The sequence below is a fragment of the Mesorhizobium sp. B2-3-2 genome (genome assembly GCF_006442295.1).
GTDB lineage: Bacteria > Pseudomonadota > Alphaproteobacteria > Rhizobiales > Rhizobiaceae > Mesorhizobium.
In genome coordinates this window covers 284,521-341,264 of record NZ_VFWA01000003.1, presented here as the reverse complement: position 1 = coordinate 341,264, position 56,744 = coordinate 284,521, and the positions used below count along the sequence as shown (strand labels likewise).

52 protein-coding genes and 1 pseudogene (2 of these 53 only partly in view) are annotated in these 56,744 nt (G+C 63.4%); 29 read left to right on the top strand and 24 right to left on the bottom strand.

What is annotated here, in order from left to right; translation table 11 throughout:
- From FJ964_RS10315 to FJ964_RS10300, 4 genes are all read left to right on the top strand, one after another.
- On the top strand, positions 1-1,311 hold the 3' portion of the coding sequence (locus tag FJ964_RS10315; protein WP_140550291.1) for a hydantoinase B/oxoprolinase family protein. The gene continues 885 nt to the left of window position 1, outside the view; the window shows 1,311 of its 2,196 coding nt (coding positions 886-2,196); its start codon lies beyond the left edge, outside the window; the stop codon is at positions 1,309-1,311.
- Between the two features lie 5 nt (positions 1,312-1,316).
- Positions 1,317-1,823, top strand: coding sequence for an acetone carboxylase subunit gamma (locus tag FJ964_RS10310; RefSeq protein WP_140550290.1), 507 nt, complete (start codon positions 1,317-1,319; stop codon positions 1,821-1,823).
- 124 nt (positions 1,824-1,947) lie between these two features.
- On the top strand, positions 1,948-2,775 hold the full coding sequence (locus FJ964_RS10305; RefSeq protein ID WP_140550289.1) for an SDR family NAD(P)-dependent oxidoreductase: 828 nt from the start codon (positions 1,948-1,950) through the stop codon (positions 2,773-2,775).
- Positions 2,776-3,032: 257 nt separating this feature from the next.
- On the top strand, positions 3,033-4,334 hold the full coding sequence (locus tag FJ964_RS10300) for an O-antigen ligase (protein WP_140550288.1): 1,302 nt from the start codon (positions 3,033-3,035) through the stop codon (positions 4,332-4,334).
- 221 nt (positions 4,335-4,555) lie between these two features.
- Here the strand turns inward: FJ964_RS10300 and FJ964_RS10295 are convergent, their stop codons facing one another.
- Positions 4,556-5,821 (bottom strand): polysaccharide biosynthesis/export family protein, encoded by a 1,266-nt coding sequence (locus FJ964_RS10295; RefSeq protein ID WP_181172425.1) that lies wholly within the window; start codon positions 5,819-5,821, stop codon positions 4,556-4,558.
- 110 nt (positions 5,822-5,931) lie between these two features.
- Positions 5,932-6,609 (bottom strand): sugar transferase, encoded by a 678-nt coding sequence (locus FJ964_RS10290; RefSeq protein ID WP_140550286.1) that lies wholly within the window; start codon positions 6,607-6,609, stop codon positions 5,932-5,934.
- A gap of 599 nt (positions 6,610-7,208) precedes the next feature.
- Here FJ964_RS10290 and FJ964_RS10285 point away from each other — a divergent pair.
- Positions 7,209-7,484, top strand: coding sequence for an exopolysaccharide production repressor exox (locus tag FJ964_RS10285; protein ID WP_140550285.1), 276 nt, complete (start codon positions 7,209-7,211; stop codon positions 7,482-7,484).
- 16 nt (positions 7,485-7,500) lie between these two features.
- On the opposite strand, the gene FJ964_RS10280 is transcribed toward FJ964_RS10285, so the two are convergent.
- The 6 genes from FJ964_RS10280 to FJ964_RS10255 form a co-directional block, all read right to left on the bottom strand.
- Positions 7,501-9,345, bottom strand: a complete 1,845-nt coding sequence (locus FJ964_RS10280; RefSeq protein ID WP_140550284.1) for an ABC transporter ATP-binding protein — start codon at positions 9,343-9,345, stop codon at positions 7,501-7,503.
- Between the two features lie 6 nt (positions 9,346-9,351).
- The gene (locus tag FJ964_RS10275) at positions 9,352-10,323 is read right to left on the bottom strand and encodes a serine kinase (protein WP_140550283.1); all 972 of its coding nucleotides are present in this window, start codon (positions 10,321-10,323) and stop codon (positions 9,352-9,354) included.
- Positions 10,320-12,236: a lasso peptide isopeptide bond-forming cyclase gene (locus tag FJ964_RS10270; protein ID WP_140550282.1), complete on the bottom strand. Its 1,917-nt coding sequence runs from the start codon at positions 12,234-12,236 to the stop codon at positions 10,320-10,322. Before FJ964_RS10270 ends, FJ964_RS10275 begins: the two co-directional genes overlap by 4 nt.
- Positions 12,237-12,239: 3 nt before the next feature.
- Entirely contained in the window at positions 12,240-12,614 is a 375-nt protein-coding gene (locus tag FJ964_RS10265) for a lasso peptide biosynthesis B2 protein (protein ID WP_224713268.1), read from the bottom strand.
- Positions 12,615-12,732: 118 nt separating this feature from the next.
- On the bottom strand, positions 12,733-13,032 hold the full coding sequence (locus FJ964_RS10260; RefSeq protein ID WP_140550280.1) for a PqqD family protein: 300 nt from the start codon (positions 13,030-13,032) through the stop codon (positions 12,733-12,735).
- Positions 13,033-13,198: 166 nt separating this feature from the next.
- Entirely contained in the window at positions 13,199-13,351 is a 153-nt protein-coding gene (locus FJ964_RS10255) for a lasso peptide (protein WP_140497189.1), read from the bottom strand.
- Positions 13,352-13,875: 524 nt separating this feature from the next.
- Between FJ964_RS10255 and FJ964_RS10250 the strand changes: the two genes are divergently transcribed.
- The 8 genes from FJ964_RS10250 (at position 13,876) to FJ964_RS10215 (ending at position 22,280) form a co-directional block, all read left to right on the top strand.
- A complete protein-coding gene (locus tag FJ964_RS10250) occupies positions 13,876-15,003 on the top strand; it encodes a nucleotidyltransferase family protein (protein WP_140550279.1) in 1,128 nt (375 codons plus the stop codon).
- A 70-nt stretch (positions 15,004-15,073) separates the two neighbouring features.
- Positions 15,074-16,096: a glycosyltransferase gene (locus FJ964_RS10245; protein ID WP_140550278.1), complete on the top strand. Its 1,023-nt coding sequence runs from the start codon at positions 15,074-15,076 to the stop codon at positions 16,094-16,096.
- A 223-nt stretch (positions 16,097-16,319) separates the two neighbouring features.
- A complete protein-coding gene (locus FJ964_RS10240) occupies positions 16,320-16,721 on the top strand; it encodes a hypothetical protein (RefSeq protein ID WP_140497183.1) in 402 nt (133 codons plus the stop codon).
- A gap of 136 nt (positions 16,722-16,857) precedes the next feature.
- Complete coding sequence (locus tag FJ964_RS10235; protein WP_181172424.1) at positions 16,858-17,733, top strand: family 16 glycosylhydrolase; 876 nt, start codon at positions 16,858-16,860, stop codon at positions 17,731-17,733.
- Between the two features lie 73 nt (positions 17,734-17,806).
- Positions 17,807-19,138: a UDP-glucose/GDP-mannose dehydrogenase family protein gene (locus FJ964_RS10230; protein ID WP_140550276.1), complete on the top strand. Its 1,332-nt coding sequence runs from the start codon at positions 17,807-17,809 to the stop codon at positions 19,136-19,138.
- 93 nt (positions 19,139-19,231) lie between these two features.
- Entirely contained in the window at positions 19,232-20,674 is a 1,443-nt protein-coding gene (locus tag FJ964_RS10225) for a GMC family oxidoreductase (protein WP_140550275.1), read from the top strand.
- 14 nt (positions 20,675-20,688) lie between these two features.
- Positions 20,689-21,135, top strand: a complete 447-nt coding sequence (locus FJ964_RS10220; RefSeq protein WP_140550274.1) for a hypothetical protein — start codon at positions 20,689-20,691, stop codon at positions 21,133-21,135.
- A gap of 65 nt (positions 21,136-21,200) precedes the next feature.
- On the top strand, positions 21,201-22,280 hold the full coding sequence (locus FJ964_RS10215; protein WP_140550273.1) for a glycosyltransferase: 1,080 nt from the start codon (positions 21,201-21,203) through the stop codon (positions 22,278-22,280).
- A gap of 211 nt (positions 22,281-22,491) precedes the next feature.
- Here FJ964_RS10215 and FJ964_RS10210 read toward each other — a convergent pair whose 3' ends face one another.
- The gene (locus FJ964_RS10210) at positions 22,492-23,514 is read right to left on the bottom strand and encodes a phosphoribosyltransferase family protein (protein ID WP_140550272.1); all 1,023 of its coding nucleotides are present in this window, start codon (positions 23,512-23,514) and stop codon (positions 22,492-22,494) included.
- Positions 23,515-23,563: 49 nt separating this feature from the next.
- The gene (locus tag FJ964_RS10205) at positions 23,564-25,060 is read right to left on the bottom strand and encodes a lipopolysaccharide biosynthesis protein (protein ID WP_140550271.1); all 1,497 of its coding nucleotides are present in this window, start codon (positions 25,058-25,060) and stop codon (positions 23,564-23,566) included.
- 189 nt (positions 25,061-25,249) lie between these two features.
- Here FJ964_RS10205 and FJ964_RS10200 point away from each other — a divergent pair, with 189 nt between their 5' ends.
- From FJ964_RS10200 to FJ964_RS10175, 6 genes are all read left to right on the top strand, one after another.
- Positions 25,250-26,422 carry a glycosyltransferase gene (locus FJ964_RS10200; protein ID WP_140550270.1) on the top strand — a complete coding sequence of 391 codons (1,173 nt, stop codon included), beginning with the start codon at positions 25,250-25,252 and terminating at the stop codon, positions 26,420-26,422.
- 15 nt (positions 26,423-26,437) lie between these two features.
- Positions 26,438-27,427 (top strand): glycosyltransferase family 2 protein, encoded by a 990-nt coding sequence (locus FJ964_RS10195; RefSeq protein ID WP_140550269.1) that lies wholly within the window; start codon positions 26,438-26,440, stop codon positions 27,425-27,427.
- Complete coding sequence (locus FJ964_RS10190) at positions 27,427-28,377, top strand: glycosyltransferase (RefSeq protein ID WP_140550268.1); 951 nt, start codon at positions 27,427-27,429, stop codon at positions 28,375-28,377. Before FJ964_RS10195 ends, FJ964_RS10190 begins: the two co-directional genes overlap by 1 nt.
- Positions 28,367-29,335 (top strand): glycosyltransferase family 2 protein, encoded by a 969-nt coding sequence (locus tag FJ964_RS10185; protein WP_140550267.1) that lies wholly within the window; start codon positions 28,367-28,369, stop codon positions 29,333-29,335. The genes FJ964_RS10190 and FJ964_RS10185 overlap by 11 nt, the downstream gene beginning before the upstream one ends.
- A 74-nt stretch (positions 29,336-29,409) precedes the next feature.
- Positions 29,410-30,306: a UTP--glucose-1-phosphate uridylyltransferase gene (locus FJ964_RS10180; protein WP_140550266.1), complete on the top strand. Its 897-nt coding sequence runs from the start codon at positions 29,410-29,412 to the stop codon at positions 30,304-30,306.
- A 237-nt stretch (positions 30,307-30,543) separates the two neighbouring features.
- Positions 30,544-32,925 (top strand): polysaccharide biosynthesis tyrosine autokinase, encoded by a 2,382-nt coding sequence (locus tag FJ964_RS10175; protein WP_140550265.1) that lies wholly within the window; start codon positions 30,544-30,546, stop codon positions 32,923-32,925.
- A gap of 90 nt (positions 32,926-33,015) precedes the next feature.
- Here FJ964_RS10175 and FJ964_RS10170 read toward each other — a convergent pair whose 3' ends face one another.
- From FJ964_RS10170 to FJ964_RS10155, 4 genes are all read right to left on the bottom strand, one after another.
- Positions 33,016-33,381, bottom strand: a complete 366-nt coding sequence (locus tag FJ964_RS10170) for a hypothetical protein (RefSeq protein ID WP_181172423.1) — start codon at positions 33,379-33,381, stop codon at positions 33,016-33,018.
- Positions 33,382-33,532: 151 nt separating this feature from the next.
- Positions 33,533-34,615, bottom strand: coding sequence for an acyltransferase (locus tag FJ964_RS10165; RefSeq protein WP_140550264.1), 1,083 nt, complete (start codon positions 34,613-34,615; stop codon positions 33,533-33,535).
- Positions 34,616-34,807: 192 nt separating this feature from the next.
- Positions 34,808-36,715: a propionyl-CoA synthetase gene (locus FJ964_RS10160; protein WP_140550263.1), complete on the bottom strand. Its 1,908-nt coding sequence runs from the start codon at positions 36,713-36,715 to the stop codon at positions 34,808-34,810.
- A gap of 241 nt (positions 36,716-36,956) precedes the next feature.
- Positions 36,957-37,646 carry a PIG-L deacetylase family protein gene (locus FJ964_RS10155; protein WP_140550262.1) on the bottom strand — a complete coding sequence of 230 codons (690 nt, stop codon included), beginning with the start codon at positions 37,644-37,646 and terminating at the stop codon, positions 36,957-36,959.
- 27 nt (positions 37,647-37,673) lie between these two features.
- Between FJ964_RS10155 and FJ964_RS10150 the strand changes: the two genes are divergently transcribed.
- The 5 genes from FJ964_RS10150 (at position 37,674) to nhaA (ending at position 44,682) form a co-directional block, all read left to right on the top strand.
- Positions 37,674-38,564, top strand: a complete 891-nt coding sequence (locus FJ964_RS10150) for a DMT family transporter (protein WP_140550261.1) — start codon at positions 37,674-37,676, stop codon at positions 38,562-38,564.
- Positions 38,565-38,611: 47 nt separating this feature from the next.
- Positions 38,612-41,074 carry an ATP-dependent helicase HrpB gene (hrpB, locus tag FJ964_RS10145; RefSeq protein WP_140550260.1) on the top strand — a complete coding sequence of 821 codons (2,463 nt, stop codon included), beginning with the start codon at positions 38,612-38,614 and terminating at the stop codon, positions 41,072-41,074.
- A gap of 162 nt (positions 41,075-41,236) precedes the next feature.
- Positions 41,237-42,568: an ActS/PrrB/RegB family redox-sensitive histidine kinase gene (locus tag FJ964_RS10140; RefSeq protein WP_140550259.1), complete on the top strand. Its 1,332-nt coding sequence runs from the start codon at positions 41,237-41,239 to the stop codon at positions 42,566-42,568.
- Positions 42,569-42,631: 63 nt separating this feature from the next.
- Complete coding sequence (locus FJ964_RS10135; RefSeq protein ID WP_140497143.1) at positions 42,632-43,195, top strand: ActR/PrrA/RegA family redox response regulator transcription factor; 564 nt, start codon at positions 42,632-42,634, stop codon at positions 43,193-43,195.
- A gap of 290 nt (positions 43,196-43,485) precedes the next feature.
- Positions 43,486-44,682, top strand: a complete 1,197-nt coding sequence (nhaA, locus tag FJ964_RS10125; protein ID WP_140550257.1) for a Na+/H+ antiporter NhaA — start codon at positions 43,486-43,488, stop codon at positions 44,680-44,682.
- Positions 44,683-44,714: 32 nt separating this feature from the next.
- Here nhaA and FJ964_RS10120 read toward each other — a convergent pair whose 3' ends face one another.
- Positions 44,715-45,215 (bottom strand): MmcB family DNA repair protein, encoded by a 501-nt coding sequence (locus tag FJ964_RS10120; protein ID WP_140550491.1) that lies wholly within the window; start codon positions 45,213-45,215, stop codon positions 44,715-44,717.
- A gap of 125 nt (positions 45,216-45,340) precedes the next feature.
- Between FJ964_RS10120 and FJ964_RS10115 the strand changes: the two genes are divergently transcribed.
- Entirely contained in the window at positions 45,341-46,438 is a 1,098-nt protein-coding gene (locus FJ964_RS10115; RefSeq protein WP_140550256.1) for a hypothetical protein, read from the top strand.
- On the opposite strand, the gene FJ964_RS30950 is transcribed toward FJ964_RS10115, so the two are convergent.
- Complete coding sequence (locus FJ964_RS30950) at positions 46,435-46,587, bottom strand: hypothetical protein (RefSeq protein ID WP_181172422.1); 153 nt, start codon at positions 46,585-46,587, stop codon at positions 46,435-46,437. The two genes, FJ964_RS10115 and FJ964_RS30950, sit on opposite strands and share 4 nt — an antisense overlap.
- A 62-nt stretch (positions 46,588-46,649) precedes the next feature.
- Here FJ964_RS30950 and FJ964_RS10110 point away from each other — a divergent pair, with 62 nt between their 5' ends.
- Positions 46,650-48,104, top strand: coding sequence for an ATP-binding protein (locus tag FJ964_RS10110; RefSeq protein WP_140550255.1), 1,455 nt, complete (start codon positions 46,650-46,652; stop codon positions 48,102-48,104).
- A gap of 209 nt (positions 48,105-48,313) precedes the next feature.
- Here the strand turns inward: FJ964_RS10110 and FJ964_RS10105 are convergent.
- The 3 genes and pseudogenes from FJ964_RS10105 to cueR all read right to left on the bottom strand — a co-directional run bounded on the left by FJ964_RS10105 (position 48,314) and on the right by cueR (position 50,222).
- A pseudogene (locus FJ964_RS10105) lies at positions 48,314-49,266 on the bottom strand (IS1595 family transposase).
- Positions 49,267-49,327: 61 nt separating this feature from the next.
- The gene (locus FJ964_RS10100; RefSeq protein ID WP_140550254.1) at positions 49,328-49,747 is read right to left on the bottom strand and encodes an OsmC family protein; all 420 of its coding nucleotides are present in this window, start codon (positions 49,745-49,747) and stop codon (positions 49,328-49,330) included.
- A gap of 55 nt (positions 49,748-49,802) precedes the next feature.
- A complete protein-coding gene (cueR, locus tag FJ964_RS10095; protein ID WP_140550253.1) occupies positions 49,803-50,222 on the bottom strand; it encodes a Cu(I)-responsive transcriptional regulator in 420 nt (139 codons plus the stop codon).
- A 225-nt stretch (positions 50,223-50,447) separates the two neighbouring features.
- Between cueR and FJ964_RS10090 the strand changes: the two genes are divergently transcribed.
- Positions 50,448-51,065: a L,D-transpeptidase gene (locus FJ964_RS10090; RefSeq protein ID WP_140550252.1), complete on the top strand. Its 618-nt coding sequence runs from the start codon at positions 50,448-50,450 to the stop codon at positions 51,063-51,065.
- Between the two features lie 199 nt (positions 51,066-51,264).
- On the opposite strand, the gene FJ964_RS10085 is transcribed toward FJ964_RS10090, so the two are convergent.
- From FJ964_RS10085 to trpS, 3 genes are all read right to left on the bottom strand, one after another.
- A complete protein-coding gene (locus FJ964_RS10085; RefSeq protein ID WP_140497133.1) occupies positions 51,265-51,834 on the bottom strand; it encodes a NifU family protein in 570 nt (189 codons plus the stop codon).
- Between the two features lie 146 nt (positions 51,835-51,980).
- Positions 51,981-52,472 (bottom strand): universal stress protein, encoded by a 492-nt coding sequence (locus FJ964_RS10080; protein WP_140497131.1) that lies wholly within the window; start codon positions 52,470-52,472, stop codon positions 51,981-51,983.
- 103 nt (positions 52,473-52,575) lie between these two features.
- Positions 52,576-53,643, bottom strand: coding sequence for a tryptophan--tRNA ligase (gene trpS / locus FJ964_RS10075; protein ID WP_140550251.1), 1,068 nt, complete (start codon positions 53,641-53,643; stop codon positions 52,576-52,578).
- 232 nt (positions 53,644-53,875) lie between these two features.
- Here trpS and FJ964_RS10070 point away from each other — a divergent pair, with 232 nt between their 5' ends.
- Both FJ964_RS10070 and FJ964_RS10065 read left to right on the top strand, forming a co-directional pair.
- Positions 53,876-54,121: a type II toxin-antitoxin system VapB family antitoxin gene (locus FJ964_RS10070; RefSeq protein ID WP_140550250.1), complete on the top strand. Its 246-nt coding sequence runs from the start codon at positions 53,876-53,878 to the stop codon at positions 54,119-54,121.
- A complete protein-coding gene (locus FJ964_RS10065; RefSeq protein WP_140550249.1) occupies positions 54,121-54,525 on the top strand; it encodes a type II toxin-antitoxin system VapC family toxin in 405 nt (134 codons plus the stop codon). Before FJ964_RS10070 ends, FJ964_RS10065 begins: the two co-directional genes overlap by 1 nt.
- On the opposite strand, the gene murJ is transcribed toward FJ964_RS10065, so the two are convergent.
- Together murJ and FJ964_RS10055 are read right to left on the bottom strand one after the other, a co-directional pair.
- Entirely contained in the window at positions 54,500-56,098 is a 1,599-nt protein-coding gene (gene murJ / locus FJ964_RS10060; RefSeq protein ID WP_140550248.1) for a murein biosynthesis integral membrane protein MurJ, read from the bottom strand. The genes FJ964_RS10065 and murJ overlap by 26 nt on opposite strands.
- 46 nt (positions 56,099-56,144) lie before the next feature.
- On the bottom strand, positions 56,145-56,744 hold the 3' portion of the coding sequence (locus FJ964_RS10055; protein WP_140550247.1) for a [protein-PII] uridylyltransferase. 2,202 nt of this gene lie beyond the right edge of the window; the window shows 600 of its 2,802 coding nt (coding positions 2,203-2,802); its start codon lies off the right edge, out of view; it ends in the stop codon at positions 56,145-56,147.

Genomic DNA, 56,744 nt, shown 5'->3' with positions numbered 1-56,744 from the left:
GATCCCGACTGGCTCTACAACATTCCGATCGAAATGGAGATCACCACAGGCGGCAAGATCGTCATGGATTTCGAGGGCACGCAGCCCTGGGGCTACCATTCCATGAACTGCACGCCGGCCGGCATGGATGGCGGCATGTTCGTGACGCTGACCCAGCACATGAATTTCGAAGGCCTGGTCAATGACGGCGCCTGGATGGCGACGGAGCTGAAGCTGCCGCATGGCACCTGGACCAATCCCGACAACGAGATGGTGGCCACCGCCACGTCCTGGGCGCTGCTCCTGCCGGCCTATGGCGTCTTCCAGCGGCTCCTGTCGCGCTCGTTCATCGCCCGCGGCTTCGTCGAGGAGGCCTTCGTCGGCCAGGTCAACAGCCCGATGATCGAGATGGGCGGCACCAGCCAGTACGGTACGCTGTTCGGCATGGCGCATTTCGAATGCGCGGCCGCCGGTTCCGGCGCGCTCGCCATCAAGGACGGGTTGGACACCGCCTATGTCGGCTGGAACCCGGAATCCGACATGGGCAACATCGAGATCTGGGAACAGAACATGCCGATGGTCTATATCGGCCGCTCGATCGTTGCCAATTCCGGCGGCGCCGGCAAATATCGTGGCGGCTGCGCCTTCCTGTCGACCTGGCTGGTTTCGAAGACCGATCACCTCCGTCTGGTCACCTCGGAACATTCCTCGCGCGTCTTCGACAATGGCGGGCTTTGCGGCGGCTATCCGGCGCCGACCTGCCAAAAACACCGCGCGGTGCGCGACAGCAACATCTTCGAGCTTGCGCAGAAGGGCGCGCCGCTGGCGCACCATACCGGCACCAATCCTTATCGTTCCGAACTCGAGGTCCGGCTCGATGGCCAGCACGTGACGATGGAGGGGCCTTATATCACCGCGCCCCACAAGACCGGCGACGTGTTCACCCATTCCTACAATGGCGGTGGCGGCTATGGCGACGTGCTGGAGCGCGATCCGCTCAAGACGGCATCGGACGTCGAGAACGGCTACCTCACCAGGGAAGCTGCCGAAAATGTCTTCGGTATCGTGCTTGACGAGGACGAGGACGGCTATCCCGTCGCCAATCTCGAAGCCACCAAGCGCCACCGCGCCGAGATGCGGTCGCGCCGGCTCGTTCGGGCCAGGCCGGTCTCGGAGTGGATGGCCAAGGAGCGCGAGCGGGTGAAGGAGGCCGATTTCGCGCCCGAGGTGAAGAAGATGTATGCCAGCGCCTTCAAGCTTTCGCCGCGCTTCGCCAGGGATTTTTCAAGCTTCTGGGATGTCGACGCCAAATCGACCTTCGGCGTGGAGTAGGGACCATGGCCTCGTACAGCAAGGAAGTCATCGCCGATCTGGTCGCGGGCACGCTGCCCTGGCCGCAGACGCGCCGCATCATGAGCGCCTACAAGGACGACGACCGCTTCTTCAAATACGTCGCGGTGCTTCAGAACCGCGTCGGCTGGAAGGATCCCATCCTGCTCCCCGTGGGTGACCACCTCTTCATCTGCCAGAGCGGCGACGAGCGGGTAACCCGTTGCGAATGCGGCCATTCCTTCGGCGACTACCGCAAGAACTGGAAGCTGAAGGCTTCAATTATCGTGCGCGACACAGAGGAGGCGCTGCGTGAGATCTATCCCAACAGCGACCTGCCGGATCCCGAATGGATGGAAATCCGCGAGTTCATCTGCCCGCAATGCGGCACGCTGCACGAGGTCGAGGCAGCGGCGCCGGGCTATCCCATCGTCCATGATTTCGAACCCGACCTGGAAGGTTTCTACCGCGATTGGCTGGGCAAGCCGCTGGAGCCGATGGACAAGGAAAGCTGATGGCAAGGACACGAGATTCGTCACCGGCTCCGAAATGGGCCTCGATCGAGGCTATCTTGGCCTATGAAGTTCAGGTCCTCTCGGGACTGATGGACCGTCCCATGCCGCGTGGAGACCATGCCCGATGACGAACCTCTCCGGCCGCAGCGCAATCGTCACCGGCGGGTTCTCCGGAATGGGTCTGGCGATTGCGACGGCATTGGCGCAGGCCGGCGCCAATGTCGCCGTCGGCTCCTATATCGCTCCTGCCGGCGCCGACAGATCCGACGCCGCCTACTATCCCGGCGCCGACGAGATAGAGCGCGTGCGTTCGGCTCTCGGCGCGCATGGAACGAGGATTTACGCCGCCCATCTCGACGTGCGCGACAGCGGCGTGACGAACCGTTTCGCGGCCGACGCCCAGGCGGCGGTCGGTCCTGTCGACATCCTGGTCAACGCCGCCGGCACCACGGCCGAGCAGCCGGTCTGCGGCCATTCCGACGCGCTGTGGGAGAAGATCGTCGACACCAATCTCACCGGCGCCTTCCGCGCCATCCGCGCCGTGCTGCCCGGTATGATCGAGCGCGGCTGGGGTCGCATCGTCAACATCGGCTCGACCGCCGCCTCGGTCGGCTGGAAGGACAATCCTGCCTATTGCGCCTCCAAAGCCGGTCTCCTCGGCCTCACCCGTTGCGTGGCGCTCGAAGGGGCGGCGCATGGCGTCACCTGCGTCATGATCAGCCCGACCTGGGTCGAGACCGAACTGATGCGCCGCAACGTGGCGCAGGTCGTCGAGCGCGAGGGCAAGGGCCGCACGGCCGAGGACGCGATGGCCGAGATCGCCAGGGGCAATCCGCAGCAGCGTATCCTCCAGCCGCAGGAGATAGCGGCGCTGGCCGTGTTCCTCTGCTCCGATATGGCCAAGGGCATCACCATGGAAAACATACAGATCACCGGCGGAGCACTTTGGTAGCGCGCACGGCTGGCTATGGGCCTCGGTGGAGGAGGCCGGCACTGAACGAGAACTCCAATTCCGTCCGGGCGGCTGTCCCGGACGTGATCTCTCGGCGCTCGCCCGGCTGTAAGACAAGGTGACGGGATTTGCCATTGAGCGCGGGGCGCGATAGGTTATATTGCACTGCACAATGGAGATGCCGTCGATTGCACCCTTCTTACGGAGATGCCTGCCGGCTACGCGGCGGTCCGGGGTAGGCTCGGCGAGAACCTGAGATGAAGATTCCAAAGTCCTTGCTGATCGATCCCGAGAGGAACTCGGTCTACGGCAGTTTTGCCGTTGCCGTTTCGGTCTGGGCATTCTCCTACTCCGTCATATTCGGCCAGGTGCTGATCCTGGCCTATTATGCGGTGTGGCTGCCCCTCATCATGGTCGACTACAGGCGGTTCCTGCGGCATCTGTCCAGCGCCTGGCTGCCATTGTCGTTCGCGGCCTATGTATGCTTCTCCGTCTTCTGGTCGGAGGCTCCCGGCATCACCGCGAGGACGGCCGTCCAGTACTTCTCCCACATCGCCTGCGCCTATGTCGCGGCGCGCGCCGTCAGCGTGCGGACCCTGACGATAGGCGCCCTGGTCGGCATATTCGTCGTCCTGCTCTATTCTCTCAAGGTCGGGGCCTATTCCGAGGACGTCCTCGACGGCACGTATAATTTCGTCGGCGCTTTCGCATCCAAGAACCAGATCGGCTTCGTCGCCTCGCTCGGCATCTATTTCAGCGTCGTCTTCATCGCCTTCCTCAGGCACGGCCGGCTAAGCCTGTTCCTGACGGTGCCGGTCGTGCTTTTGTCGGCCTATCTGCTGGTCATCTCGCATTCGGCCACCTCGATGGCCTCGACACCGGCGGTGCTGGCGCTGGTGATGCTGCTTGCCATGAGCAAGGTGCTGTCGCGACGCTATCGCCGGGTGATCTTCCTGGTCGGCACCGGCATGCTGGTCGTCACTATCCTAGTGGCGCTGAACCTCGGCCTCATGGACTTCGTCCTCGGCCTCTTCGGCAAGGATTCGACGCTCACCGGGCGCACCTATCTGTGGGAGCAGGGCTGGAACGCCGCGCAGAGGGCGCCCATGCTCGGCGTCGGCTATGCCGCATACTGGGTCCAGGGTTTTGCCGAGGCCGAGCGCCTGTGGAACGAGTTCTACATCACCACCCGCACCGGCTTCCACTTCCACAATACCTACATCGAAGCCCTTGTCGAACTCGGCTTCGTCGGCGCGACGCTGGTTTCGCTGGTCATCCTGCGCACGCTCTACGGCCATGTCTCGGCGGTGGCGTTCGGGACATGGCGGGCGGATTCGGTCGTTCTGGCCGGCGTCATGGTGCTGCTCCTGATCCGCTCCTTCGTCGAGGTCGAGATCCTCAACCCCTACATCATGGGTTCCTTCCTGATGTATTTCAGCTTCTTCAAGCTGGCGCGGCTGCCCGTTGCCCGTCCTCGCCGGTCTGCGGCAAGGATCGAGGAGGCAAATGCGGCCAGAGGCTGGAGCGGGCCGGAGCCCGGCACCGACGCGGCTCGATGAATGCGGATCGGTTTCCCGTCTGGGCTTGCGGCAAAACAAGGCGATAGCGCGGCTGGCGATTCGCTCAAACGCCGACCCGCTCCAGCAATTCCAGGAAAAGTGTGTACGGCTTCCCCCGGGAAACGCGCGCAGCGGTTTTCGTCCGGAATTGCGCAAAAACAATGACATAGAGCAGCTCTCGCCGTTTCCGTGAAACAGTCAACTGCTCTATCTCAAGCGGCCTACTGGCTGGGCATTGGCGCCAGCTTGACCTTGATCACATCGCCCGGCAGCACGGGCGTGTCTTCCTTGACCGCAATCTCGCTCGTCTTGCCGTCGGCAGCGCGCAGCAGTGAGTAGATCAGGGTAGGCTCTTCGTTGGTTGCGCTGGCGGCCACGGTGGCGGGATCGGTGGCCTGGGCCATCAATCCTTTCTGCATGTTGACCCTCAGCGCGGCCTCGTTCAGGTCGGCTTCGGTCTGCTGCCGGTCGGCGGCGAGGCTCGAGCTCAGCGTGTTCTGGGCATCGATGGCATCCTGCGTTGCCTTGCTGATCGCTTGCTTGGCGGTGAGGATGGCCGTTTCGTAGTCCAGGATCTTGCCCTGAAGGTCGGTGACGGACTGCTGCGAATCCAGCAGTCTTGCGTTGGCGACCAGGCCTTTCTGGGCCAGCGGACCGATGCTGGTGAGTTGCTGCTGCGCCAGGTCGACCTGCTTCTGCTGGTTGACGATCTTCTTCTGCAGCGATTCGATCTCGGCCTGCAGAACCCCTTTCAGATCGCTGAGCGCCTCGAGCTTCAGCTTCAGCGCCTTCTGGTCAGCCGTGAGGATCGTCATCTCGTCCGCGACGATGGCCTGCAGTCTGGGATCGCCCTCGACCTCCTTCGGTACCTCGAAGCTCGACTTGCCCGCAAGGTCGGCATCGATGCGCGCGCGCTTGACGATCAGTCGAACGCGCTGATCGTCATATATGTCGAAATTGCCTTTGGCGGTGACCAGGTCCTTGCCGAGCTGCGGGCCGTAGTCGGCGCTTCGCCGGATGCCGCCGGCGATGCTGACCGCCTTCAGCACCGTCAGATCGGGTACATAGGGGAATTGGCCGGGGTTCTGCACCTCGCCCGAAATATAGAACGGCCGGAACTGCGCCATTTCGACCGATGCCTCGGGCCGGTCCGACAAAGCGAGCTTGTGCTGCAGCGCCTCGCCGATCGCCGCCGCGACTTCGGCCGTTGTCTTGCCGGATGCCGGCAGTTCGCCGACGAAAGGCACCGACAGCATTCCGGCCGGCCCGACCGTGTATACGCCATTCACCGCCGACCAGTCGCGGAACGTGCCTTCGACGGTCTGCCACTCCGCGATACGGATGGTGAGCTTGTCTTGCGATCCGAGATGGTACTCGTCGGCAATGGCGATCCGAGGCAGGGCGAGCGACAGGGCCAGGCAGCTGGCCACGAGCCGCAAACGCCGCGGGCGGCCCGAATGCGGGCCGCTGCAAAAAACTTCGAACATGTCTATCTTCAACTGAACGTTCCGATCCGCTTTGGCCCCACCAGCCCGATGAGCCTGCGCCCGATGCCTGCCGGGAGAGATCCCCCGCGTGCGATCCGGTTCGCGACCGCTCAGTAGCAGCCGCGCGACATCCAGACAGCCGGAACTGTCTTGATGATGATGCGAATATCCTCGAAAAGTGACCAATTCTCGACATAGTGGCGATCGAACGCGACGCGGCTGTCATAGGAGACGTCGTTGCGGCCGCTGACCTGCCACAGGCCGGTCAAGCCGGGGCGGGACTTCAGGTAATACACGGCGGCGCTGCCATAGATCTCCAGTTCGTCGCGCACGACCGGGCGAGGTCCGACAAGGCTCATGTCGCCCTGAAGGATGTTGATGATCTGCGGCAACTCATCGAGACTGAGTTTCCTCAGGACCGCGCCGACCCTGGTGACGCGCGGATCGTTCTTCAGCTTGCGGGTGGCTATCCATTCCGCCTTGGCGTCCGGATTGGCCGCCAGATAGGCGGCCAGTACCCTTTCGCCGTCCGGCACCATGGTGCGGAACTTGAGACAAGGGAAAATCCGTCCGCCACGCCCGATTCGCCGGTGACCGTAGAAAATCGATCCGCCATCGGAGAATTTGACGAGCAGCGCTATCATCACGAACAGCGGGCTGAGCGCGATCAGGGCGGCCAGTGAACCGGCAATATCGAAACTTCGCTTGATAAGGCCGCCGATCGGCGGTGGAAAATCGACGCCAGCCTGCGAAAACTCCGCTGTGGCCGACTTGGCAACGTCCCTCATGCCAAAACTCCATGCGTTGACCGGATGGTTTACCGCACGATATCAAAAAAATGTTGCAGCGCAACACACAATTTCCCGTACCCTTGAAATAGTCACGTCATGAATTGACTAAATAATAAGCGAGCCTTGCACAAATTTCGGAATATTTAGCACGTTTATGACAATAAATGGGCATAGCCGGAAAAATAGAGGCCCTTTTGGGGCAACTTCTGGGCGCTGCGTTCTTTATGCCCCTGAACCGAACTCGTTGGTGCTTTAGCGCGACACGATATACGAGGGCATTATAATAAAATACTATTCGATATTGTAGAGTTTACTGAAAAGCACCGAAGAGCCGAAGTTGCGCGTAATCCCCCCGTGTGCGTTGCAGCACGAGCGAGTCGAGCGCAAAAGCTCACCTAAAAATAAATGCGGTTGCCCTTGCGGCCATTTGCTCGCCTTAATAGAATTGCAAATTATACCTGTCAAAGTGGCGGCAGGTTGAAAGGCCGGAAGCAACCGGCCGGGAGCGGGCGACTTAATAAGCCCGCATGACAAGGGACGACGCTCGGGTGGGGCAATGACTTGATATACCCGGGCCGGTTTGTGGGCTGTTGGGTATGTCGCTTCCAAAATTCATCGTTGGGATGATTTTCGCTCTTGCGATCGTCGTCGGCTGGTCATGGCTGGGCGGCGCATCAATAGGCACGACGCTGCTGCGCGTCATCATCTGTGCCGTGGTCATCCAGGCGGGCTACTTCGTGCTCGTCTATGCCATGATCGTCAGAAGCGCGCCGACGCCTGCCGACAGGACACGCGAGGCCGAAAGAAAGCTCAGTTCGGCCGAGGTGGCCGAGGGTGAAAAGCTGGGCGGCGCCGGGCGAAGCCTTCACTGACCCAGATCGGCCGGCCTCAGGCAACGTCGGCGGGTTCGGACTCTGATTGTTCGCCCGAAAGCATCCGGGACAATCGGCTTCCGGCTTTCGCCTTCAGCCGCCGATAGTGCCCGACCTCGACTACACGGCCGTTTTCCATCGCCACCACCCAGTCGGCGAAGGCGATCATCGATGGCCGGTGCGCGATGGTCAGGATCGTCATCGAGCCGCGCAACCCGTCGATCGATTGCGCGATCAGCGCCTGGTTTTGCCAGTCGAGCGCGCTGGTCGCCTCATCGAGGATGAGCAGCGACGGCTTGCGCAGCAAGGCGCGCGCCAGCGCGATCCGCTGGCGTTCGCCGCCCGACAACCGCACGCCGCGGTCGCCGACCACCGTTTCGAGCTTGAGGTCGAGCCGTTCGACGAATTCGGCCGCATGGGCCGATCGCAATGCGGCCCATAATTCATCGTCGCTGGCTTGCTGTGCGGCCAGGCGCAGGTTCGCCGCGATCGTGTCGTGCAGGAGAAACACGTCCTGCGGCACGTAGGCGACCTGGTCGCGCCAGCCCCGGCGATTGGCGGCGTCGATCTCGACGCCGTCGACGAGGATCGTGCCGGCTGTCGGCTCGAGCAGGCCGAGCAGCATGTCGGCGATCGTGCTCTTGCCTGATCCCGAAGGGCCGATAAGGGCGGTGACCTTGCCGGCCGGAAGGCCGAAGGTGATATCGCTCACCACGGTCTTGGCGGCGCCGTCCTCGTAGGCGAAGGAGACGCCGCGAACATTCAGTCCGAAATCGAGCGACAGCTTTCGAGCGTCCTCGATCCCGGCATGGCCAGGTTCCCGCTCGGCGTCGAAACGCATCTGCAGGCTGCGCATCGCGGCATAGGCGGGCAGGTTGATCAGGACCTGCTGCGCCTGCGTCTGCATGTCCATGAAGCGCGGCGCGATGCGCATGAAGACCAGCAGCAGCACGACGATCTCGGCCAGGGACAGGTCGAAGCGAACCAGTGCCACATAGATGAACAGGCTCAAGCCGATCACGCTCGCCACCTGGAACAGGGCGGTGCCGGTCGAACTGTTGCGCACATAGGCGATGTTGTCGGCCTTCATCCTTTCGAGTGTCGCCTGCAACTGCGCGAAATAGGTCGCCTCGATGTTCAGGCTCTTGGCCACCTTGATGCCGCCGAGGAATTCCGAGACCGTACGGTATTGATCCTGACGGTTGGTCGTCAGGACCTGGCCAAAGGCGGTGGCCCGCGACCGGAACGGCCGCAGCGCGAGGAACATCAGGATGCCGATGACCACGGCGAACAGCGTCATGACCGGCGAAATGAACATGGAGATCACGAGATAGCCGGCCAGAAGCACGGCGATCTGTACCAGCATCAACAGCGAGAAGGCCGCGCCCTGGACGCGGTCTATGTCCCCGGTCAGCGCATGGTCGAGGTCGGAGCCGCGCATGCGCGTGAAGACGCCCCACCGTGCCTTGCCGATGCTTTCGAACAGGTTCATGCGCAGGCGGTTGATGAAATCGAAGAGAAGCCTGGCCATGTAGACCGATTTGAAGCGGTTGAAGGCGGCCTGCAGCGCGACCAGCGCGACCAGCATGCACAGCATCGTGGTCAGCTTCAGCGTGCCGTCCGGCACCAGCCAGCGCATGAAATCATTGTCGGGCAGCCTGATCGCGAAATCCTGGCCGGAGCGTCCGACCAGCTGCAACAGCGGAACCAGCAGCAGGATGGAGATGCCTTCGGTCAGGCTGCCCATGATCAGGAAGAGCAGCGCCGTCCAGGCCCGTCGCCCGCCTATCTGGGCGATAACGGCGCCGAACCCGGCGATTTCCCGAAACAATGACGGGCGAAGGAGCGACGGTTTCGACATCTCCTGCTACCCCTTTCCGGCCATCAGATCATGCTCGACGAGGCTCACGACCTCGCCGATCCTGTCGAGGCCCGTGGGCACTTCGAGCCTGCACACGCCGACGCGATCGGCGAGGCGTGCGCAGTGCCCGAGATGCGCCGCCGCGAAATCGTCCACCAGGGCGGCTCGGCCGAAGCGCGTGACGTATGAAAATCTGATCACGGCCGGCAAAGCGGCGATGCCGGGCATAGGTGAGATATCAGCCTTTTGGCCGCGCTCGAGAATATAGATGCGGGTTGCCGGAACCCTGTCGCGCGAAAACGCCCCGTGCAAGCGGTGCTGGGCCTTGTTGATAGCCGGATGCACTTGCGGCCGCACTTGTGCCCCTTCAAGCGAAATCGCGGCAGCCGCGTCGGCCGCCAGCTTGATCTGGGGAAAACCCGGCACGATCATCGGCTCGTCCGGATGGCTGAGATCGAGCGCCACGACGTCATCGGTAAGCAGTTCGTGTCCGGCACGGATCATGGCGCTTGCCGTCGTCGATTTGCCGGCGCCCTTGTCGCCCATGAAGATGGCGCTTTTGCCGGCAATCGCGACGGCGCTGGCATGCAGCACGAGCAGGCCGCGCTGGTGCAGGATGAGGGCCATCACCGGGCCCAGCAGCGGAAACGCGATCAGCGCGTCGTCGATGCCTGGCGCCGGCTCGACCTCGATGCGGCAGGCGTCGCTGATCAGGAACGCGCCGACGGCGTGCCACGCCAGATATTGCCGATCCGGTTCGAAGCGGAAAATGGTCGCGGCCTCTGGCGAAGGCTTCGGCATATCGATCGCGCCGACGGTGATCAGCATATCCGCCGCCGCCGGTTCGGCCGGCTCCAGCTCTGGCAAGGCCACCTCGGACGCGATGGTCAGGCCGTAGGCCCGATAAAAACGGCGCTGTCCGCGCGGCCAGCCTTGCGCGTGCGGGCAGAGGGCCAGCGGCTCGTTCAACGGCGTCATGCGGCACTCCCGGCACGCTGCACCTGCCGCAACCACAGCGACAGCGACGCCGAGCGCCAGACATACTGGACATCGAGCGGCGCCGGCCGGTCGGGCCGGCTGAGCAGCCGTGCATAGGCCGCCTTCACGGCCGGCAGGTTTATGTAGGGCTCGATGCGGCCGGCGTCCGGGCCGAGCACCTGTTCCAGAAGGTTACGGTGGTTGCGCAGCATGCCGTTGACGAGATTGCCGGTGAAATCGATCTTGTCGCGCCGCCACTGGACCGCCGCCGGCAGCACGTCTTGCATGGCGCGGCGCAGCACGTAGCGGCCAAAACCGCGGCTGAGCTTCTCCTTGCCCGGCAACGCCAGGCAGAACTCGACCAGCGGCTTGTCCCAGAAGGGATAACGAGGTTCGACGCCGAAATTGGCGGCCGCCTTGTCGAGGACTTCGAAAGCATGCGGCACATAGCCGTTGGAAAGAATCCAGCGGTGGGTCAGCGCCTCGCTGGCGCTGACGTCGGGCGGCTTGTAGCCGGCTCGGTGAACCCGCTCGATAAGCTCGGTGCGGCCGGCAAGATCGGCATTGATCAGGTCGCGCCAGCTTCCGCCTTGCGAAGCCTGGGCCGGTTTTCGCAGCCTGTGCAGGAGCCGGTTCGCGGTGTGCCTGAGCCTGGCCACGCGCCAGGCGGGTCCGTAGATGGTCAGGAACTGGAAGTACATGCCGAGCATGCCTTCGCCATAGGTGTTGGAAGCGCTGCGGATCTCGCGCCACAGCTCCAGCCACTTGCCTGCATTGGCAAGCTCGTGCAGATGGCCGTGACCCTGCGACACGACTTCGTCCCCGCCATGGCCGTCGAGAAGCACCTTCACGCCTTTGCTGCCTGCCGTCCTGTAGACGGTCCGGGTGAGCGTAAGACCCGGCGCCAGGAACGTTCCTTCCTGCTCTTCCAGCACCCGTTCGAATTCCGCGAACGGCGCGTAGTTGCCGACCGGGATCAGCGTGCCGTCGACGCGCTCCTGTTCCAGCACCGCGTCGATGAAGGGGCTTTCGTCCATCGCCGAGCCGCGTTCGAAAACCAGCGAAAAGGTGGGCAGCCTCGGCTTTCCCTCGGACAGGTTTTGCCGGCCCGCCACGCAGGCGATCGAGGAGGAGTCCAGGCCGCCGCTCAGCATGGCCCCGACCGCCGCGCTTCCGCGCATGCGGTTGCGCACCGACTGCGAGAAAAGATGGGCGAATTCTTCGGCGGCGTCCGACCGCATGGGCCGCGACGACGGCTCGATCTGCCAGTATCGCTGCAGCGTCACGCGCTGCGCCGTCACAGTGAGGCTGTGGCGCGCCGGCAGGCGGAAAATATCTGTGTAAGGCGTCGCTTGCGGATCGTCTGGCAGCCCGGCCAGGAAACCCGAGATCTGATGTTCGCTGAGGCGGGCGCCGGCGTCGGTGACGCCAAGGATCGGGCCGATCTCGGAGGCAAAGAAAAAGCGCTGCCCGTCCGCGTGATAGTAGAACGGTTTGACACCGAAATGATCGCGCGCGCAAAACAGCACCTGCCGCTCGGCATCCCAGATGGCGAAGGCGAAATCGCCTTGCAGGTGCACGGGACAGGCTTCGCCCCAGCGCAGATAGGCCCGCATCAGGAGCACGGCGTCGGCAACCGATGCGTCGGGGACGCCGAGCCGTGCCATCAGCTCGTCGCGATTGTCCAGGCGGCAATCCGCGGTGACGGCCAGTTTACCGCCCGCCATCGTCAGCGGGCCGGGGCCGGCTTCATTGGTCGTGTTGAGCCAGGCATGGCCGAGCGCGACAGCCTTGTCGGTCCACCATGAACTGCCGTCGCGGGCGCGATGACGCATGCGGGCCAGCATGCGCTGGATATCGGCGGCGGTCCCCGGCGCCTCGTGCCCGTGCAGGATTCCGGCCACGCCGCTCATCGGTCATTGACCATAGTCGACGAGAGGGACAAACTTGTCTATCGAGCCGCCAAGGATGACATGGTTGCCGCTGATCAGCCATGCATGCGCCTTCAGCTGCTGGCCGGTGTCGCGCTCGATGCCGATGCGGATCTTCGAGGCATTGCCCTGGCGGGCGAGAATGTACTGGCCGGCGAGCGCCTGGGTGAGACAGCTTGCGCGCGGTACCAGGCGGGCTGCGGCGGCAACGCCCCAGGCGACACGACGCAGCTCGCCCGTGCTGGCGCATTCACGTGCCTCCAGCCGGGTGACGATGCCGCGGAGGCGGTTGTAAGAGAACAGGGTCAGCCCCAGCCGAACGGCCGAGACCACCAGCAGGCAGTGGCAGAGGAACAGCATTTCCGGGCCGCTCAGGGAGAGAGCTCGAAGCCGACGCCGCCGGTGCTTGGTCTGGCCGGGACTTTTCTCCGTCGCAGGTTCTTGCCGCAAAACCGTGACCCGCTTTTGCGGAACCTGCCTAGACAGGTTCCTCATGATGCAGCCTCGCAAGTCCGCTATCGGCCAGACCTTTCAACAGTGCGTCGACATCGGCCTTGCAGCGCTCGGCGTCGACATCATAGCGCGCGAGCACGGCCCGGCGGATTTCGACAATTGGTTTCGGCTCCTGGATCAGCTCCCAGATGAACGTGCCTACCCCGTTGAGGCTGTAGTAGATGTTGGATTTCAGGTTGAGAAGCGCCAGGCCATTGCCGAATTCGCAGGCGACCGCTTCCTTGGTCGCACTTACGCGATCGTGGTCAGATGGGTTCCAGTTCATCCGAAAACCTCGTTTGCTACACACTGTCCGCAATGCGTGCCGACAATTCTGGCGATAAAGAAAAGCCGGTTCAGGCAATGAAGAGAAGCCGGGATTTTCACCCCGACTCCCTTTATGGTTCTTGGATTCCAGAGGCCCAACGTGTCCCTCTAGAATCAGGACAGGCTCAGGAGAACGTCAGGTCGCCAATCGGCGTGTGCGCAGGAAATGCTGCGTCGAGCGCCGTGTTGCCGCCACCGCCCTGAGTGATGGTTTCAATCGAACCATGAACCGTCAGGCTGGGCGTTTCGTACTCCTGCTTTTCAACATTCTGTTCCATTTTACACTCCATCAAGGACTGGAAACGGCCTGTCGATTGCCGGCGGCACTTTCATGCTGCGATGCAATAGCTGCATGGCAGCATTTATGAGTCAAGCCTGATTTACCGCGCATTAATCAATTATGGACTGCACGCGAAGACACAGTCGTGAGTAACGATCTCAAGCTTTGGCCTTCATCGCCTTCACATCCCTGCATATGGGCCTGATGCACTAGGTCAGCATAAGAAATTGATTTGCAAATATAAACTTTTTAAGCCCTGTCACTTCAAGGCATGGCGACAAATAATACCGCAGCGCCGGGTCTCTCGGTAAGGTTTGCTACGGAACGCCGAAAACGCCACTCGTCCCTCGTGGTCCAGTGGTTCTCCTCACCGTTCGCCCGAGCCGGTTTCGATAAACGTCGTGGCTGGATTTTTGCGCTGCAAAAGGAAAAACTGGACGGCGCCAAGGTTTTTGGCGATGCTTTGCTTCGCACCTGCAGCATAGGCGTCACGCCGATCGCTTCTGGAGAACCGTGCGCCCGATGGCCCTGACCGAACGTTCATATGAGCGACTGCGCGCCGCCGATTGCGCCGGCGAGATCGCCTATGTGCAGGCCTGTCTGCGGCTGTTTTTCGCGGCGCGGTCCGGCGCCGCGCCCGGCGATGCCTCCGGCCTCGCCGTAGCCAATGTCACCGACATAGCTAGGTTGAACAAGGTCTCGACCTTTATCCTCAAGGTGCTGTCGCGCGCGCCCGCGAACGGGCCGCCGGCCCAGCTCTCCCAATGGCTCGACGCCTACCGCCGGAAGACCGTTTCGATGAACGCGTCCTGCATCATGGATTCGATGGCGATCCAGGCGGCGCTGCGCGACAGGCAGATCGATTTCGTTTTCCTGAAAGGTCCCTTCCAGCAGCATCTGCTTTACGACGATCATTTCATGAAGCCTTCGGGCGATGTCGACATATTGGTGGCGCCGGCCGGGTTTTTCAGGGCGCGCGAGGCGCTCCGCTCGATCGGATACGAGATCGCCGGCAAGTCGCGCTCCGTCTGGTGGGTCCGTTTCCTCGGCGAACAGCACATGATCCGCGGTGACGGGTCGACGCAATCCACTGTCGATCTGCATTATCGGCTCCAGCAGCCCGGCTCGCCCAGCCCGCGCGACGCGGATGGCTTCCTGCGGCGCAAACGGCAGGTCGAGATCACCGGCGTCGAGGTGCCGTTCACATCGGCGGCCGACACTCTGCTGTTGTCCTGCATCAGCGTCGCCAAGGCGCTTTTCAACCGGGAACCCTGCGCCGGTTACGTCTGCGACGTGCGTGCCAGCGCCGACCGCCTGAACGAAGCCGAGCAGCAGCGCCTGCTCGATGCCGCCGCGGCGCAGGGGCTGGATGACACGCTGTTGCTTGGCCTGCGCGCCGCCGACGTGCTCCTCGGCGGCGCCGACACGCTCCTGTCGCAGCGCGCCGCGCGGATGCTGTCGCGCATCGGCAATGAGGACCTGCTCAACATGGTCATCGCGCCATGGCTGTCATCCCTGCGATGGCCGCAGCGGCGCACCGTGTTGTGGGAGTTGTGCGGTCGTGCGCCGGTCCGCTATCTGGCGGAGGCCGGCTGGGCGGCATCGGCCGACATCAGCCGCCGCATCTTCGAACGGCAGGGCAGCCCGTGACGGGAAGCCCGTCGTACATCGAACACGTACAGGGCGAGGGCAGAACGGAACCTGTGCAAGAGGCAAATTCATGTCGATGACGGAATCAAAGGTCTGCGTGATCATCGCGGCCCGAAACGCGGCGCGAACAATCGCGGTGGCCATCGCGTCCGCGCTGCGCGAACCGGAAGTGGCGGAAGTCGTCGTCGTCGATGACGCCTCCACCGATGACACGGCCCAAGCCGCCCGCGCCGCCGATGACGGCAGCGGCCGGCTCGCGGTGATGCGCCTCGACGTCAATCGCGGCCCCTCCTTCGCCCGCAATGCCGCCATCGCGGCCTCGCAATCGCCATTCATCGCCATTCTTGACGCCGACGACTTCTTTCTCGCGGGCAGGTTTCACAACCTGTTTGCCGGCGCGGACTGGGATTTCGCGGCCGACAACATCATGCTCATCAGGGACGACGCCTTGAGCGATGTCACCCAGATCGTCGCTCCGAAGTTCGCGGCCGAGCCGGAATTCCTCGACCTCGAGCGTTTCGTCGAAGGCAACATCTCCAGACGCAACGTGCGCAGAGGCGAACTCGGTTTCCTCAAGCCGGTGATCAGCCGCGCTTTTCTCGACAGGCACGGCCTGCGCTATGACGAGAGCTTGCGTCTGGGCGAGGACTACGAACTCTACGCGCGCGCGGTCGCCAAGGGCGCGCGCTTCAAGGTCATCCGCTCCTGCGGTTACGGCGCCATCGTGCGGGCCGATTCGCTGAGCGGCCGCCACAAGACGCAGGACCTGAAGCGTCTTGCCGACGCCGACCTGGCGCTGCTGGCGATCGACAGCCTGCCTGAGGGCTCCAAAGCGGTGCTGCGCCGCCACGAGCGCCACGTGCGCGACAAATACCGGCTGCGCAATTTCCTCGACGTGAAGGCCGAGCGGGGCCTGGCGTCGGCCGCGGCCTATGCCTTCGCAAGCCAATCCAACCTGGTTCCCATCGTCCAGGGCGTGGCGTCCGACAAGCTCGAGGCGCTGTTTCGCCGCGTCGGGCTTGCCTCCAGGCATCAGCATGTGCCGCCAACGCGTTTTCTCATGGCCGGCACCAGCACGGGCAAAGAGCCTTGAATGCGGTCGGCCGGCCGCGCTCTTGCCAGTGCATCGCGCAAACCATTTCGGGCGGATTTATGAGTTTACGAATTGGGTGGTTGCCTACGCGGCCCGGGGATGGCAGTCTATGTTGCGGTGCAGCAATTAGGATGGCCAATGACCTGGCCTCCCGATCGGACTGCCCGATATTGAACCGGTAAGGGGCCCGGCCGACGGTCGGACCACCACAGGACTTTGACGCATGGCCTCGATATTCGGCTTCAGATCAAGGAATCCGGCCCGCGACCGGCAGACCGACATTTCGCGCCTCGATCGCCTGGCGAAGCTGTTCGAGCAGATCGCGGCGGAGATCGAGGCGGAGCGAAACGGGCTGGAGAATCGTTACAAGGCGACCGCCACGAACGCCGCCTTTCTGGTCGAGGCCATGGAGAACGGCTCGGCGTCTGCGCGCCGTTCCGCCGAGGTCGATGAATTGACGACGTCGATCCTGAATTGCGAGCGCCGCATCGCGGCGTTGTCACGCCAGAACGGCATGGTCCGTGAGCTTCGTCATTCGCTGGATATGGTTTTCGATGAGGACGGGTCGTCCGATATGACGGCCAGCCAGAGGCTCGCCAAACCGGCGGGCGCCGGCAGAGGGTGAAGGCCGAAGGGTGGATTTGGCGCGAGGCGGGAAGGCAGCTTGGGGAGGGGCTGACGAGAGAAGGAAAGCGCCGTTTGGCAATCGCTCGAATGTCTACTTTGGGTTGGGGATGCACAGCACAAAGGTTGAGTTTCGTATGAATGCGGATCCGAGAACCACGTTCACCGTCGCAGTCCGCGGCATGTCGTCAACGCGCCAGGCCAGGCAAGCCCGCCCGGGCGGTTCCACCGGACGCAGAACTGCCCTGGTCGCGCTGGTCGCTCTCGCTGGCTTGTTCGCCGGGGCGGCGCCATCCTGGTCGCAGGATCTGAAGTCGGCGCCCTCATTCGTCGATGATTTCACCAGCTTCAACCGCCAGCGCTGGTATGTCTCCGATGGCTGGACGAATGGCGGCCATCAGAATTGCACCTGGGCGAAGGGGCAGGTCAGTCTAGCGGACGGCGTGCTGTCGCTCGGTTTCGAGAAGCAGAAGACGAAGGACCGCGACTACGCTTGCGGCGAAATCCAGACCAAGCAGCGGTTCGGTTACGGCACCTACGAGGCGCGCATGAAGACCGACACCGGTCCCGGCCTCAACGCGGCTTTCTTCTCCTATATCGGCCCGTCGGACAAGCAGCCCTGGGACGAGATCGACTTCGAGATCCTGACCAAGGACACGTCCAAGGTTCAGGTCAATGCCTACATCGCCGGCAAGGGCAAGAACGAGAAGCTGGTCGACGTGCCGGGCGGCACGGAAAAGGCCTTCAACGACTACGCCTTCGTCTGGCAGAAGGACAGTTTGCGCTGGTACGTCAACGGCCAGCTGGTGAACACCATCACCGATCCGGCAAAGCTGCCCAGCCATGCGCAGAAGATCTTCTTCAGCCTCTGGGGCAGCGATACGATGACCGGATGGTTGGGCGCATTCGCCGATCCCGGCCGCAAGCTCTCGCTGCAGATCGAGCGCGTCGCCTTCACCGCGCAGGGCGACCCCTGCCAGTTTCCGGAATCGCTGGCATGCAGCGTAAAGTAGAACCTATTGGAAAAGTCGATTTGAAACGGTCGGGCCGACCACGGTCCGCTGCCCTGGACAGGAACGAAACAGAATGAATCTGACGGTGTTTGGTATCGGCTATGTCGGTCTCGTGCAGGCCGCGGTGCTTGCCGAAGTCGGCCACCAGGTCGTCTGCGTCGACGTCGACGCAGACAAGGTCGAGCGGCTCAACCAGGGTCTCGTCCCGATTTTCGAGCCGGGCCTCGAAAGCATCGTCAGGGAGAACCACGCCGCCGGCCGCATCAAGTTCACCACCGACGCGGCGGCCGCCGTCAAGCATGGCGAGATCCAGATGATCGCGGTCGGCACGCCTCCCGGCGAGGATGGCTCGGCCGACCTCAAATACGTGCTGGCGGTCGCCGAGACGATCGGCCGGGAAATGGATGCGCCCAAGATCGTCGTCGGCAAGTCGACCGTGCCGGTCGGCACCTGCGAGAAGATCAAGGCCAAGATCGCCGAAACGCTGAAGAAAAGAGGCCGCGAGGACCTGACCTTCGACGTCGCTTCCAATCCGGAATTCCTCAAGGAAGGGTCGGCCGTCGCCGATTGCATGAAGCCGGACCGCATCATCGTCGGCACATCGAGCGAGGGCACAGAGGCGGTGATGCGCGAGCTCTACGCGCCCTTCAACCGCAACCACGAGAAGATGATCGTGATGGACGTGCGCAGCGCCGAATTCACCAAATACGCGGCCAATTGCATGCTCGCCACCAAGATCAGCTTCATGAACGAAATGGCGAACCTGGCCGAACAGCTCGGCGCCGACATCGAGGAGGTGCGCAAGGGCATCGGCAGCGATCCGCGCATCGGCTACCACTTCATCTATCCGGGCCTCGGCTATGGCGGCTCCTGCTTTCCCAAGGACGTGCGCGCCCTGATCAAGACCGCCGAAGGCGTCAAGTTCGACGCCAAGCTGCTGCGCGCCGTCGAGGAGCGCAACAACGAGCAGAAATCCGTGCTGTTCGACAAGGTGAACCGCTATTTCAAGGGCAACCTCAAGGGCAAGACCTTCGCGCTCTGGGGCCTGGCTTTCAAACCCAACACGGACGACATGCGCGAGGCGCCGGCGCGTGTGCTGATGGAGGCGCTCTGGAACGCCGGCGCGACCGTGCAGGCCTATGATCCCGAGGCGATGCAGGAATGCCAGGCCATCTATGGGCTGCGCGACGACCTGCTTCTGTGCGGCACCAAGGAAGCGGCGCTGCGCGGCGCCGATGCGCTGCTGATCGCCACCGAGTGGAAGAGTTTTCGCGCGCCGTCCTTCGACGCGCTGAAGGACGCGCTGACCACGCCGATCATCTTTGACGGCCGCAACCTCTATGATCCCAAGGTCATCGCCCGCCATGGCATCGAATATCACTCGATCGGCAGGATGGCGGCATGAGACCGGGTTTGGGCAATCCAATGTGGGATCGCCGCGACCGGCCGGTTTGCTTGCGATGACGAACGCACAAGACCCGGAAAGGAGTTGCGGCTGATGGTGCTGGACGTAAAGCCGGAGCAGATCACCAAGGACCACTTTGACGTTGTCGCGATCGGTTCCGGTTTCGGTTCGGCCTTCTTCCTGCACGAATTCACGAAGCGGCGGAAGGCGCGCGTCCTGCTCCTGGAATGGGGCCGGCACAACACGCATGAATGGCAGCTCAAGCAGAACGTCAACACCGACATCGAGGACGAGTCGACCTACAAGACCAATTCCGACAAGCCCTGGAACTACACGATCGGGCTGGGCGGAGGCACCAATTGCTGGTTCGCGCAGACGCCGAGATTCCATCCCAACGACTTCAGGCTGAAAAGCACTTACGGCATCGGCAATGACTGGCCGATCAGCTATGACGACGTCGAGCCGTTCTATTGCGACGCCGAAGACATCATGTCGATCTCGGGCGATCCCGACATGGCGGCGCTGCTGCCGCGCTCGAAGCCGTTTCCGCAGCCGCCGCACCGCATGTCGACGCCCGACCGGATGATGAAGGCGGCGCAGCCCGGCCAGCATTTCGTCATGCCGACGGCGCGCGCCCGGGTGCCGACCGCGCAGCGCACCTCGTGCTGCGCCAACCTCAGATGCTGGCTGTGCCCGGTCGACGCCAAATTCACCGCCAATAACGGCCTGATGCATGTCTTCGAACATCCCGACGTTTCGGTCTGCCTCGGTTCGGAAGTGCGCCGGCTCGACCATGTCGGCGAGACCGTCCGCTCGGTCACCTTCGTCCACGCCGGCAAGGAATATCAGGTCAGCGGCGACCTCTTCGTTCTCGGCGCCAATGCCATCCAGAGCGCGGCGATCATGCTCCGCTCCGGCCTGGGAGGCGAATTCGTCGGCCGCGGCCTGCATGAATCCTATGGCTGGAATTTCGAGGTCTATCTTGACGGTGTCGACAATTTCGACGGCAGCACCATCACCACCGGCTTGAATTTCGGCCTCTATGACGGTCCGCACCGGTCCGAGCACGCCGCCGCGTTGGTCTATTTCGAGAACCGCTGGCAACACGGCATGCGCGCCGAGAAGGGGCGGTTGCGCCAGGCGCTGCCGCTTGTCGTGGTGACCGAGAACCTGCTCGACCATGAGAATTTCGTCACGCTCGACGAGGACGACAATGCCTTCGTCAGCTTCAAGGCGCCGTCGGACTACGCGGTCAAGGGCATGGCGCGGGCACTGGAGAAACTGCCCGGGCTGCTTGCCCCGCTGCCGGTCGAACAGCTTTTCGATCGCGGCATCCGGCCAACCGAATCGCATGTCCAGGGTACGCTCCGGATGGGAACGGGCCCGGCCGATTCGGTCGTCGACAGCGGCATGATTCATCACCAGCTCAGGAACCTGGTCGTGGTCGGCACCAGCACCTATCCGAGTTGTTCGTGCGCCAATCCGAGCCTGACCGCGGCAGCGCTGTCCCTGCGGGCGGCGAGCCGGATGGCGTGAAAGGAGCAAACCGGATGATAGAGATCTCGCGACGCTCCGCACTGGCTGTCCTGGCGGGCGGGGTGGTATCGACGGGCATTGCCTACGCGGCCGTGTCCTCGTTTTCGGATGAGGATCTGGTGCGCGTCACGCTCGAGAGATATCTCGGCAAGCTCAACATGCGCATTGAGCATTTGCAGCAGTTCGTCCTGGCGTTCCGCGACAGGAACCCGTGGATATTCCCGAGCGAGAAACTCAGCGACGCCGTCACCTTGCTCGAGGAGACAAGGCTGGGCAAGGCCCGCGCCTTGCTGCCGGAGCAGAAGAAGCAGGATCTCCTGCATTTCGACCGCTGGCTGATCGCCGAATTCCACATGCTGACCGACTACGCCTGGCGCAGTTCGCCGGGCGATCCGATCCGGTTCACCGGATGGCAGCCATGCACCAATCCGTTCGCCAATCTCGAGCAACAGAATGCCTGAAGCGGTGCCGGAGCAAGCTCTCGGGCCACATTGAACGAAACGCGAAAGAACCAGGAGCCAGAACCATGAAAGTTCTTTTTGCAGGCGGCAATGGATACACGCCCGAATTCAGCGGCGGCGTCCAGTCGAGCACCCATCATCTGGCCGAGCAGTTGATCGAGCACGGCCATGAGGCGGCCGTACTGGCCGCCCTGTTCGGCGACGGCGTCTTCGGCTTCAAGGCGCGCGCCAAGATGAAGCTGCTGCGTCAGCCGGCGGTCATCGACAGTTTTCCCGGCTATCCGGTGGTGCGGGCCTGGTTTCCCTGGAAGGCGGCCGAGTTTGCCGTCCGCAGATTGAAGCCGGACGTGGCCGTCGTCCAGTGCCACAAGTCGGTTCCGGTGGGCAAGGCGCTGCAGGCCGAAGGCGTGCCGCTGGTCGTCTATCTCAGGAACGTCGAGTTCCATGAGCTGGGCGGCGATCTGCGCGAGCTGCATTCGGCGCTCTACATCGCCAATTCGCAATTCACCGCGCGCGCCTACAAACAGAAATTCGGCATCGACGCGGCGGTGCTGCCGCCGACCATCAATGCCGCCCTCTACAGCACGCCGACCACGGGCCAGTTCGTCACCTTGATCAATCCGTACGAGGAGAAAGGCTTCGAGCTCGCCGTGCGCATCGCCGGCGCCTGCCCCGAGATTCCGTTCCTGTTCGTGGAGAGCTGGAAGCTCGCCGACGATCACCGCGCCCGCATCGAGCAAACCATCACCCCGTTCTCCAACATCAGGCTGGAGAACCGCACCGGCGATATGAAGACCGTCTATGGCCGCACCAGGATCCTGCTGGCGCCAAGCAAATGGGAAGAGGCCTGGGGCCGTGTGGCTTCGGAAGCCCATTGCAGCGGCATTCCCGTCATCGGCTCGCGGCGCGGCGGCCTGCCCGAAGCGATCGGCCCGGGCGGCGTGGTGCTGGATTACGATGCGCCGCTCGCCGACTGGATCGCGGCCGTCAGGCTGCTGTGGAACGACCGTCGGGAATATGACCGGCTCTCGGCCACGGCGCGCAGCTTCTCCGAGCGTCCGGAGCTCGATCCGGACCGCCAATTCCTCACCTTCTTTTCCATACTGGACAAGGCCACACAGCAGCGTTCGCGACAGGCGGCGTAGCCAAGGCTCAGGCTGGTGCCGACCCCGGCAGTCTCGTGATAGGAATTTTTTCTTGACAGGGTGAAGGCAGCTATGGTAGATTTTCAGTCATGGTGCTGAGTTGCGCCGGAAACCCGCCGCACAGGCGGGTTTTTCGTTTGATACCTCTCGACCGACGCGCCGGCGAACACTCCGAAGGAACCCGTTAATCTGGATTCGCAGCCTTGGCGGATCAGGCCAGGCGCTTGACCCGGCTTTTCAGCGTCTCGTAGCCGCGGGCGCCGAGCAGGGCCCGAGCAAGGGCCTTGGCGGCGCCCTTTCGGCCTTCCTGTGACTTGGCCTGTCGCAACCTGGCCGGCAGGTTGCGCGCCGCCTGGCCGAGCGCCGGGAGCGACAGCGCGTTGGGAAAGCTGACCATGTGCGTTTCGACGCACAGCACCGGTTTGCCCGACAGCTCGGTGATCCTCAGCGCCTGCTCGTGCTCGCTCTCGATGAACAGGATGGCATCGGATTTGCGGTAGAATTCGGCCTTGAAACTGCCATGCGCGCCAAGCCGCTGGCGCTCCGCCTTGCTCGGCAGGTCGAGCATGATCAGATGATCGTACTTGATCTCGTGCTTGGCCAGCCATGCCTCGGTCAGCGCGCGGTATTTCTCCAGCCGGCTGGTCACCAGCCAGCCGATCTTGCGGGTCGCGGTATGGAGCGGCCGCGCTTCGCTAAGGAATTTCTCGTAGGCCGGACCGTCGTCGTTTTCGGCGTCGGTCGGATCGAGGCACAGCACCCCGTCTATGTCGACGCAGCATTGCGCCAGGAATTTGTGATGCATGAAGTTCCACTGGAACATGCGCGGATGCGGCACGACCTCGAAGACGATATCGGTCTCGGCATGCTGCGGCTCAAGCCCGAACACGGCGGCAAAGGTGTAGTCGGCCTCGATGCCGGCACCCTCTATGCGGGCGCGGGCGTCGCGCATGGCGTTGCCGCCGGAGACGCTGTCGTCGATCACCAGCACCTTGCGCATTTCCGCGACCTTGCGGTCGAGCACCGCACGGCGCTTGGTGATGCCCGATGTGTAGACGCGACCCTCGAGGAAGGAGTCCAGATCGGTCATCGGTATGTTCGCCGCGAGGCTGACCAGCGTCGCCGCCAACACGCCGCTTCTGGGGACGCCGACCACCAGGTCGATGTCGCGCGGCAACCGGTGAAGGTTGCTGACGATCGCGTCGTTCATGTCTGAGATCGATCGGTAATGCATGGATCAGGCCTGATGCTCGGGTGAACGGTAAGGGTCGAAAGCGCCGAAATTATCGCGCCTCGCGCGGTGCTGCCGCCGGCGGCCTTGCCGGCAGCATTTTCAAGGCCTCGCGCAAGGCTTCACGGCCGGCTGCGAAGGCCAGCGCGATAACGATGGTGATGAGATAGGCAAGGATGGCGCCGCTGGCCAAGGCGACGACATGCTGCTGCGGCAGCAGCGGCTTGACCAACCAGACCGCCGCCAGCGCCACATGCGCGCCGAGCACGAACGGCGCGGCCGCGCGAAGCACGTGGCTTGCCCGCAGCGGCCCGCTCCTGCCGACATAGAGCCACAGGAAGGGCGTGCGCAGATATTCGCTGACGGCGTAGGCGATCGCCACGCCGAGCGCGCCATAAGGCAGGCCCAGCACGAAAGCGAGCACCGACGTCACGGCCGTGATGATGCCCCAGCGCATGAAGTCGCCGGAACGGCCCTGGCTGACGAACAGCCATCCGGCCGGATTGTTGAGCGGCTGCAGCAGCCCGGCGAAGCCCAGCGCCAGGAAAATGCCGGCGCTCGCGCGCCACTGCTCGCCGAGCACGAACGGAATGAGTATGTCCGACATGGCGGTGGCGAAAGCGACGCCGGGAAGCGCCACCAGCAGGATCAGCGGCATGACGCGAAGATAGGCGCTGCGGTAGCGGTCGGGCTCGTCCTTCAGCCTGGAAAGAGCCGGCACCATCACCTTCGACAGCGGGTTCGTGATCTGGCTGAGCGGGAACAGGAGCAGCTTGTAGGCACGGTCATAGAGGCCGAGCTGCGCCTCGCCCCAGTATTTTCCGATCAGCACGTTGTCGAGATTGCGGGCGAAGAAGTTGGCGAAGTTGAAGCCGGTTATGCCGGCGCCGAAATTGATCAACTCGCTGATTCCGGCGACCTTGCGCGGCAGGCTGGGCCGCCAGCGCGAACTGGCCCAGTAGCACAGCGTCGGCAGCACGGCTCCGGTCAACGTGCCGGCGAAAAGTGCCCAGTAGGAGCGGTCGATGAAGGTCCAGGCGATCGACACGGCAAGACCAGCCACGGCGCCTGCGACATCGATGATGGCCAGGCGGCCGAACTGCATGCGGCGGGTCAGGAGCGCCAGATGCTGCGCACCGAGGCCGTAGGCCATGATCTGCAGGCCCAGCGCCGCCACCAGGCCAGCCACACGTGGCTCGCCGTAGAAGGCGGCGACCAGCGGTGCCGCGCCGGCAAGCACGCAGGCCAGGATCGCGCTGACGGCGACATTGATCCAGAACAGGTAGTTCACCTCGTCGTGCCGTATGCCCGATTTCTGGATGGTCGCCTGGGTGAGGCCGAAATCCTGGAACAGCGCGATGAAGGCCAGCACCGGCGCGCACATCGCCACGACGCCGAAATCCTGCGGCAACAGGAGACGCGACAAAACGATGACGGAAATGATCTGCGTGGCGACCCGCACGGACTGCGACAAGGCCGTCACGACCGCGCCACGCCCGACCGATTTGCGCAGCGAGCCTTCTGGCGGATCGAATGGATTGGCTTCCAAATTCAGGATTCCTGATTCTTGTGCAGGTTCCGCCCAGGAACCATGCAACCGCCGCCGCGGCCAAATTACGGCATTTATTTTGCAGTGCAACAAAAAACGTGGATTTTGCTACGCTGCACCAAAAATGTTGCGATGCAGCAAGACCTGTACTAGGTTCCCCGTGGGTGGGCCAACAGCGGTCGAGTTTTCATGCTGAATGTCTTGTACCTTGTGCATGACGTTTCCGACCCGGCAGTGCGCCGGCGGATTACAATGCTCAGGGCAGGTGGCGCCCAGGTCACGCTCGCAGGCTTCCGCCGCACGGCAAATCCCATTGCCGACGTCGAGGGATTGCGGCCGCTGGATCTCGGCGCGACGCGTGACGGGCGATTCGCCCAGCGTTTGACGGCAGTCGTCAAGGCCGCGGTTTCGATCGGCGCCAGGCTCAGCGGCATGCCGAGGCCCGATCTCATCATCGCGCGCAACCTGGAAATGCTGGCGCTCGCCCGCCGCGCCAACACGGCATTCGGCGCCGCGGTGCCGATCGTCTATGAATGCCTCGACATCCATCGCCTGATGCTTCGCAGCGATGCGGTCGGCAGAGCGCTGCGTGCCACGGAACGTTACCTTGCCAGGGACGTAAAGCTGCTGGTGACCAGCTCGCCCGCGTTCACCGCCAATTATTTCGAGCCGTTCGGCCAGGTGACGGCGCCGGTCGAACTGGTCGAAAACAAATATTTCGAGGCAGCAGCGATCCTGCCGGCCGAGCATGAGATGGCCGAGGCGCCTGTCGCACCACCCTGGCGCATCGGCTGGTTCGGGGCATTGCGCTGCCGCCGCTCGCTCGAACTCCTGGCCGATTTCTCGCGCCGCGCCAACGGCCGGTTCGAGATCGTGCTGCGCGGCCGCCCGGCTTTGACCGAATTCCCGGATTTCCACGCCTTCGTCGAGGCGGAGCCCTGGCTTTCGTTTCGCGGACCCTACCGCAACCCGGAGGACATGGCGGCGATCTACCGGGACGTGCATTTCTCCTGGGCAATCGATTTCTTCGAGGCGGGCCAGAATTCCGATTGGCTGCTGCCCAACCGGCTCTATGAGGGCTGCCGTTTCGGCGCGGTGCCGATCTCGATGGCCAACACGGAAACCGGGCGGTTCCTCGGCCGGCAGGGCATCGGCATTCTGTTGCCCGAAGCCTCACCCGACGCGCTCGAAGCCGCCATCGGCAAGATGGAGGAGCGCCGCTTCAGCACGTTGAAGGAGCGCGTTCTGTCGCGCAACCCCAGGATATGGAGCTATGATCGCAGCGATTGCCGGGCCCTGGTCGAGAAGCTCCGCAGCCTGGCCGCAATACGCGAACCCTTCGCGGCCGAGGCTTTGGCCTAGGATGGAGATCGCCCGATGATGCAAGCGCTCCCCTCCAGCCTGATCGTGATTCCCTGCCTCAACGAGGCAGCTCATATCGGTGTGCTGCTCGACCAGCTCGGCCCCGCGGCGGCGAGGCTCGGCGCCAGGATCGTCGTTGCCGATGGCGGCAGCACCGATGGTACCCCGGCCATTGTCGGCGAGCGCGCGAAAGAGGATCCCCGCATCGTCCTGCTCCACAATGAAAAGCGCATCCAGAGCGCGGCCATCAATCTTGCCGTCGCCAGATTCGGCGATGGTGCCGAATATCTGATCCGCATCGATGCCCATGGCGGCTACCCCGCCGATTATTGCGACCGGCTGGTCGAGGAAGCGCTGGCCACGGGCGCCGATTCGGTCGTGGTTTCCATGCTGACCAGCGGCAGCGGCACCGTGCAGAAGGCGGCCGCGGCGGCGCAGAACTCAAAGCTCGGCACCGGCGGTTCCAAGCACCGGCATGTGTCCGCCGGAGAATGGGTCGATCACGGCCATCATGCGCTGATGCGGATTTCTGCCTTCCAGGCCGTCGGTGGCTATGATGAGACGTTTAGCCATAATGAGGACGCCGAGCTCGATTACCGGCTGAGGCAGGCCGGCTACAGAATCTGGATGAGCGGCAGGACGCAGATGGTCTACTATCCGCGCGCGTCGCTCAGCGGCCTCTACTTCCAGTATCTCGGCTACGGCCGCGGTCGCGCCAAAAATGTCCTGAAGCACCGCGTCATCCCGAAGGTCCGGCAGATGGTGCCGCTGCTGGTGTTCCCGGTGGTTGTGCTCGCGGCCTTTTCCTTCGTGCACTGGCTGGCGGCGGTGCCGCTTTTGATCTGGGCGACTGTGTGCCTCGGCTATGGCCTGTGGACGGCGGTAAGCCAACGCAATGCCGACATCGCGCTTGCCGGCGTCTCGGCGATGGTCATGCATTTCGGCTGGTCCGTCGGTTTCTGGCTACAGCTTCTCGGCCTCGGTGCACGACGCGGGGTCGCGTGATGGCGATTCCAGGCACGAACCGCCGCATCGATATCGGCGTGTGCACGTTCCGCCGGCCGGAACTGGCCGACACGCTGCGCTCGCTCGATGCCATGGACAGGCCGGCCGGTTTCGATGTCCGTGTCATCGTCGCCGATAATGACGACACGCCGAGCGCCAGGGATCTGGTGACGGCGCTGGCGCGCGAACTGTCGCTGCCGATCAGCTATCACCACTGCCCTGCGCGCAACATCTCGATCGCCCGCAACGCCTGCCTTGACGCCAGCACGTCGGATTTCGTCGCCTTCATCGACGACGACGAGACGGCTTCGCCGCGCTGGCTTGCCGAGCTCGTCGCAACGGCCCAGGCAAGTGGCGCCGCCGCCGTGCTGGGCCCGGTCAAGGCGCGCTACGGCGCCGACGCGCCGGACTGGATGCGGCGTGGCGACTTCCATTCGACCTTGCCGGTCTGGGTGCGCGGCGAAATCCGCACCGGCTACACCTGCAACGTGCTGCTCGACATGGATTCGGACAGCCTGCGCGGGCGCCGCTTCAGCCTGGCACGTGGCCAGACCGGCGGCGAGGACACCGAGTTCTTCGACCAGATGCACAAGACAGGCGGTCGAATCGCCTTTTCTCCGGAAGCTTGGGTGGACGAGATCGTGCCGCGGACCAGGGCCGCGTTCGACTGGCTTGGCCGCCGCCGCTTCCGCGTCGGGCAGACGCATGGCCATCTCCTGGGGCGCAATGCGAGCGGCATTGGCCTGGTCAAACAGGTTGGCATTGCCGCGGCAAAGGCAGCCTATTGCTTCGCCGCGGCGTTTCCCTTCCTTGGAAGCCCCGTGCGGCGGAACCGCAGCGTGCTGCGCGGCATTATGCATGTCGGCGTCGTCAGCGGCCTTGTCGGCATCCGCGAGATCCGCCTCTACGGCCAGCCCTCGCCACAGGAAGGAGGCAAGCGTGCAGCCTGACGTCAGCTTCGTCCCGGACGTTTCCTTCGTCATTGCAGCCTACAACGCCGAGGCGACCCTCGACCGGGCGATCGCCAGCGCCATCGCGCAAAAGGGTGTCAGCGTCGAGGTCGTCGTCGTCGACGACAAGTCGCGCGACGCGACGCTCGACGTGGCAAGGGCCTATCCGCAGGACAGCGTGCGCGTCGTGGCGCTTGCGCACAACAGGGGCCCCGGCGGCGCCAGGAATGCCGGCCTCGAGGCTGCCCGAGGCCGCTGGATCGCGGTCCTCGATTCCGACGACGCGGTCTATCCCGGCCGCATCGCCGCCATGATCGCGCGGGCTGAAAGGGCGGGCGCGCAAATCGCCGTCGACAACCTCCAGGTCGTCCGCGAGGACGGCGTGACCGACGATGCGATGTTTCCGACACGCTATCTGGAGGAATTGGGCGAGATCTCGCTGGCCAGCTATATCGCCGGCAACGTCGTCTTCGAATCGAAGTTCAATCTCGGCTATCTCAAGCCGATCTTCGAGCGCCACTTCCTGGAAGAAAACCGACTTCGCTACGACGAGGACCTGATCATCGGCGAAGATTACATATTCCTGGCCAACGCCCTCGCCATGGGCGGCAGGTGCGTGGTCGAGCCTGACATCGGCTATGCCTATCACATCCGCAGCGGCTCCATTTCGCGCGTGCTCGAGCCTCATCACGTCGAGGCGATGCGCAAGGCCGATGCAATTTTCGCTCAAAGCCATCAGATGGACGCGGCCGCGCAAGCGGCGTTCGCCCGGCGCAGCCGCAGCCTGCGCAAGGCAGCCTCCTTCCTGTCGATGGTCCAGCACATCAAGGCGCGGTCTCCGCTCAAGGCGATCCGGACGGCGCTCAGCGACCCGGCGGCGGTCAGGCATATGGGCATGCCGATCGCCGTGCGGTTGCGACGAGTAGCGGCACAATTTGCCGTGGGGGCGGGGAGGTGAAGATGCAGGCACAGGGAGGGATTTTTCCTGGCCTGCGAATGGACTGAAATCGATCTCCTCAGAAGGAATTTGCGATGAAGAAAATCAGGAAGGCCGTGATACCGGTGGCGGGGCTTGGAACGCGGTTCCTGCCGGCGACCAAGTCGATGCCGAAGGAAATGCTTCCCGTCGTCGACCGGCCGGTCGTGCAATACGCCGTCGATGAGGCCTTCGAGGCCGGCATCGAGCACATCGTGTTCGTGACCGGCCGCAACAAGGCGGTCATCGAGGATTATTTCGACCTGCATCCGGAATTGATCGGAACGCTGGAGCAGAGTGGCAAGAAGGCGCAATTGCAGTCGCTGGAAAGCCTGCTGCCGGTGGCCGGCGCCACCAGCTTCATCCGCCAGCAATCCCCGCAAGGCCTTGGCCACGCCGTCTGGTGCGCGCGCGAGGTCATCGGCAACGAGCCCTTCGCCCTGCTTTTGCCTGATATGGTCTCGTTCGGCGGCCGCGGCTGCCTGGCCGAGGTCGCCGATCTTTATGCCGAGACCGGCGGCAACGTCATTGCGGTCGAGCGCTGTGACCCGACCGAGACCAACAAATACGGCATTGTCGGCCGCGGCGCCGACATTGGCGGCGGTTTCGAGGTGACGGCGATGGTCGAAAAACCGGCGCCGGCCACTGCGCCGTCGAATTTCTACATCAACGGCCGCTATATCCTGCAGCCTGAGATCTTCGCCCTGCTCGGCAACCAGCAGCGCGGCGCCGGCAACGAGATCCAGCTGACCGACGCCATGGTGCGCCTGGCGCAGGAGCAGTCGTTCTTTGCCCAGCCCTTCAAGGGCCGCATGTTCGACTGCGGCTCGAAGGAGGGCTTCATCCAGGCCAACATCGCCTTCGCCTTGGCGCGCGATGACATGAAAGGTCCGGTTTTCGAGATGCTTCAGGAGTTCGTCCGGTCGCATGAACGACAGGAAGAAGCCGCATAATGCCCATGTTTCGGGAGCATTGTCGGACGGCTGACGGTTCGATGCCCGGAAGGCCCTGTGGCGTCCGGCATGGAACTTGCGTTGCTTTTCGGCAATGCTCCCGATCTTCGAAGTGCCTGGGAGCCAAGGCATGATCCCGGAAAGCGCAAGGCGGTTTTCGGAAAAGATCATGTTCAAACAGTGAGATAGAGCCCATCCCGATGATTGGGATGGACGGGCTCTGGAATTGGACCGAAGATGAACTATGCCAACTTTCCTCTCGACAAGAGGATGCCATTGCCGAATTCGGAAGCAGGAGACGGCGAAGACTTCATCGATGTCGAGCGGCTGCTTGGCATGGCTGCGCGGCAGGCCAAGGTGGTTGTCCTGGGCGCGGTCATTGGGCTTGTCATGGGCCTGCTCTATCTGCAGACCACGCCGCCCAAATACCAGTCAGTCTCGAGCGTGCTGATCGATGAGGGGCTGAACAAGATCGTCGACGACATTTCGGCGGCGTCGACGACCATGCAGACCGATTCGGCCATCCTGAGCCAGATCGAAATCCTGACCTCGACGCGGCTTGCCGCCGTGGTCGTCGACAAGCTGAAGCTCGACCGCAACGACGCGTTCATGAACCCGCCCCAGTCGGCGCTCGCCCAGGGCATCGGCCTGATCCGCGGCCTGATCCAGTATGTTCGCCCCAGTCCTCCCATGCCGGGCGTCGGCGACGTCACCAAGCTCGACCCGGCCACCCGCGATGCACTGATCGCGACCTCACGTCGTGACTACGCGATCCTCAAATTGCAGAACGAAGTGCAGGCGGAGCGCGTCGGGCGAAGCTATGTCATCGCGCTCGGCTACCAGGCGACGGATCCGGCACTGGCGACCGCGATCACCAAGGCCTATGCCGATGCCTATCTCGCCGACCAGCTCGACGCCTCCTTCGATGCCACCGAGCGCGCCGCGGTCTGGCTGCAGGGCCGGCTGACGGAACTGCGCGAAAGCTCGCAGGCGGCATCGCTCGCGGTCGAGAAATTCAGGGCCGAGCACGGACTGTCCGCCAACAGCGACGGCCAGCTGATGAGCGCCAAGCAGCTTGCCGACCTCAACGCCCAGCTTATCGTGGCGCAGGCCGATACGGCCCGGGCCAGCGCCCGCTACCAGCAGTACAAGTCCATCGTCGAAAGCGGCTCGGAGAACGCCTTCAAGGATGCCGCCATATCGAGCGACCAGCCGAGCAGCTCGGTCATCGCGGCGCTCAAGACACGCTATCTCGCCGTCGCCAAGCGGCAGCAGGATGTCGAGGCCAATTTCGGGCCGCAGCATCCGCAAGCGGTGGCGCTCGCCAAGGAGAAGGCCGACATATCGGCGCAGATATTCGGCGAGCTGAAGCAGCTGACCGAAAGCTATCGCAACGAATATGAAGTGGCGCTGGCGCGCGAGACCGCGCTCAGGGCCAATGTCGCAGCGGCGCAAGGCAAGAGTGCCATCGACAACCAGTCGCAGGTCAAGCTGCGTGAACTCGACCAGAAGGCGACGGCGCTCTCCACGCTCTACCAGACATTCCTCGGCCGCTACGAGGAAGCCGCCCAGCAGCAATCCTTCCCGGTCGGCAAGATCCGCATCATCTCGGATGCATCGATGCCGCTCAGCGCCTCCAGCCCGCGCACGATCGTGGTGCTGGCGCTCTCGCTTGTGCTGGGCACGTTGATGGGTGCCGGGTTCGGCGGCCTCAACGAATTCAACGAACGTTTCTTCAGGACCGGCGAGGATGTCCGCGACCGCGTCGGCCTCAAATTTCTCGGTTACCTGCCTGTCATCGGCGGCAAGACCGCCAGGGAGGAAAAGCAGGTCGATCCGGATCTCAAAACCGCCAAATCGCCGGCCGCCGTGGAGAAGCGCGCGCGCATGCGCGTCAGCGTCGATGCTCCGGCGTCGATGTTCTCCGAGACGCTGCGCAGCGCAAAGATCGCCTTCGACGTCGTCATGGAAGGGCAGGGCAGCCGCGTCATCGGCGTCATCTCGGTTCTTCCGGGCGAAGGCAAGTCGACTGTCGCGGCCAATCTGGCCGGACTGCTTGCCGCCAACGGCGCCAGGACGCTGCTGATCGACGGCGACCTGCGCAATCCGGGCTTGAGCCGCAGCCTCGGCATGGAGGCCGAGCAGGGACTGATGGAAGCGGTGGTGAGCGGCCAGACCTGGCAGTCGGTCGGCAAGATCGACCGGCAGACGAAGCTCGCGATCATTCCGGCCGTGCTGCGCGGCAATTTCTCGCACACCAGCGAGCTTCTCTCCTCGGCCGGCATGCGGCGCTTCATTGACAACGCCAAGGAGACCTTCGAGTACATCGTCGTCGATCTGCCGCCGCTGGGGCCGGTGGTCGACGCCAAGGCCTTCGCGCCGCTTGTCGACGGCTTCGTGCTGGTCACCGAATGGGGCCGCACCCCGCGCGCAATGGTGAGGTCGATGCTCGAATCCGAACCCTATGTCGCCAACAAGATCGTCGGCGCGGTGCTGAACAAGGTCGATCTCAAGAAGCTCGCCAAATACGGCTCGTTCGGAGCGTCCGAAAAATTCTTCGGCCAGTACTCGAGCTATTATCTCGACAAGACCGAAGTGCGCAGCAAAACAACGGTCTGACATCGGCCGTGGCGATTGCGTGCCTGAGTGACGACGCAGGTCATCGCCTTGTGGCCGCGGCGCGCTACAGTGGGACTCTAAACCCGGGCATCATTCGGCAGGCAACGTCAGCCTGCGCGGCCAATAGCGGCTGGCCACCAAAAGGCTGAGATGGACGACAACTATTCCGAGGATGCCTGCCAAAGCCTTCAGCGAGCCATCTGAAAGGCGCGCATGGCGACCGGGTTCGAGGAGTTGCATCAGCTCCAGCGCAGCGGCTACGACAACGACGATAGTGACAGTTCCAGCCAGGCGGTTTGGAAAGCCGAGACCCATTGCCACGCCGAACAGAACATAGGCGAGGGCGCGTTCGAAATTTGCGTCACCCAGGTGAGGCCGCATCTGGATTGGCGACAGCGTCGCGAAGACAATGACGGCGAGCAAAGCAAGGGCGGCAATGCGAGAGATAAGGGTCATGGCCGTTCGTAAAGCGAACAAGCCGGCGAAACAAGTACGGGCATTCAAGCAGCCGCACCCGATCCAAAGACGCCATCGTAGCCCGTGACGATGCACTTTGATGAAGCCGCGTTGCTGCCGCTGGACGGCGCGGCATTGCGATAGTCCGCTTCTACGCGGCCTTGAGCCGGTAGCGGAACACCGTGTGGTCGAGCAGCAGCCGGATGCGCGGTTCGGCTTCGGTCGCCACCAGCCAGCTTGCCGCGATCATGGTCGCGCCGACCGTTGCCATCGACAGGAGATAGGGAAATCCCGCGCGGACCATCGCGCCGAGCATCGCCGCGCCGATGACGTCGTGGATCAGATAGAGCGGGTAGGTCATCAGGCCGATCCGGCGCCAGCCGCTCCAGCTGAGGTCGAGCCGCAGCGACCACGCCATCAGGGCGATGGCGGCCAGGAAGACGAGGATCGGCGGCGCATAGGGCATCGCGGCGCCGACCTTGGCGCTGTGGACATCGACCGAGCTGGCGATTTGCAGCATGCTCCCGCCCAGGAACAGCAGGCAGAAGGCCAGGCGCGAGGCCGTCACCGCCTTGAACCGCATCAGCCAGATAAGCACGCCGACGGCGAAAAAAGAGCCATGGTGCACCAGGACGAGCTGCAGCCAGCGCGTTTCGGCAAGGTCGGACCAGCCGAGCGGATAATAGAGGCACCAGAACAGCGTGCTGACGACGCCGATCACAACCGCCACCGTCTCCATCAGGTGAAAGCGGCCGAGTCGCAACAGGATCCAGACGACAGCGTAGAAGGCGATCTCGATGCCGAGCGTCCAGTAAACGCTGTCCACCCAAGGACCGTAGGGCGCGAAAAGGCCGGCGCGGACGAGCCTGACCACGGCATCGGTCGGCCAGCTCAGACCGGTGAGCAGCAGCACCGCCGCGGTGACCGGCGCGCAGATCCAGACCGCCGGGGCCAGCCTTTTCACCCTTGCCTCGAAAAACCGCAGCGGCGTCGAATTCTCGGCGCTGAAGGCGATGACGAAACCGCTGATGACGAAGAATATCTGCACGCCGACCCAGCCGGAGCCGACGAAGGCCATTTCGGGATGGGGCGGGATGCCGCCGGTCGCGCGCGCCGAAACGCCGTCAGGGAATGCCCATACCCAGAAGCCATAGTGATAGAACATCACCATGACGGCGGCCAGGAAACGCAATATGTCGACGCCGCCGAATGTGATTTTTGTCTGCTGAGCCATGCGACCTCGTCGATGGCCCCCCACTCCGACTGTAGGGCGCATTGCTGCATTGCACAATAAAAGATTGCGGGCCGCAGGAAGCCATCTGCTTCGGCGACGGCCCCACTCAATCGGATATGGCGCTCCCCCTCCGGCTCGACGAAGCCGAGACGGAGAGGGGGCCGGCGCTGCCATCCGTGATTGAACAGCCTGTTAAACCCCGATCCCGCGCGCTCTCATCGCCGCCGTGATCTCGTCGAGGATGGCCGGGTCGTCGATCGTCGCCGGCATGGTCCAGTCTTCCTTGTCGGCGATCTTCTGCATGGTGCCGCGCAGGATCTTTCCCGACCGCGTCTTCGGCAACCGCTTGATCGTCACCACCGTCCTGAAGGCGGCGACCGGGCCGATGCGTTCGCGCACCAACCCCACCACTTCGCTCTCGATCAGGCCGCTCTCGCGCGAGACACCCGCGTTGAGCACCACGAAGCCGAGCGGAACCTGGCCCTTCATCGCGTCGGCGATGCCGACGACGGCGCATTCCGCGACATCGGGGTGCGTTGCCAGCACCTCTTCCATGGCGCCGGTCGACAGCCGGTGGCCGGCGACATTGATGATGTCGTCGGTGCGGGCCATCACGTAGAGGTAGCCGTCCTCGTCGATCATGCCGGCGTCCGCCGTCTTGTAGAAACCGGGGAATTCGTCGAGATAGGCCTGGCGGAAGCGGGCGTCGGCGTTCCACAGCGTCGGCAGGCAGCCCGCCGGCAGCGGCAGCTTGACCACGACATTGCCGAGCGTGCCGCGCGGCACCTCGTGGCCTGCATCGTCGAGCACGCGGATGTCGTAGCCGGGCATCGGCACGCCGGGTGAGCCGTATTTCACCGGCAGCAGGCCGAGCCCCGCGGGGTTGATCGTCATTGGCGAGCCGGTCTCGGTCTGCCACCAATGGTCGATGACCGGCACGTTCAGTTTCTGCTCCGCCCATTTGATGGTTTCGGGGTCGGCGCGCTCGCCGGCGAGGAACAGCGTGCGGAATTTCGACAGGTCGTATCTGCCGACGAATTCGCCCTTGGGATCCTGCCCTTTGATGGCGCGGAACGCCGTCGGCGCGGTGAACAGGGCGACCACGCCATGCTGCGCGATCACCCGCCAGTAGGTGCCGGCATCGGGCGTGCCGACCGGCTTGCCTTCGAACAGCACGCTGGTGCAGCCATGCAGCAGCGGCCCGTAGACGATGTAGGAGTGGCCGACCACCCAGCCGACGTCGGACGCCGCCCAGAACACTTCGCCCGGCTTGACGCCGAACTCGTTTTCCATCGTCCATTCGAGCGCCACCATGTGGCCGCCATTGTCGCGAACGATGCCCTTGGGCTGACCGGTCGTGCCTGACGTGTAGATGATGTAGAGCGGATCGGTGGCCAGCACCGGAACGCAATCGACATTGGCGCCGGCCGCCCGCTCGCGCGCGACCGCGTCCGCATAGTCGATGTCGTAATTGTCCCTGAGCTCGCAGCGCAGCTGGTCGCGCTGCAGGATCAGGCAGGCGTCCGGCTTGTGGCGGGATACCTCGATCGCCTTGTCGAGCAGCGGCTTGTAGGCGACGATGCGGCCGGGCTCCAGGCCGCAGGAGGCCGAGATGATCAGCTTCGGCCTGGCGTCGTCGATGCGGGTGGCGAGCTCATGCGAGGCAAAACCACCGAAGACGACCGAATGCACGGCGCCGATGCGGGCGCAGGCAAGCATGGCGATGGCCGCTTCCGCCACCATCGGCATGTAGATGATGACGCGGTCGCCCTTGCCGACGCCGCGGTTCTTCAGCACCGAGGTCAGCGCCACCACTTCGCGTTTGAGCTCGGCATAGGTGAATGTCTTCACGGTGCCGGTGATGGCGCTGTCATGGATCAGCGCGATCTGGTCGGCACGCCCGCCGGCGACATGCCGGTCGAGGGCATTGTAGCAGGTGTTGCAGGTGGCGCCGGTAAACCAGCGGCCATAGACGCCGGCTTCCGCATCGAACACCTTGTCGTAAGGCGTGTACCAATCGATGGCGCCAGCCGCGTCCGCCCAGAACTTTTCCGGATCGCGTTTCCAGCCGTCATAGACCTCGTGATAGCGTGAAGCCATCCGTTTCCTCCCCAGGAAAGATTTGCCGTCCAGGCAATAGCCTATGCTGTTTTTTCCGGCGATGTCTTCCCTCAATTCGTCTGATCCGGTCCGGTCTTGGCCGCAAAGGTGCGGCATCGTGGCCTTCCGGGAAGAAACGGTCCGGCCCGGCGTTCCTATGTGGCCATGTGCACCGGCGCGTCCCCCAGCCGGTGGTCTCGTCGTCGGGCACGGTCGGCGTGTCGAGGAGCCGTCTCCCGGCTCAGTCGACCCTTTTGGTGCTCACCATCACCGGACGGATCGGCGGCGCCGGCGGCAGCAGCTCGCGAATGTCTGCAAACGGAAACATGGGCTCGAAGCGGAAGGCTTCCGCCTGTGATCCCGGCGCGCCGTTGCACTGGCCGGCGCGGAAATAATTCTGCGTGCGGGCTATCTCGACGAAGCGCTCCGGATCCTGCGACTGGTGCAGGCGGATCGCCTTGGCCTTGATCTCGGCCTGGGCTGATATGTCGACATAGTGGGTCGGGGCGAATCCGGTGCCGCCCATCGTGTCGGCATGCAGCACCGGCACGGCGAACGAGGCCGCGATGCGCACGGCGTCCGACAGCGCGCGGTGGTCGGCGTGATAGTCGTTGGGCGCATGTGTGATCACCAGGTCCGGTCCGCTCTCGCCAATCAGCGTCTTCAGCGCGCCGATCAGCGCGGCATCCGCCGTCAGCCCGCCGTCGGGAAAGTCGAGGAAGCGCGGCACCGCCCCGAGCAGCGCGGCCGCGGCTGTTGCCTCCTCGCGACGGACACGGGCGAGAACCGTGGGATCGCTCTTGCCGCCCCTGGCACCATCCGTGGCCACGGCAAAAGTCAGTTCTGCGCCTTGCGCCGCATAGGCCGCCATCGTACCGAACATGAATATCTCGATGTCGTCAGGATGCGCGCCGAGCGCCAGTATCTTCAACGCTTCTCTCCCCGGAAATGGAAAAACGTGACGAACGGAATCCTGCTCGCCCTGATCGCCTATGCAAGCTATTCGGGCAGCGATGCCGTTGTCAAAAGCCTGGGCGGGCAGTTCACGGTGTTCGAGATCGGTTTCTTCTCGATATTGTTTGCCGGCTGTTTTCTCTTCTTCACCCGGCCGGCGGACGAGCGTTGGCGTGATTTCTGGCGCACCAAACGTCCCTGGGCGGTGCAGGCGCGCGCCTTGGCGGGCATCGCGTCGGGCGTGCTCAGCGTCTATGCCTTCACCACCATTCCGCTGGCGGAAGTCTACGCGCTCGTCTTCCTGGCGCCGCTCTGCGTCACCATCCTCTCCACGGTCGTCCTCAAGGAAAAGGTCGGTCCGTGGCGGTGGCTGGCGGTGGTCGCCGGCTTTGCCGGCGTCATGCTGGTGGTGCGACCGGGTTTTCGCGAACTCAGTCTTGGACACCTCGCCGCTTTCGGCGTTGCCTTCCTCGCTGCGGCGAGCGTTATCCTGATGCGCTCGCTGGCAAAGCAGGAAAAGCGCACGACCATGCTCGGCGTGCTGATCGGCTACGGCCTGTTGTTCAACGGCATCGGCATCGCCGCCACCTCGTTCACGCTTCCCGACGCAAAACAGCTTGCATGGCTGATGATAGCCGGCGCCTTCACCGCTTGCGGGCAATTGCTGCAGCTATTGGCCGTCAAATACGCGCCCGCCAACCGGATCGCGCCGACGCATTACTCGCAGATGGTCTGGGCGGTCATCCTCGGTGCGCTGTTCTTCCGGGAATATCCTGACTGGCTGTCGCTGGTCGGCCTCGCGGTTGTCGGTGGGTCCGGCCTGCTCACCATGGTGCGCGAGGAAGTGCGGCTGGGCACAGTGCGCTGGAACCCGTTTTCGCGCACCCGGCTTTGATCCGACGCCGGTTGCATGGCGACCACGAGCGCTGATATGCGGGCGCGATGACGACAAAACCCTTGCCGGAGCTTCCGGTATCCGCCGTGCTGCCGGCGCTGGGCGAGGCGCTCGGCTCCGGCAACAGCGCCGTGCTGGTGGCGCCGCCAGGCGCCGGCAAGACGACGCTGGTGCCCCTGGCGCTGCTCGATGCGCCATGGCTGGGTGCCGGCAAGATCGTGTTGCTGGAGCCGCGCCGGCTCGCCGCCCGCGCCGCCGCTCGCCGCATGGCCGAACTTCTGGGCGAGGAGCCCGGCGCCATCGTCGGCTACGCCATGCGCATGGAGAACCGGACTTCGGCCCGGACAAAAATACTGGTCGTCACCGAAGGTGTGCTGGCGCGGATGATCCTTGACGATCCCGAACTGCCCGGAATCTCGGCCGTGATCTTCGACGAATTCCACGAGCGCTCGCTCGACGGCGATTTCGGCCTCGCTTTGGCGCTCGACGTGCAAGGCGCGCTGCGCCCGGACCTGCGTCTGCTGGTCATGTCGGCCACGCTGGACGGCGCCCGTGTCGCGAAGCTGCTGTCCGGCGCGCCGGTGATCGAAAGCGAAGGCCGCGCTTTCCCGGTCGACGTCCGCTACGACGAACGGCCGGCCGGCATTGCAATCGAAGACGCCATGGCCAAGGCGATCCGCTCCGCTCTTGCCGACGAGAGCGGCAGCGTGCTTGCCTTCCTGCCCGGCCAGCGCGAGATCGAGCGCACCGCCGAGCGGCTGGCCGGCAAGGTCGGCGCCGACACCGATATCGTGCCGCTCTACGGCATGCTCGACGGCAAGGCGCAGGACGCGGCGATCAGGCCGGCGCCGGCGGGCCGCCGCAAGGTGGTGCTGGCCACTTCGATCGCCGAGACCTCGATCACCATCGATGGCGTTCGCGTGGTCATCGATTCCGGCCTGTCGCGCCTGCCGCGCTACGAGCCGGCGAGCGGCCTGACCCGGCTGGAAACCGTGCGCGTCAGCAAGGCGTCCGCCGACCAGCGCGCCGGCCGTGCCGGGCGCACGCAGGCCGGCGTCGCCATCCGTCTGTGGCGCGCGGAACAGATGGCGTCGCTTCCCGCCTTCACCCCGCCGGAAATCTTAGAGGCCGATCTTTCCGGCCTGCTGCTCGACTGCGCCGCCTTCGGCGTCGCCGATCCGACGAGCCTCGCCTTCCTCGATCCGCCGCCGGCCCCGGCGCTCAACGAGGCAAGGGCGTTGCTGCGCGCGCTTCATGCCATCGACGAGGCAGGACGGCTGACGGAGGCGGGCGCCGCGATGCGCAAGCTCGCCCTGCCGGTGCGGCTGGCGCATATGGTCGCCGAGGCAGCCAGCGGCGGCCATGCCGGCGAGGCGGCCATGCTCGCGGTTCTGCTGACCGAACGCGGGCTGGGCGGTGACGGCGCCGATCTCGAACGGCGGCTGATGCGCTTTCGCCAGGAAAGATCGCCGCGCGCCACCGCCGCGCGGCAGCTCGCCGAACGCCTGGCGAGGCAGCTGGGCGGAGCGAAAAACAGCGATGCCGTTTCCGCTGGTCCTCTCCTCATCCATGCCTGGCCCGACCGTGTCGCCAAGGCGCGGGGCGAGCGCGGTCGTTTCGTGCTGGCCAACGGCTCCGGCGCCATGCTCGACGCTGCCGATCCGCTTGCCGGCGAGGCGTTTCTGGTTGTCGCCGACCTGCAGGGAAAGGCGCAGAATGCGCGCATCGCGGCGGCGGCGGCGATCAGCGAGGACGATATCCGCGCCGTACTGGCCGACAGGATCGAGACACGCAGGCAAACCAGCTTCGATCGCGAGCGCCGCGCCGTGCGCGTGCGCGAAACCGTGCGTCTCGGCGCCATCACGCTCGCCGAACGCATGCTGCCCGCGCCGGCCGGCGCCGAGGCCGACCGCGCCATGCTTGACGCCTTGCGCGAACATGGACTTTCGCTGCTGAGCTGGAGCAAGGAGGCGCAGACGCTGCGCCAGCGTCTGTCCTGGCTGCACCGCGGCCTTGGGGCGCCATGGCCCGATATGTCCGATACGGCACTTGTCGAACGCCTCGACGACTGGCTGCTGCCATTTTTGTCCGGTGCGGCATCCTTCGCGGCCATCGATCCAGGTGTTGTCTCGGCCGGGCTGACGGCGCTTGTGCCGCACGATTTGCAGCGCCGGATCGACGCGCTTGCGCCGACCCATTTCGACGTGCCGTCCGGCAGCCGCGTGCCGATCCGCTATGACAGGGAATGGCCCGTTCTGGCCGTCCGCGTCCAAGAACTGTTCGGCCTCGACCGGCACCCTGCAATCGCCGGCGGCACCGTGCCGCTGACGCTCGAACTGCTGTCGCCCGCGCACCGGCCGATCCAGACGACGCGCGACCTGCCCGGCTTCTGGCGCGGCTCCTGGGCCGATGTGCGCGCCGACATGCGCGGCCGTTATCCCAAGCACGTATGGCCGGAAAATCCGCTGCTCGCCGCCGCCACCAGCCGCGCCAAGCCGCGCGGGACGTAGTTGCTTGGCGATTGATTGGCGCAAACGCCATCACTCGTCATCCTCGGGTCTCCGCGTCCGCTTCGCTTCCGCTCCGCCCGTGGATGACGACGTAGGGGAAGCTCCAACCGTCCAGCCCCTGGTGCAGCGCTACTAGCGCTCGCCGTTCCCCGGCTGTATTTCATGGCCATGATCAACGTATTGCGTTCTCCCGATTTCCAGCAGAGCCAGAGACTGCGCCTCAACACGCTGATCCGGCTGCGCTGGCTTGCCATTGTCGGCCAGAGCGTGACGGTGCTTTTTGTCGCCTACGGCCTGAAATTCCCGCTGCCGGTCAGCCTGTGCTTTGCCCTGATCGCCTGTTCGGCCTGGATGAACCTGTTCCTCGCCTTCCGGTTCCCGGCCGCGCACCGGCTCTCGCCGTTCGCGGCCTTCTGCATTCTGATCTTCGACAGCCTCCAGCTTGCCGGCCTGCTCTACATGACCGGCGGCCTAACCAATCCGTTCTCGCTGCTGATGACAGTGCCCGTGGTGATTTCGGCGACGTCGCTGCCCTTGCGCCTGACCGCGGTTCTCGGGGGGCTGGTGATGACGGCGGCGACCTTGCTGGTCTTTTTCCACTTGCCATTGCCTTGGCATGAAGGCGCGCCGCTGGCGATGCCCTTCATCTATGTTGCCGGCATGTGGATGGCGGTGCTGTCTTCGATCGCCTTCACCGCCATTTACGCCTTCCGCGTGGCCGCGGAAGCCCGGCTCCTGGCCAATGCGCTCGCCGCCACCGAACTGGTGCTCCAGCGCGAGCAGCATCTGTCGGCGCTCGACGGGCTGGCCGCCGCCGCCGCGCATGAGCTCGGCACACCGCTCGCCACCATCACGCTTGTCGCCAAGGAGATGGAGAAGGCGCTCGGCAAGGACGCGAAATACGGGGAGGACGTCACACTGCTGCGCTCCCAGAGCGAGCGTTGCCGCGAGATCCTCAAGCGCCTGACCAGCCTGTCGTCCGAGGGCGAGGCGCATCTGTCCCGCCTGCCGCTGACCTCGCTGGTCGAGGAGGTCACCGCGCCGCACCGCGACTTCGGCATCTCGATCAAGCTCAGGCCGGGCGAGCGCAGCGGCCCCGAACCAGTCGGGCGCCGCAACCCGGGCGTCATCTACGGCCTTGGCAATTTGGTGGAGAACGCCGTCGATTTCGCCCGCGAGAGCGTCACCGTGCGCTGGAGCTGGGACGAGGCCACCGTCACCTTCTCGATCATCGATGACGGTCCCGGCTTTCCACCTGAGATCATCGATCGCATCGGCGAACCCTATATGTCGACACGCCAGGGCACGGAGGCCGGCGGCGGGCTGGGGCTGGGCCTGTTCATCGCCAAGACATTGCTCGAACGATCGGGCGCCACGCTCGACTTTCGCAATTCGAGCGGACTGGGCGAGGGCGCCATGGTGCGGATTTCATGGCCCAGAAATGTTTTCCTGAACCCGGAATCGGCGCCCGCGACGATGTTTGACACCGCCTAAATTGGACAATCGCCACGCAAAACTATATCTGCGTAAAATTAAGGCAGCAGGAATTTCAAGACGATGACAGGCGATGAAAACAGTGGCGCAATGGTTGAGGGCGAGGACACCTCGCTTCTGATCGTCGATGACGACAAACCGTTCCTGACCCGTCTGGCCCGCGCCATGGAAACCAGGGGGTTCGTGGTCGAAACGGCCGAGAGCGTCGAGGAGGCGGTCGGCAAGGCACGCGCCAATCCACCCGCCTACGCGGTGGTCGACATGCGGCTTGGCGACGGCAACGGTCTCGACGTCGTGGCCGCCATCCGTGAGAAGCGCGAGGATTCCCGCGCCATCATCCTGACCGGCTATGGCAACATCGCCACCGCGGTGACGGCGGTGAAGCTCGGCGCCGTCGACTATCTGTCGAAGCCGGCCGACGCCGACGACGTCTTTGCCGCGCTCACCCGCACGGCCGGCGAGCGCGCCGCACCCCCGGAAAATCCGATGTCGGCCGACCGCGTGCGCTGGGAGCACATCCAGCGTGTCTACGAAATGTGCGAGCGCAACGTCTCCGAGACCGCGCGCCGCCTCAACATGCATCGCCGCACCCTGCAGCGCATCCTGGCCAAGCGCGCGCCGCGCTAGGAGCGTTGGACGCGGGGGCAATTCCTTCGGACCGGTTTTCTCATCATGGCGGAGCATACCAATTGTCGAACTCGGCGCCGCCCCTCATTGCCCTGCCGGGCATTACTCCCCGTATGGTGACGGGGAGAAAGAGGCCGGCCGCAGCGCTGGCGCCCATTCCGTAACGCCGGTGATTGGCGAAACCGGCTATGACAGCGTCCCTCTCCCCGTCACTATACGAGGAGAGGATGCCGGCAGGCAGGTGGGGAGAATGGGCAAGTTCGAAATTGGCGGCATGACGGAAGGGTGACATGCGGGACTTGAAACAGCGGCCGGTTTCCGTCTTGCGCGAATTTCTCGACAGCGAGGCGGCCGGCGGCATCATGTTGATGGCAGCGGCGGCATTGGCCTTGATCGTCGCCAATTCACCGCTCTCCGGAACCTATTTTGCCGTCCTCCACGCCTATCTCGGCCCGCTCAGCGTGTCGCATTGGGTCAATGACGGGCTGATGGCGGTATTCTTCCTGCTCGTCGGCCTGGAGATCAAGCGCGAGATGCTGGACGGCCAGCTCTCGACCTGGCCGCGCAGGGTGCTGCCCGGCATCGCGGCGGCCGGCGGCATGGTGGTGCCGGCGCTGGCCTATGTCGCCATCAACCGTGACAATGCGGGCGCGCTGTCCGGCTGGGCGATCCCGACCGCCACCGACATCGCCTTCGCCCTCGGCGTGCTGTCACTGCTCGGCAGCCGGGTGCCGGCCTCACTGAAGATCTTCCTCACCGCCCTTGCCATCATCGACGATCTCGGCGCGGTCGTCATCATCGCGATCTTCTATACGGGCGGCCTGTCGCTTGCCTATTTGGGCGCCGCCTTCGCGGTCATCGCCGCGCTTGTCGTGCTCAACCGCATGCGGGTGATGAGCCTCGTGCCCTACCTCGTGCTCGGTGCGATCCTGTGGGTGCTGGTGCTGAAGTCGGGCGTGCATGCCACGCTTGCCGGCGTGGCGCTGGCGCTGACCATTCCGCTCGAACGCACCGCCGGCATCGAACACGATCTCGACCACTCGCCGCTGCACCGGCTCGAGCACGGCCTGCACGCAATAGTGCCCTTCGTCGTCATTCCTATCTTCGGCTTTGCCAATGCCGGCGTTTCGCTGGCGGGGCTCAGCGTCGGTGCGCTGTTCGAGCCGCTGACGCTCGGCGTCGCCGCCGGCCTCGTCGTCGGCAAGCTGGTCGGCGTGTTCGGCTCCTCCGCGCTCGCCATCCGCTTCGGTCTCGCCGACCTGCCGGCAAATGCCGGCTGGCTGCACATGATCGGCATCTCGCTGCTGTGCGGCATCGGCTTCACCATGAGCCTGTTCATCGGCCTGCTCGCCTTCGCCAGCGACGTGGCGCTGCAGGACGCCGTCAAGGTCGGCATTCTCGCCGGCTCCCTGGTCGCGGCGCTGCTCGGCGCGGCCGTCCTGCTGATGGCGCCGGCGGCGGGCGGGGCGGATGAGGGCGAGGAGTAGGGCGGCCACAAGCGCAGGTCCTGTGAGGCAGCCTATTCGCTCTCCCCCTCCAGCGCCGGCACGGCCACTCCGGCGAGCTCCGCCGCCAGCAGCCGCGCGGCGCCGGCCCGCGCGATGCGCAGCATCAGCGCCTTGCGCGTCGCCGCCGCCATGCGGTGCTCGGGAGCCTCGCGCAAAATCTCCGCACCATAACCGTCGGAGAGGATGAAGCCGCATTCTTCGGGAAAGATCTCCGCCGGCACCCCGGGATGGGTGGCGAAGAAGAAGCGATCCGAGTGCAGCCGGTAGTCGGGCCATTTGCGGTCGACGCGAAAATCCTCGATCGAGGATTTGATCTCGATGATCCAGATGTCGCCCTGGCGGGTCAGCGCGACAAGGTCGGCGCGGCGGCCGGTGGCCAGCGACAGTTCAGGCAGCACATGCGCGCCCATTTCGCGGAGCAGCCGCTGCACGCCGCGCCGCACCAGCATGGCGCGTTCGGACTGGCGACCGTCGATCAGGGGGTTGAGGGGAATCGGTGAGATGATTGGCATGACGGCACCATGCCAGATTTTGTTCATGGTTTGAACCCGTTATGAGCGGGCGATTGTATACTTGACAGACCCACTTGACCTTTCTTGCTTACGAGCCCACATTTCGGCGGGTTTGGGAGGTTTGATTGGTAGCCACAGCAGAGCCGTTTGTTCTTCATATCCGAACTGAGCAAGATGCATGGGACGCCCTCAAGGGCGTTTTAGATAGGACCCTAGATTATCGAAACTGCATCCTTGATTTCGACGGAGCGGACTGGCTAGCCGCACGTTTTACTTACTCGGGCCGAAACTTCGATCAAAGTATCACGTCGACAGTGATGCGGGGCCTGATCGAATATCAGAATGGATTTTACCGTACAGCCGCCCTTTTGCTGAAATCAGATGACCGAATAACTCGTTTGTCGGATTTGGAGAAAGAGTCGCTGGAACTCGTTTTCAGGGTAGGTAAGGGAAGTTCTGATCTTCAGGCCAAAGCCGAAGGTCAGGCTAAAGAACTCGGGAACAAGCTTATTGATAAAATGGATAAAAAAGACGTGTTTGTAGCTGTGCTTCTGGCTCTCGTGCTGTACTTTGGCAACGGCCCAGTTTTGCACTACATGGACAATCAGGTGGAGGAAAGAAGGATAGAGTCAAGCGAGCGCCTAGAGGCGCGCCGCATCGAGGAAAGTGAAAAGGGCAGAGATTTAGAGGCCCAAGAAAAGTCCCGCTTAATGGATATCATCCAAGGCTTGGTCGCAGAGGGCGGCGATAAAGCTAAAATCGTAAAAAGGGCGATTAAGGCATCGCCAATTGCCAGCGACGTGGCCGATCATAGCCGGCAAGCGACCGAAGAAATACTGCGGAATAGCGGTGGGGCCGATAGTGTTACTATTCAGGGTGTAACAGTTGACCGAGAAACAATAAACTCGATAACAAAATCCACTAGGGCGAAGTCAGTAAAACTGGTGTTCTCTGGCCTGTTTCTTGTGGTCGGCGTCGATTCAAATGATACCGATAGCTACGATGTGCGCCTTGAAGAAGTCGGTGGGGAAGGCCGTAATTTCATTGCCCAATTGGAGGACCCGCTGGTTGGATCACGATACCAAAAGGCCATTTCCACAGCGGAATGGAACCATAGACCTGTCATGATTCATATCGTCGCCCGAAAGGTGGGCGAGAACATCCGCGATGCAAAAATCGTCAAAGCTTACTCCCCTCGCAAGCCTCGAAAAAAGAAAACCTAGTCGGCATCCTTCTCCTGCTTTTTCGGAGGTGGTGACTTCGCCACCTTCCTAAGCGCCTCATTCAAAGGCTCTTCGGAATCGACGGTTTCAATCTCCCGCGCTAGGTCGCGGAACTTGTCGATCTGCTTTTTCTCTTTCTCTGCGGGCATGCTAGCCTCTCTACTGGGTTTGGGCAGACTATAACACATTCTGCCATGGCGGGACGACACGGATGCAATCTGACCAGTTGATAGACTTGATCCAAGACTTGCGGGACATGCCCGCCGAGAATGGCTTTTGCGAGTTCAAGGAAAACTCGGACCATGCAGAGCAGATTGGCGCGCTTGTTTCAGCCCTTTCAAACGCGGCGTGTCTTGAGGGCGAGGCACATGCGTATATCGTTTGGGGCATCCGAGACGGCACCCATGACCTAGTAGGAACTACTTTCGATCAGAGGGGCAAGGTTCCCGGCGGCTCTAACCAAGAAATGGAACTGTGGCTGTCGCAGATGCTACAGCCCAGCATCCATCTCAAGTTCTTTGAGGCGAAAATCGACGGTTTCCGCGTCGTGCTTCTCCGCATACCGGCGGCCAGTTCGATAACCACCAAATTCAAGCATATCGCCTACATTCGAATAGGCAGCGCCACTCCGAAACTGTCCAGCTTTCCAGAGCGAGAGGCTGCGCTTACGGCTGCGTTGCGGCCGTTTGTTTGGGAGAAAGGCAATGCGCTTACTGGACTTAGTGACTACCACGTTTTGGATTTGATCGACTACCAGAGCTACTTCGAGCTGTTGCGCCAAAAGCAACCGGACAGCCCCGTGGATGTGCTTAACAAGCTGCGAACGGACAGGATCATTACCCGTGAGGGTACCCGTTTCGACGTGACCAATTTTGGGGCGGTTCTTTTTGCTCGCAAGCTTGAAAATTTTGAACCGGTAGCTAGGAAGCTGGTGCGAGTTATTCAGTACGAGGGGAAGTCGCGCACCGTTACGGTCAAAGAACAGCCCGGAGGGCGCGGCTACGCGAGCGGGTTTAAGGGCTTGATTAAATACATAATGAGCGTGTTGCCTCAGTCGGAGAGGATCGAAGGCGCGTTTCGCCATGTTCGCGAGAGCTATGGTGAGGAAATGATCCGCGAGGCCGTGGCCAACGCCCTGATACACCAAGACTTCGCCATCACAGGCACAGGCCCGATGGTGGAAATTTTCAAAGATCGGATCGAGATATCGAATCCTGGTCGCCCGCTTATCGACCCGCAACGGTTCATCGATTTCCCGCCTCGATCTCGAAATGAATTGCTCGCCGGAATGATGCGGAGGGCATTCATTTGCGAGGAACGCGGCAGCGGCATTGATAAGGTCGTGCTATCTGCCGAGAAACTAATCCTTCCAGCACCCGATTTTCGCACAGATGGGGACAACCATCGCACTATCCTATATGGCCCAAGGCCATTCAGAGACACCACGCCGAACGAGAGAGTACGTGCTTGCTACCATCACGCCGTGATCGCCTATATGAAAGGTGACAGGATGACTAATGCGTCGCTGCGGATGCGTTTGGGGATCGATGACAAAAACGCCTCTCAAGTTTCGCGCGTCCTCAACCAAGCTCTTGAAGAACGGCAGATAAAAGCAGCCGATTCGTGGAGCACTCGTGCGGGAACCTACGTGCCGATTTGGGCCTGATTTATCTTGACTGAGAATCGCTAAGTGACACCCGACCCAAGACAAATCTGTAAGCTATCAACCGCTTAGCTACCAGATTTTATCTTGATCGGGTTTTGACTCGTTGCCACAATTGGAGTTAACGACGTTTATTCCGGAACCGGAACGGCTCGCCCTTCCACAGGGGAAGATCCAGTTGAACCGGCTTGCGGTAGTGTGCCTTTTTGGCGTCAAGCAACTGGTCGGTAGGTAAGGCGCTTGCCCTTGGCACCCCTCAAGGCAATGAGCGACCGAACATTGTCATCAACACCCATGGCAATGCGGTTGCTGTAGCGGAAATCGAATTCGGCCAGATAGCGGTGCAAATGGTGTTTCCGCGCAATGCTGATAAACGCCTTTCATGCCGCGCTAAGATCGAATAGAAGCCTTCCACGGTGTTGGTGTGGACGGTCTTTTCGCCTTCGTAACGGACATATTCCTCCTTGGAATGCGTGACGACATCGTGTGAGGAAAATTCCTGGCCCACGCGGCGGTACATGCCAGCCTCGTCAGCCATCAACGCGCTTTCCTTGGCGATGTTGGAGCGGACAATCGGCAGGATCGTGCCAATGCGGGCGGTATCGACATGGAAGGAACGGGCGCGACCGCCACGCTCGACAAGCGTGACGACAGTGTTCTTGTGAGCGCCGCCGCCGCGCTTTAGCGGGGTGCCAGCCAGACGGCCCGTATAGGTCTCGTCAACTTCAACGGTCTTGCCGTTGCCGCCCATGGGAGTGAAGTCGCCAGAGCGCATGGCCTCGCGAATGCGATGGCACATGAACCAAGCGGACTTATAGGTGATTTCCAGAGCCCGGTGCAGTTGATGAGCCGAGACGCCCTTCTTGCTCGCGCACATGGCATGCAAAGCCTGCAACCAGATGTGCAGCGGCAAATGGCTTTCCTCGAAGATCGTGCCCATGCGAACCGTGAACTTCTTGCGGCAATCGCGGCACTTGTAGAGGCCGTGGATTTCGACGCCGTTCGGGTTCTTCTTGGAAGGCTTCGTGCGACCGCCCTTCAATGTGTAATGCTTCTCCATGGAACCGCAATGATGGCAGACCGGACCCTGCGGCCACAGCATGCCCTCTACATGCTCAAATGCGGCGGCTTCGTCGTGGAAGTAGGGGCGGGACAGAACAGACATAGCGATAACTCCTTGGATTTGTTATCGCACGTCGGATTGGGTCTGTCAAATATATAATCGCCTATGAGCGACCAGGCCCGGTCGTTTCGATCGTAACCGGCACGCCCTGGCGCAACGAGTTGCTGACCGTCGAAACCACGCTGGCACGGTTAATGATCCTTTGGGGATCGGACCCGTCCAAGGTCTCGCAGGAAACCGTCATCCTTGCCGCGGTCGCCAGCAAGGGTTTGCCGTCGAGGTCGAGCCTCACCGAAACGGCGATCCTGCCGAGCTTTACGCCGATCTCGTCGGCGACATAGCGAAGGTCGTTGCAGAAGCAGCCGCCAATCGCCAGCGCCAGCAACTGGCCGCCATTGAAGCCCAGGCCCATGCCGCCGGCCTTACCCTCGGGCCGGTCGACGACGATCGTGTGGCCGCCGGCCCAGCCCATGGCGGCTTCGGTACCTTCGACATTGTGTAGTTCGACAGTCATCGAGACCATCGGCATCCTCCCCCTCAAGTAGCCGACAGGCAATCTGGCCTGGCCGGTACGGATCCTACGCGGCCGTGATGGCTTTGTCGCCGAGCGGCGCGGTTCCCGCAATGTCGTCGATGATCGGGCAGTCCGGCCGCTCGTCGCCATGGCAGGCCTGGACGAGCTTCTGCAGGGTCGATCGCATCGATTGCAGCTCGCGCACCTTCTCCTCGATCGCCCTGACATGGGCGGTGGCGATCTCGCGCACGTCGTGGCTGGCGCGGCTACGGTCCTGGTAGAGCGCCATCAACTGGCGGCAATCGTCGATGGAAAAGCCAAGGTTGCGGGCGCGGCGCAGGAAGGTCAGCCGATGGATGTCGTCGCCTGAATAGTCGCGATAGCCGTTGCCGGCACGCGCAGGCGCGATCAGGCCGATTTCCTCGTAATAGCGGATGGTCTTGGCTGGCAGGCCGGAGCGCTGGGCGGCGTCGCCGACATTCATGGGCTGTTCCTCGATTTCCAGCAGGCCCGAAAGTCAGGGCCATTGAATTTCCTTCACAATCCAGTGAAGGCTGTTGCCGAAATGCCGCAGTTGCTGGCTTACCGGCAGGTGAGGTCTTGCATATAAGCATCGCGTACTTGGCAAGCAAAGCAAATGCCAGCATGAATGATGGCAAGAAAGCGGCCGACTCGTGCCGCGGACGTTTGGCGGGGCACGGATCACCTCATGCGCATGAAGTCGCTTGCAGTCATTGCCGCACTGGCGCTGTCCACGGCACTCGCCGGTTGCAGCACCATTGGCGGGCAGATATTCTCCAACGACTACGGCGCGGTGACCGATTCCGGCTACCAGCTGCCCCGTATCCCGATCGAAAAGGTGCCCGCGAAGTATCACCGCCAGGAGGTGAACTACGACACCAAGGAAAAGCCGGGCACCATCATCGTCGATACGCAGAACAAGTTCCTCTACTTCGTCGAGGGTGACGGCCGGGCAATTCGCTACGGCATCGGCGTCGGCCGCGAGGGCTTCGAGTGGCATGGCACCGCCCGGGTCGCCATCAAGCGCGAATGGCCGACCTGGACGCCGCCGTCGCAGATGATCAAGCGCCAGCCGGAACTCGCCAAGTTCGCCGGCGGCATGGAGCCGGGCCTGAAGAACCCGCTCGGCGCGCGCGCTCTTTACCTGTTCAACAAGGGCGGCGACATGGGCTATCGCCTGCATGGCAGCCCGGAATGGAATTCGATCGGCAAGGCGATGTCGTCGGGCTGCATCCGGCTGATGAATCAGGACATCATCGACCTTTACGATCGCGCCGAGGTCGGCGCCAAGGTCATCGTTCTCTGACCGTGACCGCGAGGTTCATGGTCAAAACCGTTCGTACGCGGACCGTCTAGGCAACAACGGACGTCCCCAGCAGAAAACCGGGCAATTCGGCCCGGTTTTTTGTTGGTGAGGAGAGGTTGCCGTAGGCAACCAAAAGCCGACGATTTGGCTTTTGAAACGAGGAACGCCCGAAGCCATAGCGGAGGGCTGCGCCTTAGAATCAGGCGACCTGTTCGACCTGCTGGACCTCGGGAACGAAGTGGCGGAGCAGGTTCTGGATGCCGTGCTTCAGCGTCGCCGTCGATGACGGGCAGCCGGCGCAGGCGCCCTTCATGTGCAGGAACACGGTGCCGTTCTCGAAGCCGCGGAAGGTGATGTCGCCGCCATCCTGGGCCACTGCCGGGCGCACCCGCGTGTCGAGCAGCTCCTTGATGGTGATGACGAGTTCCTCGTCGGCCTTGTCATAGAACTCGCCGGTCTGGCTGGTCTCCGCGGCCGGGCCGGCATTGGCCATGACAGGCGCGCCGGACATGAAATGCTCCATGATGGCGCCCAGGATCGCCGGCTTCAGATGCTGCCAGTCGGGCCCGTCCTTGGTCACGGTGATGAAGTCGTAGCCGAAGAAGACGCCCGTGACGCCCGGTATTTCGAACAGCCGGCCGGCCAGCGGCGAGGCCGTCGCCGCACTGTCGGCATCGCGGAAATCGGCGGTGCCTTCCAAAAGCACTTCCTTGCCGGGCAGGAATTTCAGCGTCGCCGGGTTTGGCGTCGATTCGGTCTGGATGAACATGGCCGTCTCCGTGCCCGTCTCGGGCAGATAGTTTGGAATAATTCTAAATAAGCTCTATCGGCTGGACATTCAAGCGAAACGCGTCGCCCGAACGGCTGGCTGGCGGAATGTTTTTGCTGGCTGGGGATCGAAATCCCTGGCGGGCTTCAAGCGAGGCTGTCGATTTCCTCGTCCGAAAGGTTTTGCGGCACCACGGTGACCGGGATAGGGAAGGCCGCGCCCTTGCCGGCCACCGCGCCGACCAGCGGCCCCGGCCCTTCCTTGCCGGCGCCGGCAGCCAGCACCAGGATGGCGATATCCTGGTCTTCCTCGATCAGCTTGTGGATCTCTTCGGTGGGCTTGCCCTCGCGCACCACCATCTCCGGTTCGATGCCGAGCTTCTGGCGCACCTTGTTGGCATAGCTGTCGAGCGCGGTGCGTGCGGTGGCGGTCGCCTCCTCGCGCATGATCTTCTCGACGCCCAGCCAGTGCTGGAAATCGTCCGGTTCGATGACATAGAGCAGAACCAGCACGCCGCTGGTGCTCAGCGCCCGCTTCGAGGCGTAGGCGACCGCGCGCTCGCATTCGGGCGTGTCGTCGATGATCGCCAGGAACTTGCGGCGATGTCCGGCTTCGCGGCTGAGGCGTTTGGAGACCATGTCTATTTACTCGATGTCATTTCGGCCGCAATCTGCCACCGCGGCTGACCGGCGGCAAGCCGCCGGTCTTTGGCCGGTACGGTGCGGGGCATAACGATGCGGATCAGTCCTGCAGCAGCCCGATGATGTCGCGCACCGTCTTCATCGTCGCTTCGGCCAGAACGCCGGCGCGCTCGCCGCCGTCCCGCAGCACCGCGTCGACATAGGCGCGGTCATCGGAAATGCGGCGCATTTCGGCGGCGACCGGCGCCAGTTTTTCGACCGCCAGGTCGGCCAATGCCGGTTTGAACACCGAAAACTGTTGACCGCCGAACTCCTTCAGCACCGCCTCTTTCGATATGTCGGCGAGGCCCGCATAGATGCCGACCAGGTTTTCCGCTTCCGGCCGGGTGGAGAGGCCGTCCACTTCGCTCGGCAAGGCTTCCGGATCGGTCTTGGCCTTGCGGATCTTCTTGGAGATGGCGTCGGCATCGTCGGTCAGATTGATGCGCGACAGATCCGACGGGTCCGACTTCGACATTTTCTTGGAGCCGTCGCGCAGGCTCATGATGCGCGCCGCCGGCCCGCCGATGACCGGCTCGGTGATCGGGAAATAGCCGTTCACCGTCTCCTCGCCTATCCTCATTTCGACGCCGACGCCAAGACCGGCGATGCGGTCCGAGAAGTCGTTGTTGAATTTCTGGGCGATGTCGCGCGTCAGTTCCAGATGCTGCTTCTGGTCCTCGCCGACCGGCACATGGGTGGCGCGGTAGAGCAGGATGTCGGCTGCCATCAGCGAGGGATAGGCAAGCAGTCCCAGCGAGGCGTTCTCGCGGTCCTTGCCGGCCTTGTCCTTGAACTGCGTCATCTTGTTCATCCAGCCGATGCGCGCCACGCAGTTGAAGATCCAGGCGAGCTCGGCGTGCTGCATCACCCGCGACTGGTTGAAGACGATGTGCTTCTTCGGGTCGATGCCGGAGGCCAGGAATGCCGCGGTGATGGAGCGCGTCTGGTCCCTGAGATCGTCATAGACCAGCTGGGCCGTCAGCGAATGCAGGTCGACGACGCAGTAGATGCAATCGGACGTGTCCTGCAGGGCGACGAATTTCTTGATGGCGCCGAGATAGTTGCCGAGATGCAGATTGCCGGTCGGCTGGACGCCGGAGAAGACGAGTGGCTTGAAGGCGGACATGGTTTCCTCGTGGCTTGTGGAGGGCCGTATAAGCATGATTCCGAAAAGTTGCAGACTTTTCGGAGCCAATCACGCGGCTGGAAACCACGCGCGGCGAAAGTCTTGCGACGGCGCGCTTATGGACGAGAGTTTGGAGAGGATCAAGAGCCCTCCCCAGGGCGTGAGGCCTCTTGTGGTGTTGACATGTTGATGTAGGTTGCTACATAAGTTGTTCTATATTGAGTAGGGTGTGATGACGATCAACATCAATAACAAGGAGGCAGACAGCCTGACGCGCGCCTTCGCCAGAGTCGAAGGCGTTGGCATTACCGAGGCGATCGTCATCGCCATGCGTGAAGCCCTGGAGCGCCGCCGCAACCGGGAGACGCCGTTGGAGACGGCAGCACGGCTTCGTGCCGAGTTCGGAATCGAACTGAGCGATCAAGCCCGCAATCCGCTGCCTCGCTCAGTCTACGACGAAATGTCCGGCGAAGACTGATGTTTGTCGACGCAGCGGCTATCGTCGCGATGCTGAGCGATGAGGCCGAAGCTCAGCGCTGCGCGCAGGCAGTCGTGAAAGCGTCGGCTCCTTTCACGTCGGCAATCGCGGTCTGGGAAGCCGCAATGGCGCTTTCGCGATCGGAAAAGCTGGGTATACCGGTCGAATTGAGTGTACAGATAGTTAGTCGGTTTCTTGACGAACGGGCCATCGCCTTGCGCGACCTCCCGCCCGCCTCTGAGGCAACATCTCTGTCCGTTGGGGCTGCGTCGCGGTTTCGGAACAACGCCATCAGACTGAACTTGGCGGACTGTTTTCACTATGCCTGCGCGCGCTACTACGCCGTTCCGATGCTCTCGACGGCCGACGAATTCCGGCTTACGGATCTGGAGACTGTTCCTTAGGCACTGGCGATCCCTTGCGCTTCACATTGCGGCGTATCATGCCGAAATCGGCGCCGCCGCTGGCAAAGGCCGTGACGAAGTAGAGCAGCGCCCCGCCGGCCACCAGCGCCAGCAGCGTCGTCGCCTTGACGACCAGCGGCGAGCCGGAGCCGAGCCTGGCGGCCAGCCAGTGTTCGGCGAAATAGAGGGCGACGCCCATCACCGCCGCCGCGAGCACCAGGCGCGGAATGCGCTTCAGAAGCGGCACGTCGCGGCCCCAATGGCCGCGCCGGATCAGCACCCCGAGCAGCATCAGCGCGTTGACCCAGCCGGCCACCGCCGAGGCTACCGCGATGCCCGGCGCGCCCATCCTGGGAAACAGCGTCAGCGCGGTGGCGACGTTCACCGCCACCGAGATGGCGGCGAAGATCATCGGCGTGCGCGTGTCCTCGCGGGCGAAATAGCCCGGGGTGAACGCTTTGATCAGCACGAACGCCGGCAGCCCGAGCCCGAAGATCGCCAAGATCGCCGCCACGACAGGCGTCGAATGGTTGGCGGCGAACGCGCCGCGCTCATAGACCAGCCGCACGATCGGCTCCGACATGACCCAGAGCGCCACCGCCGCCGGCAAGGTCATGAACAGGGTGAATTCGACCGAGCGGTTCTGCAGGTTGGCCGCCTCGATCAGATTGCCCGACTTCAGCGCACGCGACAATTCCGGCAACAGCACGATCGCAACCGCGACGCCGACCACGCCGAGCGGCAGCTGGTAGACGCGGTCGGCATAGGCGAGCGAGGACACCGCGCTGTCCTGCGCCGACGCGATCGCGGTGCCGATCAACTGGTTGATCTGGGTGATGCCGCCGGTGATCGCCGCCGGCAGCGCCAGGATCAGGAGCCGCTTCACGTTCGGCGTCATCTTCGGCCGGCGGAAACCGATCGAGATGCCGGCATTGCGAACCGCCACCCAGACGATGGCGAGCTGCACGAGGCCCGCCGCCAGAACGCCCCAGGACAGGCTGAAGCCGACGGCGTGCGCATCCAGCCCATGATACCAGGCATAGCCAAGCACGCTGATCAGGATGATGTTGAGGAAGGCTGGCGCGATAGCCGCAGCGAAATAGCGGCGCAGCGAATTCAGCATGCCCGCCATCATGGCGGCCAGCGACATGCAGATGAGATAGGGGAACATGATCGTCGCCAGCGTGACGGTCGTCTCGAACTTGCCCGGCGTGTCGGCGAAACCCGGCGCCACCAGGTAGCGCACGATCAGCGGCATCGCCAGTTCCATGGCGATGGTCAGCGCCAGCAGCGCCGTGAACAGCACCCCGAACACTTCCTCCGAGAAGCGCTTGGCGCCGTCGGTGCCGTGCGTCTCGATTTCCTTGGCGAACAGCGGCACGAAGGCGGCGTTGAAGGCGCCTTCGGCGAACAGCCGGCGAAAGGTGTTGGGAAACTGGAAGGCGGCGTTGAAGGCGTCGGCCACCGGTCCGGTGCCCAGTGCCGCCGCCATCAGCATCTCGCGGCCGAAACCGAGCGCGCGGCTCATCAGCGTGCCGGAAGCGACCGTTGCGAATTTCTTGACGAGGCTCATGCGTTTGGAGACTGCCTGCGCGATTGGGACAAAGTGATGGTGGCCCTCACTCGGCGGCCGCCTTGGTCCTGCTGCCGCGTTCGGAGGCCGTGCCCTCGAGCGTCGCCGTCAGCCTGTTGCGGATGGTGGTGGTGCGTGACGGGCTGTCGATCTTCTGGCCGGTGAGATCGGTGACGTAGAACGTGTCGATCACCTTTTCGCCGAAGGTGGTGATGTGGGCCGACGCGATGTCGAGAGACAGGTCGGACAGTGTTCCGGTGATCTCCGACAACAGACCCGGCCGGTCCAGCCCTTCGACCTCGATCACCGAAAATCGGTTCGACAGCGTGTTGCGAATTTCGGCGCGCGGCGCGATCCGGAAGACCTTGGCGCCGCGCTTGGGCTTGGTGCGCTTCTCGATCATCTCCGGCAGCCAGCTCTTGCCCGACAGCACGTCCTCGATCAGCCGCCCGACGCGCTCGGCACGCCGGCGCTCGTCCTCGTCGCGGTCGAACTCCCTCGAGATCAGGATCGTGTCCAGCGCGCGGCCGTCCGAGGTGGTGAATATCTGCGCGTCGACAATGTTGCCGCCGGCCGCCGCACAGGCGCCGGCGATCACCGAGAGCAGGCGCGGATGGTCCTGCGCCAGCACGGTGATCTCGGTCAC

Bases quoted from the DNA above. Each gene is read 5' to 3' on its own strand.
- FJ964_RS10195 (WP_140550269.1), top strand. From the start codon at position 26,438: ATGATGCAAGCGCTCCCCTCCAGCCTGATCGTGATTCCCTGCCTCAAC.
- FJ964_RS10300 (WP_140550288.1), top strand. From the start codon at position 3,033: ATGAAGATTCCAAAGTCCTTGCTGATCGATCCCGAGAGGAACTCGGTC.
- FJ964_RS10235 (WP_181172424.1), top strand. From the start codon at position 16,858: ATGAATGCGGATCCGAGAACCACGTTCACCGTCGCAGTCCGCGGCATG.
- FJ964_RS10080 (WP_140497131.1), bottom strand. From the start codon at position 52,472: ATGGTCTCCAAACGCCTCAGCCGCGAAGCCGGACATCGCCGCAAGTTC.
- FJ964_RS10245 (WP_140550278.1), top strand. From the start codon at position 15,074: ATGTCGATGACGGAATCAAAGGTCTGCGTGATCATCGCGGCCCGAAAC.
- hrpB (WP_140550260.1), top strand. From the start codon at position 38,612: ATGACGACAAAACCCTTGCCGGAGCTTCCGGTATCCGCCGTGCTGCCG.
- FJ964_RS10140 (WP_140550259.1), top strand. From the start codon at position 41,237: ATGGCCATGATCAACGTATTGCGTTCTCCCGATTTCCAGCAGAGCCAG.
- FJ964_RS10280 (WP_140550284.1), bottom strand. From the start codon at position 9,345: ATGTCGAAACCGTCGCTCCTTCGCCCGTCATTGTTTCGGGAAATCGCC.
- FJ964_RS10220 (WP_140550274.1), top strand. From the start codon at position 20,689: ATGATAGAGATCTCGCGACGCTCCGCACTGGCTGTCCTGGCGGGCGGG.
- FJ964_RS10265 (WP_224713268.1), bottom strand. From the start codon at position 12,614: ATGCTGTTCCTCTGCCACTGCCTGCTGGTGGTCTCGGCCGTTCGGCTG.
- FJ964_RS10180 (WP_140550266.1), top strand. From the start codon at position 29,410: ATGAAGAAAATCAGGAAGGCCGTGATACCGGTGGCGGGGCTTGGAACG.
- FJ964_RS10200 (WP_140550270.1), top strand. From the start codon at position 25,250: ATGCTGAATGTCTTGTACCTTGTGCATGACGTTTCCGACCCGGCAGTG.
- FJ964_RS10135 (WP_140497143.1), top strand. From the start codon at position 42,632: ATGACAGGCGATGAAAACAGTGGCGCAATGGTTGAGGGCGAGGACACC.
- FJ964_RS10255 (WP_140497189.1), bottom strand. From the start codon at position 13,351: ATGGAACAGAATGTTGAAAAGCAGGAGTACGAAACGCCCAGCCTGACG.
- FJ964_RS10170 (WP_181172423.1), bottom strand. From the start codon at position 33,381: ATGACCCTTATCTCTCGCATTGCCGCCCTTGCTTTGCTCGCCGTCATT.
- FJ964_RS10090 (WP_140550252.1), top strand. From the start codon at position 50,448: ATGCGCATGAAGTCGCTTGCAGTCATTGCCGCACTGGCGCTGTCCACG.
- nhaA (WP_140550257.1), top strand. From the start codon at position 43,486: ATGCGGGACTTGAAACAGCGGCCGGTTTCCGTCTTGCGCGAATTTCTC.
- FJ964_RS10085 (WP_140497133.1), bottom strand. From the start codon at position 51,834: ATGTTCATCCAGACCGAATCGACGCCAAACCCGGCGACGCTGAAATTC.
- FJ964_RS10210 (WP_140550272.1), bottom strand. From the start codon at position 23,514: ATGCATTACCGATCGATCTCAGACATGAACGACGCGATCGTCAGCAAC.
- trpS (WP_140550251.1), bottom strand. From the start codon at position 53,643: ATGTCCGCCTTCAAGCCACTCGTCTTCTCCGGCGTCCAGCCGACCGGC.
- murJ (WP_140550248.1), bottom strand. From the start codon at position 56,098: ATGAGCCTCGTCAAGAAATTCGCAACGGTCGCTTCCGGCACGCTGATG.
- FJ964_RS10110 (WP_140550255.1), top strand. From the start codon at position 46,650: ATGCAATCTGACCAGTTGATAGACTTGATCCAAGACTTGCGGGACATG.
- FJ964_RS10225 (WP_140550275.1), top strand. From the start codon at position 19,232: ATGGTGCTGGACGTAAAGCCGGAGCAGATCACCAAGGACCACTTTGAC.
- FJ964_RS10275 (WP_140550283.1), bottom strand. From the start codon at position 10,323: ATGACGCCGTTGAACGAGCCGCTGGCCCTCTGCCCGCACGCGCAAGGC.
- FJ964_RS10160 (WP_140550263.1), bottom strand. From the start codon at position 36,715: ATGGCTTCACGCTATCACGAGGTCTATGACGGCTGGAAACGCGATCCG.
- FJ964_RS10065 (WP_140550249.1), top strand. From the start codon at position 54,121: ATGTTTGTCGACGCAGCGGCTATCGTCGCGATGCTGAGCGATGAGGCC.
- FJ964_RS30950 (WP_181172422.1), bottom strand. From the start codon at position 46,587: ATGCCCGCAGAGAAAGAGAAAAAGCAGATCGACAAGTTCCGCGACCTA.
- cueR (WP_140550253.1), bottom strand. From the start codon at position 50,222: ATGAATGTCGGCGACGCCGCCCAGCGCTCCGGCCTGCCAGCCAAGACC.
- FJ964_RS10240 (WP_140497183.1), top strand. From the start codon at position 16,320: ATGGCCTCGATATTCGGCTTCAGATCAAGGAATCCGGCCCGCGACCGG.
- FJ964_RS10175 (WP_140550265.1), top strand. From the start codon at position 30,544: ATGAACTATGCCAACTTTCCTCTCGACAAGAGGATGCCATTGCCGAAT.
- FJ964_RS10295 (WP_181172425.1), bottom strand. From the start codon at position 5,821: ATGTTCGAAGTTTTTTGCAGCGGCCCGCATTCGGGCCGCCCGCGGCGT.
- FJ964_RS10100 (WP_140550254.1), bottom strand. From the start codon at position 49,747: ATGGTCTCGATGACTGTCGAACTACACAATGTCGAAGGTACCGAAGCC.
- FJ964_RS10215 (WP_140550273.1), top strand. From the start codon at position 21,201: ATGAAAGTTCTTTTTGCAGGCGGCAATGGATACACGCCCGAATTCAGC.
- FJ964_RS10190 (WP_140550268.1), top strand. From the start codon at position 27,427: ATGGCGATTCCAGGCACGAACCGCCGCATCGATATCGGCGTGTGCACG.
- FJ964_RS10310 (WP_140550290.1), top strand. From the start codon at position 1,317: ATGGCCTCGTACAGCAAGGAAGTCATCGCCGATCTGGTCGCGGGCACG.
- FJ964_RS10120 (WP_140550491.1), bottom strand. From the start codon at position 45,215: ATGCCAATCATCTCACCGATTCCCCTCAACCCCCTGATCGACGGTCGC.
- FJ964_RS10250 (WP_140550279.1), top strand. From the start codon at position 13,876: ATGGCCCTGACCGAACGTTCATATGAGCGACTGCGCGCCGCCGATTGC.
- FJ964_RS10070 (WP_140550250.1), top strand. From the start codon at position 53,876: ATGACGATCAACATCAATAACAAGGAGGCAGACAGCCTGACGCGCGCC.
- FJ964_RS10260 (WP_140550280.1), bottom strand. From the start codon at position 13,032: ATGAACTGGAACCCATCTGACCACGATCGCGTAAGTGCGACCAAGGAA.
- FJ964_RS10290 (WP_140550286.1), bottom strand. From the start codon at position 6,609: ATGAGGGACGTTGCCAAGTCGGCCACAGCGGAGTTTTCGCAGGCTGGC.
- FJ964_RS10165 (WP_140550264.1), bottom strand. From the start codon at position 34,615: ATGGCTCAGCAGACAAAAATCACATTCGGCGGCGTCGACATATTGCGT.
- FJ964_RS10230 (WP_140550276.1), top strand. From the start codon at position 17,807: ATGAATCTGACGGTGTTTGGTATCGGCTATGTCGGTCTCGTGCAGGCC.
- FJ964_RS10285 (WP_140550285.1), top strand. From the start codon at position 7,209: ATGTCGCTTCCAAAATTCATCGTTGGGATGATTTTCGCTCTTGCGATC.
- FJ964_RS10305 (WP_140550289.1), top strand. From the start codon at position 1,948: ATGACGAACCTCTCCGGCCGCAGCGCAATCGTCACCGGCGGGTTCTCC.
- FJ964_RS10270 (WP_140550282.1), bottom strand. From the start codon at position 12,236: ATGAGCGGCGTGGCCGGAATCCTGCACGGGCACGAGGCGCCGGGGACC.